This window comes from Desulfopila sp. IMCC35008 (assembly GCF_010646885.2).
Taxonomy (GTDB): Bacteria; Desulfobacterota; Desulfobulbia; order Desulfobulbales; family Desulfocapsaceae; genus Desulfopila.
This window is the reverse complement of record NZ_CP050700.1, coordinates 2,050,858-2,108,528: the sequence shown is the minus strand read 5'-3', so window position 1 is coordinate 2,108,528 and position 57,671 is coordinate 2,050,858. Positions and strand designations below refer to the sequence as shown.

Below are 57,671 nucleotides of genomic sequence, written 5' to 3'. Positions count from 1 at the left end.
CCTGATGGGGGATGGTCTAATGGCAAGACAGCAGACTCTGACTCTGCCTATCGGGGTTCGACTCCCTGTCCCCCAGCCAGACATATAAGGAGCTATGGTTTAATATCATAGCTCCTTTTTTGATTTACAGGGACCCGTAAATGTCACCCGGTTTATTTCTTTATTGATTCATCGAAGTGATGATTTAAGGTAATAGCAATCTTATACGTACTTCGATTGGCAGGAGGAGATTCCCAACATGTTTTCAACAAGACTAAACGTATTAATCCTACTTTTTTTCGCAGTTCTTCTTCCCAATCAATCAGTTTCTGCAAAAGAAGAACCTGTAGAAATCTATTTTTTTTACAGTAAATCCTGTCCGCATTGTCATGAACAGATTCCTCTTATGCAGGCACTCGAACAAAACAACCCTGAGTTAAAAATCCTGGCCTATGAAATTCACGATTCGAATGCCATATGGGACAGTTTTTTAAAGAAGCATAATATACAGTATCGTGGTTTCCCTCGTACTTTCATCGGTGATATCTCATTTGTCGGTTACTCATCCTCAGCAGTAGCTTTAGAGTACTCAGACGTTGTTCAGGGATATCAAGGTAACCGGGTACAAATTGTAAAAGCAATTGAAAAACTCATCGGGCACAAAGTGTCCCTTGGAGATTTTCTGGAAAAACATAAAGAAAATACTGTTAGCACCGCATCTTTTTGGCCACTGCTTCTGCCACTCCTCTATCTCTTCAGTTTCCTTTTCTTAAGACGTTATTTCACAGAAGATAACAGAAAACGTTTATGGCAAGCCGGATTAGCAGCGACTTTCATTATTTCTTTTTTCCTTTTTCTTGCCCAACTACCTGGAGCAACTGTCCAGGCCTATGCCCAAAGCCTGCCGTACCCTTTGTTTGTCGGAGTGATCGCCCTGGCTGACGGCTTTAACCCATGTGCCTTCACTGTTCTCATCATATTATTGAGCCTATTGACCTATACAAAAAGTAGAAAGGATATGATTTTGCTGGGCGGTACATTTATTGTTACTTCCGCTGTGATGTATTTCATTTTCATTATGGTACTTGTCCTGATAGGTGGTTTCTTTCTGGAACAGTATGGACAAATTATCATGTTATTATTAGGAGCCGGTATTGCTGCTGCCGGTATCCTTAACGTCAAAGATTTTTTCTTTTTTGACAAAGGTGGTGTTTCGCTAAGCCTCTCGGAAAAACAAAAACTCCAGTTCAGCCAAAAAGCTTCCGGCATAGTTAAGGGTTTAGGTAAGAAAGGGGGCAAGTTGTATCTTGCAATTGGCGGAACCATTATGCTGGGAATTGTTGTGAATCTCGTAGAACTTGGCTGCACTGCCATATTACCGGTAGTTTATCTTACAACATTAGTGAGCCGTTACGACGGCTATACCGCATATTCAATTTGGACAGCTTTCTACTGCTTGATATATATCCTTCCCTTATTGGCAATCCTTGCTAATTTCATCTATTTTTTCAAGTCTGTTCGCCTTAGTGAGCAGCAAGGAAGACTATTGAAATTAACATCAGGAGCATTCATGCTGTTTTTTGGTATACTCATGATCTTCAAACCTGAAATGCTCACTTTCAGCTGGCTTTAAAAAGTAAATTCAATAGCAAAAATCAATCATGTAACGTATTACTAATCAAGTGAAATGGCCTGGCCGGTTATTTCCAGAACACGCGCCTCTGCCGTACCTTTGACGAATTGGCCTTCTTCAACCGGCGGAGGCGCTCTTCTATTCTTCTACCTCATGGTCGATATGAAAGAACAAGGTAAAGACACTAACAGCACTTCGGAAAATTGCGTTGTAACCCAGGAAACCCTGCTTAAACTCTCAAAAGAAATAGCCATTAAATTTATTGAGGTTGGTAGAGTAACCCCTGCAACATTCCCTGAATCTTTTGCTGATATCTACAAAACACTGAAAACTACAGTCACCAACAACTGAAATGCACGATCTCGATCCACGACTTAATTTCGCACCAAAAAACGTCCAAAATATTCACATAATGGGAATCTGTGGTACAGGCATGGCAGCAATGGCCGGCATGCTGCAACAAAGTGGCTACAATGTCAGGGGCAGCGACAGCCATGTCTACCCCCCGATGTCCGATTTTCTCAACAGACTCAATATTGAAGTACGCGACGGTTATAAACCTGAAAACCTTGAACCGCGACCGGATCTTGTCATCGTCGGCAATGTTATCACCCGTATCAACCCCGAATCCCAACACCTTGCAACAACCGATATACCCTATATTTCTTTTCCTCAGGCGTTAGCACATTATTACATCACCTCACGAACATCACTCGTCGTGACAGGAACGCACGGTAAGACTACAACCTGTTCATTGCTTGCTACGGCTCTGTACCGGGCCAATCTTGATCCAACATTTATGATTGGAGGCATCCTGCCGGAATTTGGAGGAAACTTCAGAATAGGCAATGGTGATTATTTTGTTGCAGAAGGCGATGAGTATGATACCGCGTTCTTTGATAAGGTATCAAAGTTTCTCTATTACCAGCCACAGATCTCCATTATAACTTCTATAGAGTTTGACCATGCCGATATCTTCAACGATCTTGAAGCCATAAAGGATTCATTTAAGAGATATGTCGCCCTTATGCCCAAAGATGGTCTGCTTATTGCGAATCTCGACGATGCAAATGTTCGGGAGGTGATACGTGAAGCACCATGCCGCACCGTTGGTTACGGCCTGTCAAAGGCATACGACTGGTCACTGGACTCCATCCGTTACGCTGGTGGTAAAACCCACTTTTCAGCCATTTTGAAGGGAGAATTATTCGGCGAATTCTCTATCCGCCTTCCCGGCAGACACAACTGTTTAAACAGTCTGTCGGTCATTGCCATGCTCCACCATCTAGGACTCTCACCAGATGTTATCAATGATGGCCTTGCAACTTTCGGTGGTGTCAAAAGAAGACAAGAGGTGCGAGGAATTGAGGCAGGAGTAACTGTCATTGATGACTTTGCCCACCATCCCACCGCCGTCAAAGAAACAGTATCAGCTTTGCGACAAGCCTACGCCGATCAGCGTTTAGTTGTTGTATTTGAACCTCGAACCAACACCTCACGCCGCTCCATTTTTCAACAGGAATATGCAATGGCTTTTGATGGTGCTGATCTTATCTGCCTGAGGGAGCCGATGCCACTGACAACAGTCTCAAAGGATGAACATTTTTCCTCTTCCAGACTGGCCGAGGATCTTTGTAGAAATCGAGGTCTGAATGCCGCTGCTTATGCCGATACAGATTGTATTTTACACTATCTGGAACAAACCCTTACCAGCGGGGATGTAGTGGCCATCCTCTCTAATGGTGGTTTCGACAACATCCACAACCGCCTGCTTGAAATGCTCAAAAAGCGGTAAGAGCCATCTGTAAAGATTACTTAAACAGAGGGGTAAGGTCTGCCTTGATCTTACCCACTAAGGCTTGATAATCAGTGCCCTGATCTTCAGCCTTTCCGTTCTTCTCAATCTCCAGCGCAATTTCTGCACTTTCAAACAGGCCTAGATTGAGCAATGCACCTTTGATGGTATGCCCCGATCCTCCCAATTCGACCAGGCTCCCACTCTTTAATGCATTTTCAAGATTTACGACATGCTCTTTCAGCGTGGTAATAAAGGTGGGAATCATTTCTGCGACCTGTTCCGGTGGTAACTGGAATCGGCTGCTGAGATATAACTCTATCTTTTTGATATTCTCATTCTGACTCATTTGCTTTTCTGCACCCTCTTCTGTGACATAATCTCAAGAGTATTTGTAGGCTGGATTTCGTAACTCAGAATATTTTTACGATTGATATCCTGTTTAAATTACCTATATGGTATACCAGAAGCAAAACCAACTCAACAGAACTAAACAGTATACTTTTATTTCATGTCTGTTACACCACATCTCATAGGCAGGGTCAAACAAAATATTTTTGATGCAAGCCTCTTTAACATGGGCGACAAAATTATCGTTGCGGTATCAGGGGGCAGTGACTCCATTGCTTTGCTGCACCTGCTTCATCATTGCGATATGGACCTGAAACTACTCTGTGTATATGTAGACCATGGGCTTCGCCCAAATGAAACAAAAACTGAGATACATTGCATCTCCTCACTCTGCAAACAGTTCAACATCATGTTTATGTCCGAAAATATTGATGTGAAGAGGTTTGCCCATCACGAGAAAAGATCGACAGAAGAAAGCGCACGCATTCTACGCTATCGACAACTTGAACACTGCAGGATAAAACATAACTGCCAGGCTATAGCTGTCGGCCATACGGCAGATGATCAGGTGGAGGAATTCTACCTGCGGCTCATACGTGGCACAGGTTTAAAAGGTCTGGGTGGAATGGAATCAAGAAATGGTAACATCATTCGTCCCTTACTCGGGGAAACCAAATCCTCACTTATCAAATATCTTAAAGACAATGATATAGAGTATTGTCACGATACATCCAACGACTCCCGGGAATTCCTTCGCAACAGGGTGAGGCTTGACCTGCTGCCTTTGCTAGAACAGGATTTCAACCCTGCTATTCGTTCTACAACCCTGAATACAATGGCCATCATCAAGGAGGATGACAATTACCTTGATCTTCTCTGTTCAGAACATTTTACTAAACTTTGTATAATTGAAACACAACCTGATGGGACCTGCTTGCAACTCACGCTTCGCACCTCTCCTTTTCTCGACGAACATCCTGCAATACAAAGAAGGATTCTGGAAAAAATCTGCTGGCAATTGGAGAACCGTCCTTCATTCAGAATTATTTCACAACTCCAGCATCTTATCCATACCGCCATACGAGGAAGCAGAATTCACCTGGGAAGTGGTCTTCGAGCACAAAAAGAACGAGACAGAATCCTCTTTGCTTTTCCGGAAGGGAAAAAAGCCATGAGAGGCGACACAATTACTGAACAGACGTATTCTTGTAAAATTGGGGAACCGGGAATCTATCAACTTCCGGAACTTAATATGTCAATAGCACTCACCCGGGAAAGCATATCAAGAGGTGTAAGCCTGGATTCAGCCGGTCTGGTACTGGATGAAAAACAGGTGAAATATCCCCTTGAGTTGCGCCCTCCCTATCCAGGGGAAAAGATGAAATGCCTGGGTGCACCCGGAAGAAAAAAAATAAGTCGTATATTAAACGATCTGAAAATCCCGACAGATGAAAAAAGACACTACCCTCTGCTCGCCGATCAAAATGGTCCCATTGCAATCTTAGGTTTACGAATAGCCGATAGAGTTAAGATTACAGAAGAAACAATCACCGTTCTTCATCTTCAGCAAAACAGAACGTGATTTCACCTGTCTGTTTTATGCTTTTTTTCGTAAAATGCGTTTATCCCCAATACGCATTGTCAGCTTCACCCTATCGAAATATTCAAGGATGGGAATGGAGAATTTGCGTGTAAGCCCGGTAAGCTCCTTAAATCCTGGAGCATCAATCTCACCATTTTCAGTCATATAGACAACAACCTTTTCGGCAAGTTCGTCAATTATTGTTTTGCGGTAGTAGAGAGTTTCACTGATCTTGGCCAACTTCCCTTCCCTGATGAGCAAATCGAGTACCTGTTTGATCATCTTCTCCTGATATTCAGAAAAGTGATCGATCGTCTCACGCACAGTAGGGGTAAACAAGCCTTTGCCGCCATACCACTCAATGATATCGCGCTGAAGTTCCTCTTCATCTGCTTTCAACGCAACTTCATGGGTCGATAGTCTAACAACGGATTCCTCCTGAACCACTTCCCCTTTACGAGTCAGTTCGTTGAGGCAGTAACCAAATACTTTCTGATCGACATTCCTGCCAACCGTAGAGCGCAACTCTTCTTTCACAAGCCCTAGCTGGAGTGGATTGGCCTTGTGAAATGCAGCGAGGGAGGTAAGTATCTCAGCTTTAGTCTGTTCTGCAATCTCAACAACCACATATCGTTGTGAGGCAGAATCGACAACCACCATTTTTTTGGTGGACAATGGATCGGTTAACGCTTTCTTCAGGTGTTTACCAAATAACCCGACACGAATGGCCAGATCATCAAAGGTAAGCCCGGCGGCGCCGCTTTCTTTCAGAAACAGGAGCATTTTCTCTTCAAAACTCCCTTCAAGCAAGACCTGAAAGACTTCCCTATTATACTCCCTGTCGCTATCAGTTGCCCTCTTGCGCTTACGCGGAGATATATTTCCAAGGATTGTCCCACCGCCAATAGTGGCTACCGGTGAATAACTCCGGACCACATAATTGTCTCCCGGCCATACGGCAACAGCCTCTTCAAGCAATATCTGAACACCAACTTCCTGCCCAGGCTCGAGTTCATCCCTGTCAAGTAAGCTGATTCTGCCTAATATTTCCGCCGTTCCCAAATGGACGCGTACACGTGTTCTGTGCTTAAGCCGTTTCGTAGATGACCCGAGATAAAGGAACCTGCAGTCGAGCATATAATTTGGCTGCAGTGAGCCGGGAGTGGCCACCACCATCCCCCGACTGACGGTAGCAGTATCAACACCCTGCAGATTGATGGCAGTCCTGTGACCCGCCTCTACACTCTCGACCGTCTCGGAGTGCACCTGGATGCCACGTATTTTTGCAACCTGGTCAGAGGGGTAGCATTGCAGCTCATCACCTAGAACCGTTCTACCTGAAATAGATGTTCCGGTCACAACCGCACCAAACCCTTTCATGGCAAATACACGATCTACCGGTAATCGAAACGGTCCGAACACTTCGTGAAATTGATATTTGCTGACAAAATCATTAAGTTCTTCAAGAACGAGGTCTATCCCCTCGCCTGTTGTTGAAGAGACAGGAATAATTGGTGCTTCTTCAAGAAACGATCCTTCACAAAATTCTCGGATCTCATCCTGCACCATCTCCAGCCAGTCTTCTTCAACAAGGTCTTTCTTGGTAAGTACGATAATTCCCTGCTCAACGCCAAGAAGTCTGCATATCTCAAAATGCTCAATGGTCTGGGGCATAATACCTTCGTCTGCGGCAATGATAAACGCCACCAGATCCATCCCGGTCACCCCGGCCACCATATTTTTTACAAATTTTTCATGGCCCGGAACATCTATAATTCCAAGACGATGACCGCATGGCAAATCAAGATAAGCAAACCCGAGCTCTATGGTTATTCCACGCTTTTTCTCTTCCTTGAGACGATCTGTCTCAATTCCGGTAAGGGCTCGTATAAGGCTGGTCTTGCCATGATCGACATGTCCGGCTGTACCTAGGACTATTTCTCGCATTTGATCAGGAAAATAAGGGAATAAATATTACAGGAAAGGATTGGATCGTTTCTCTTCTCCAATGGTTGACCGACTACCTCCATAGCCATGTCCTGGCCATACAACCGTGTCTTCAGGCAATACCAGCAGTTTTTGATGTATGGAGTCAAGCAGTTCACGGTGAGATCCACCTGGAAAATCAGTTCGGCCGAGACCACCGACGAACAGTGTGTCACCGGTGATAAGATTTTTCCCGTTTAACAGGCACATACCACCTGGAGTATGACCAGGTGTGTGGATAACCTGCAGATCACCCTCTCCAACCCTGATAGAGTCCCCTTCTTCAACGGTGATATCAGCCGGTGGAGAGGCTTCAAGACCAAGCATCGAAAAATAGGATGAGACTTCATCTCTGCTGAAAAATTCTTCGTCGGCAGCATGTATCACAATCTCAGCGCCGGTCGCTTCTTTTAATTCACGAACACCACACACATGATCGGGATGGGCATGAGTCGCTATGATCTTGACGATTTCAAGTCCGTTATCCTTTGCCACTTCCAGAATACGGTCAACATCTCCGCCTGGATCAACCACAGCAGCTTTCTTGGTATTCGGGCAAAATACGATATAACAGCAAACCCCCATCACGCCAACTGTTACCTGTAAAAAGTCAAGCATACGTTTTCCCTCATTGAAAAAATGACCGGACATGTTGGAATGTCCACCAAAATGTCCGGTCAGGATAACGGTAATTTACAATTATAACAAACTATTTACTAGAACACCCGCAGCCACAATCATTGCCCGCCATCTTTAATGTTACAGGGGCGGCAACAGGAGGCAGCCGATTTTCAATTGAAGTGACAACTTCCCCAAAGGCCTTTGTGGCCGGACTGTCTTCTTCTGACGACAAGTAGGGCTTACCATCATCACCTGCCATTACAACTTTCGGATCCATCGGAACACGGCCAAGGAACGGAAGCTCAAACTCACGTGCAATCTCTTCCCCGCCACCAGACTTAAAGATATCTACAGTCTGGTTGCAATGAGGACAGACAAAACCGGACATATTCTCTACCACACCTGTTATCTCCACATTGACCGTCTTACAGAAGTTTATTGATTTACGTACATCTGCAAGAGCGACTTTCTGGGGGGTAGTGACGACTACAGCTTTTACATTAGGAATTGTCTGGGCAACGGAAAGCGGTTCATCTCCGGTCCCCGGAGGAGCATCAATGACGAGATAATCCAGTTCTCCCCAGTCAAAATCGGCAACAAATTGTCTAATAGCCTGAATTTTGAGAGGACCACGCCAGATGATGGCCTCATCACGGTCCTTCATCAAGTACTCCAAAGAGACTACTTTCAGGTTATCGTTGTAGGCCAGGGGAGCGATAAGAGCATCAGCTGAGGACGGCGGCTCTATTGTGCCGGTCATATTCAGCATCCTTACAACATCAGGCCCATGGATATCAACATCCATCAGGCCAACTTTATGCCCTTTCTTGGCAAGGGACAGTGCAAGATTGACGGATACGGTAGATTTCCCGACACCGCCCTTACCACTCATGACGAGAATTTTGTTTTTGATCTTGCCTAATGAGCGGGTTATAGCATTCTCCTGCTGGGCCATTGCGGCCTGCTGAGACTCCTGGGAACCACAGCCTCCTGAGGATGCTGTTGAACAGGAACTTCCACATGATTCTGACATTTCTTTTCCTCCTTATATCTCAAGGGTATTTATAAGCTCTTCATCAAACAGCATCCAGTGACGGAAAAACCCATCTGACCGGTGAGTCTGCACGATTTTAACACTTGTTGTTTCAGTCAATCCCAAACAGAGAGCACCAAGATCGAACAAAATACAAACTGTCGAAGAGAAATCGTAAAAGACATACAGTGCTGAATAACAGCAATGATGCCCTGAAAAACGGCATCAACTACACTAATGCCGATGCCTCAAAATGCAAATGAATTCGTCCCGTCAAAAAAGGGAAAAAGAAACGACCACACTATGGGAATTACTGGTCGTTTTCCCTTTTATGCTCTTTTAGTTGCGTATTTCATATTCAATCCGTATTATGATAGGTTACGCGCAGTGCGAGCCAAACTGAAATACGATACGGATTATTTCAAGGTTGAATTCAAAGATATACGGGAAATCCAATGCTTAGCTGGTTTAAAAGAAAACGTAAAATAGATGAAACGTCACCGGAACTGTCACCTGCTGCAGAAGCCAGTCTGGAGGATACAGAATCAGTACAGGAGAGCCCTGAGGAAGAGCTTGCAGAAGACCTTTTCTTCGAAGTTCCGGCAGCTACTCCTCAGGAACCTGCTGTTGAACCAGAAATAGATACCAAACCATTAGAAGATATTGATGATGGAGACGAAAGTCTTGCCGGGGCAACATCCGTAAAATCTGAAAATGATATTGAAACTTCGGTTGAACCCTCTCACATTTCAGAGCCAGAGCCAGAGCCAGAGCCAGTTGTTGATATTGAAACGCCTATTGAAACAGTCGAAGTGGAAGCAGAAGAGGAAGTTGACTCTGAAGAAGTGTATGATGAACCAGTAACACCTGAACCGACCGAAGCTTCTTTTGCGGGTGGCGAGATTGTAAATGATAAATCAACTGATACAGAAGAGTCTTCTATCCCGGCAGAATTTATAGATGATGCGAGTCATCTGACTGATATTAAAGAACCTTTCGATGAAGAAGTAACTGGTACAAAAACTCTAGAGGAAGTAAAAGACGATACTGAAGAACCTCAGGGACCGATACATATAAAAGAGGGCGAATCTCTTGTTGCCTCAACAACCCCTCAGGAAAAACCGCAGGAAAAAAAGAAGTCTTTCTTTTCACGCTTAGCCGACAGACTTTCCCGCACCAGGGAATCGTTTACTTATCAGCTCGACACCCTCTTTTTGGGTAAAAAGGAGATAGACGCTGATCTTCTCGACGATCTTGAAGAATTGCTCATTACCGCTGATCTTGGTGTTTCAACCACCCAGGAAATTTTAGATCATGCCCGAAGGAAGGTAAAGAGAAACGAACTTGATGACCCCCAGTCACTCAAAACCGCTATTCAGGAAAAAATCAAATCCTTTATCAGCGACCACCAGGAAGATGCCGCACTTGTCATGCCTGATGAGGGACCTTTTGTCATCATGGTCGTCGGAGTAAACGGTGTCGGTAAAACGACAACGATCGGCAAAATAGCTCATAAATTTATTCGTTCCGGTCAATCCGTGCTGCTGGTAGCAGCAGATACCTTTCGTGCTGCCGCAATCAGCCAGCTTAAAATATGGGGGGAACGAAATAATGTTCCTGTTGCATCACAGGATGAAGGCTCCGATCCATCCTCGGTAGTATACGACGCCATTGCCCACGCCAAGGCCAAGAACTACGATGTTGTGCTTGTAGATACTGCCGGCAGGCTCCACACCCAGGCGAATCTCATGGAGGAATTAAAGAAGATTAAGCGGGTCATGGCGAAACAGCTTAATGGTGCCCCCCATGAAGTAATGCTCATCGTAGACGCGACTACCGGCCAAAACGGAATTTCCCAGGCAAAGCTTTTTAATGAGGCTGTCGAAATTACAGGAATCACGCTCACCAAACTTGACGGAACAGCCAAAGGCGGTATCGTCGCCAACATTTGCCGTGAATTGAAAACCCCCATACGGTTTATCGGTATCGGCGAAACTATCGATGATCTTCGCGATTTCGATGCCGATGAATTTATCGAAGCACTTTTCCAGGACAGAAACAGTGGAGTTGAAGAATGAACCGCCAGTATTCCATGCATTATCAGCGACGAAACCAACCAGGTTGCGGAGGCTGCCTGCTTATTTTAATGTTGATCGTCTTTGTAACAGGAGGCGCCCCGGCACTCATTAACTTTCTTGGCACCCTCTTTTTCTCAGGTCTCGCCGGGATTCTTTTATTCGTCGCACTTTTCTGGGGTTTCTCATACTGGGTCCAGAAACGGGTTGCCACCTACGAGCAATCCCAGTCTGAAAGTCATAACAGGTTTGTCTGGCTGCTTGTTCAAATCCTGATGCACATCGCCAAGATCGATGGTGAGATAAGCAAGGACGAAGTCCAGACCATCCAACGCTTCTTCCAATACAATCTGCATTATACCCAGACCAAGATGCTCTGGGTTAAAGAGCTCATCAAGGAGGCTACAGGCTCAACAACTCCGCTGGAAAGCTTACTTGAAGAATTCAAAAATACCTTCGCCTATGAACCACGTCTTATCCTGCTAGAGCTGGTCTACCAGGTTCTCTACACCAAGAGCAGCGTTCCCGACAGTGAACTTGATATCGCCCGCTTTATCGCCCGCTATCTTGAAATATCCGCCTATGACCAGCGTACAATAGAGGCAAAATACAAATATCATAACAGGCAGAGTGCTGCACGCAGCGGTGACCTCGCCGCCCAATATTATGCAGTACTTGGCTTGGATCAAGGTGCACCTGCTGATGAAATCAAACAGGCCTATCGTAAACTCAGTATGAAATACCATCCGGACAAGGTCCGACATCTCGGCGATGAATTCCAGAATGTCGCTGAAGAAAAAATGAAAGAGATCAACGCGGCCTATGATTATTTCAAGAAGAGATAATGAATGTGCCCCTACCAGAATAACCATTGCACGATCAGGGAGATGATATGTCCGTTTCCGATAAGATGAGGGGATTTGCTGAAAAATCCTCATGGATACGAAAAATGTTCGAAGAAGGTGCTCGATTAAAGGCACAATACGGGGCTGAAAATGTCTTTGATTTCAGCCTGGGAAATCCGGACTTGCCTCCGCCACCAAAATTCTACGAAACCATTCGTGAAAAAGGCGCGGATACCAGTCCCGGTGTTCACTCGTATATGCCCAACTCAGGTTACCAGTGGGTCCGTGATGCAATTGCCCGGAAAATGTCCATAGAGCAGGGTATCACTGTAAACGGTGACGACATGATCATGACCTGCGGCGCAGCTGGTGGCTTAAATGTAATTCTTAAAGCACTGCTAAATCCAGGTGAGGAAGTGATCCTCCTTGCTCCCTACTTTGTGGAGTACAACTTTTATATCGACAACCATGGCGGGGTGCCGAAAGTCGTCAATACCGACGAAGAATTCAATATCGATATTGATGCAATAGCAGCAGCGATCACCCCCCAAACCAAGGTTGTCATTATCAATTCTCCCAACAACCCGACAGGGCAGGTCTACTCACGGGAAAACCTGGCAAGACTCGGGAATTTGCTCAGCGAGAGCAGTAAAAAACTGGAGACAACCATCTACCTGATCTCTGATGAACCATATAGGAAGATCATATTTGATGATACAGAAGTACCCTCAATATTCAACAGTTATACGAATTCCATTGTCGCTTCCAGCTACTCCAAGGACCTCTCACTGCCTGGTGAACGCATCGGCTATCTTGCTACCCATCCGGAAATTTTTGAAAAACCGCAACTGCTGGGTGCCCTCAACCTGGCTAATCGAATACTCGGCTTTGTCAATGCACCGGCTATGATGCAACGGATTGTTGCTGAGCTTCAGGATGAGACGGTTGACAATTCAATATACGCTCGAAGAAAAGATCTTTTTTGTACAATACTGGAAGAAGCGGGATACGATTTTTTACATCCAAAAGGTGCGTTTTATATTTTCCCGAAAGCGCCCGGTGGAGACGACGTGAAGTTCTGTGCCATATTGCAGGAAGAGAAAATCCTGGCTGTACCGGGCAGGGGCTTTGGTTCGCCGGGATACTTCCGGTTGGCATTCTGTGTCCCGGATGAGGTAATAAGTGGTTCGGCAGAAGCGTTTAAACGTGCTCTAACAAAAATTTAGCTGAAACATCCATCAAAGCCGGGGGTTACTCGTTACCCCGGCTTTCTCTCATTTCTTTCTTACCTGTCACGCCCACCCTTCTTATCCTTGAAGATCAATTGGATCGGCACCTTATCCAGCCCAAGTCCATCCCTGTATTTGTTGGTCAGATATCGTTTATACGAAAAGTGAACACCCTTTGTACTATTCGTCATCAATACGAATTTTGGAGGACATGTTCCAACCTGTGCTGTGTAATAGAATTTGAGGCGTTTATTTTTAAATATCGGTGGAGTATGGGCATCCAGGGCATCACGTAACAACTGGTTCAGGGCGGAAGTCGGGAATGACGCCTTATACTGGCGGTATACGGAGCCAATGGTCGGAAACAATCGCTTTATCCCGTATCCTGTCTTGGCAGACACATTCAAAAGTGGGGCAAATCCGACAAATGGAAGCTGGCGACCTATCTCTACCATGAGATGTTCCTGCCGTTTTTTATCATCCTTGATCAGATCCCACTTATTAACAAGAATGATCAAACCTCTCCCATGATCCAGCGCATACCCTATCACCTTTGAATCCTGCTCAGTAATACCTTCATCGGCATCTATCAGGATGACAGCGACATCACATTTTTCCAACGCTCCAAGCGACTTGAGAATAGAAAACTTTTCGAGTTTATCCTTGGTTTTGCCTTTCCGCCGTATTCCAGCGGTATCTATCAGCAGGTAACTGTATTTGCCATGGGTCAACATGGTATCCACAGAATCCCTGGTAGTCCCGGAGATTTCAGATACGACCATCCTGTCTTCACCCAAAATCCGGTTGATCATTGAAGACTTACCTACGTTTGGTCGCCCAAAGAAAGCGACCTTTACCGTATTCTCAGGAAGACCGGAATCATCATCGCTGTCATGTTCTATTATCTCAGTCACACCCTCCATCAAGGAGCGAAAACCATAACTGTGCTCAGCAGAAACAGGCCAGAGAATATCTACCCCCAGCTCATAAAATTGGGACAATACATTCAGTTCCTGTTCAGGACTGTCTACCTTGTTCACCACATGGAAGATCGGTTTTTTAACCCTGCGCAGAATTTCGACCACTTCATAATCTGCCGGGGTCACCCCTTGCTTGCCGTCCATGAGAAACAGTACAATATCAGCCTCCTCAATGGCCGCCATTGCCTGATCCCTTATATGATTGACAAGCAAATCTTCAGGATTGTCGTCAATACCACCGGTATCAACAAGGATGAATGAGTGATTTTCCCACTCGACCCTTTCATAGTGCCTGTCCCTTGTAACACCAGGGGTGGGATCAACCAGGGCCTTCCTCGATTTCGTAATCCTGTTGAACATGGTCGATTTGCCAACATTCGGTCGTCCGATGAGAGCAATAATGGGGCATGAGGGCATGGTTGTCATTTCCGGTTTCCTTTCCTACTTCCTGTTTTCGGGTGATTACCCAAACTATTTATAAAACTGTGTATCTTAACTATGCCACACTCGATCGTGCAAAAAAAGGGTGTCTGACCTCAATGTGCTTGAGAGAGTGTGGACAACGCCTGTTCAACCGTATCTGTCAGAACAGGGAATTCAGATTCATCAAGACGAGTCAACTGTTTATACAGATTCTCCAGTGAAGGGCGAATATATGGCCTGAAAAATGTTTTTTGACGTACCATCCCCAGATAACAGAAGGCTCCAATAATCTGAAGATTTCGTTGTAATGAGAGGGCCCTGAATGATTGATAAAACTCTTCTATATCTACCTTGATGACCTGTTGAAGTTTTTTCAGGTAATACTCAAGCAAACTATCCTGCATGAAGGCCGGCAGTGAGGTGTATGGATCGAGAAGAAGGGAGGCGACATCATAGCCAAGCGGGCCAAAACGTCCACCTTGAAAATCGATGATCCGCACCTTGTTGTCCTTTATCATTACGTTACGCGACTGGAAATCACGATGCAGGAAGAAACTGCAGTCACCCCTCCCAGCCCTTTGAGCCAAACGCAAAAAGTCGTTTTCAATTCCAGTCACCGGGGTCATGCCAAGTAAATTCAGCCAACATTGCTGATAAAAATATCCGGCCTCCCGGTGCAACATGAGCTCTTTGTCGTACAGGGGCGTATCCCAGCACCATTTCCCATTAAAGCCATCTTTGCCCTTGACCTGCATAAAAACCAGCACTTCAAGAACCTGCTCATAAATCTCATTCAGGTTCGCCAATTGTTGCCGGTCATCAAAATCGGTTGAACATGCAAGATCATAAAGATGCGTACCACCAAGATCTTCATAAAGTACAATACCCGTATCATGGTCATAGCCGAACATTTCAGGTACCGGAGTCGAGCACTGATACAGATGTTGACCAATTGCAAAGGCAGCCTGCGCCTCTCTGAGCGCATTTTTATCGTCTGATGGGGGCACCGCAGCGATACAACTGAAGTCTGGGTGTGATACCCTGTAAAACTGTCTGTTCGATCCGTCACCCGTCAACTGAACGAGCTCGAACCCTTCAGTCAACAAGCCTTTTTCAGGTATTGAACCATTTTCCGGATCAAACAGGATATGCAGGATATTGTCTAAAAGTTGCTTCTTACTACGTGTTCTCATTTCAACGTTACTTCCTGCGGTCCGGAGTTGAGGATATTAACTGGTCCTGAAACTCACAATTTTCCGGGAGCTGGACTCCATCCCAAATCACAACCCTGGCTAAGGAGACATTCTTGCCAGTTACCCGGCCAACGGATCCCCATTCATGGGTCGAACTCATGCCTGTCAATAAGGCATCTTCATCGACCAGAAACGGCTTGTGCATTTTATGTTGTATCTCTCGCCATACGGGCACTTTTCCGGTCAACAGTCCTTCATGCAGAGAAAGGTAATCCTCAGTGGTTCCCATATCGGTCCAGTAACTGTTATCTACGCGCATTATCTGCAGCCTCTCGCCACTTTTCAGGAGGGACCTGTATAAATCAATTATGCAGTATTCCCTGCCTTTCTCAAGAGTCTGAAGTATGTCGGGATTGATAACATGCAGCCCTGTAAATGCCAGCATCTGCCCAGCTTCGTCGTGGGAAAAATCTGCCACATGGTCACCAGCCACACAAACAGTATTAAACCTGGCATAATCATGCATGGCAAGAGTGACATTCACTCGCGATTGGGTATGAAAATGATACAATTCTTTACAATCAATCGTATGATAAATATCCCCGTTGGTGATAAACAAAGGCTCATCTCGCATAAGAGGAAATGCATTGCGTAATCCACCGCCGGTACCGAGAATCAATTCTTCCTCAATAACCGTTACTCCTTCACAACCAGCCATCGCCTTGCTGATCTGTTCCCTTAAATGGTGGCAATTGACAATAATGTGATCGAAACCGCTGTGTTGCAAACGCTGAACTGTTAATAACAACAGGGGGATATTCAGTATGGGAAAGAGAGGCTTGGGCCGGATCAGGGTATGCGGTAGCAACCGTGTGCCGAATCCCGCTGCCAGAATCATGGCCTGCATTGTATTATCTCCCTGCAGATTATATCGGATTTATGGGCTGAGGCAGGCTCATGCATCTAATACAAGAGGGTTCCATCCTCAGCTTCAGTTACACCAATGATGATAATTCCGGCTTTTTCGGCAGCTTCTACCATTTCTTCCTTATCAAAAATTAGAGCTTGCCCAGCCTCAACAGCAAGCACGGAGCCAGATACAGCCTGAAGAGACTCAATCGTTTTCACACCTGTGGCGGGAAGATCAAAACGGAAATCCTGTCCTGGCTTCTTCACTTTTACAACGACCGCTTTCTCCTTTGCCAACTTACCGCCACGCTTAATTGCCGCGTCGGTCCCCTCGATTGCTTCGACGGCCACCACGGTACAATCCCGCACTACAACACATTGTCCAATATCCAGACGACCGATGGCCCGCGCATGCTGCCAGCCAAACTCAACATCCTGCCTCTGCACCTTTGATGGTTTTTTCCTGGTAAGAACACCTTGGGGAAAAAGAAGATGCTGCAGGTACATGGTCGATTCCCGTACTGAGATTCCTTCATTTTCAAGTGCACCTGCCACCGCACGTAAAATAGCATCATCCTGCTTGGCATCGATTTTATTCCAGAGGCTCAGTCCCTTAAGATCCGGCAACACGTCTCTGAAGATCTTCGTTTTGGTAATCGTACCCAAAAAGACAGTTTCTCCGACGCCCTGTTTTTTGAACCAGGAAATCACCTTCCCGAGCTGACCAAGCTTAACCCAGCATGCATCATCGGCTGCCTGGGTCACACTCTCATCGGTCTCACCCTTATGGGCAATCACCATGACTTTCCTGCCAGCACGTTGTGCAGCCTTGATAAACAGCAGGGGGAACTGCCCTCCCCCGGCTATTACACCTATTTTCGCCGAATCAACGGTCATTAATCTTCAATGGTCCGTTTGACCACACCACGTTTGGAATTCTCAAAAAAGGAGATCAGCGTTTCAACTTCAGGGCATCCAGGCACATCTCTCCGTGCCACATCCAAGGCATCTTTTAAGAGCAGGCTCTCATCACGAAAGATAATGCGAAAGGCAGCTTCAAGGTTATTAATCGTCTCACGGCTAAATCCATTCCGCCTAAGGCCTATCTTGTTGATGCCAGAAATTCTTGTCCTGTTTCTCGTTCCTGCCAATATAACATAGGGAGGAACATCCAGGCTGATACCGGAAACACCACCGATGTATGACATGCTTCCAATCCTGCAGAACTGATGCACAGCCACCAGGCCCCCAATGGATGCACGATCCCCAACCTCAACGTGCCCGGCCAGGGTAGCCACATTGGCCAAAATAATATTATTGCCAATCTTACAGTCATGTGCAATGTGGATATAAGCCATTAAAAGATTGGAGTTGCCTATAACCGTTTTACCGTTTCCATCAGGAGTCCCCCGATGAATGGATGCATATTCCCGAACCTGGTTATCATCGCCAATGTGGAGTTCTGTCGGTTCCCCTTTATAACTGAGATCCTGCGGAGCTCCTCCCACTGTAGCAAATGAACCGATCAGGTTTCTCTTCCCGATAAAGGTTGGGCCCGATATTACTGCATGGGGTTCCACCCTGGTATCCGCATCAATATGCACTCCTGCCTCGATAACTGCATATGGGCCGACGGTAACGCTACTATCTAATTCCGCTTTTGGGTCTACTACTGCTGTTTGATGTATGGTCATGTTTTTTTCTGTTTCGCGTAATATATGTGCCCCTTATGGTAAACCGGGGCAAGGGAAGAGGGAGTCTTACAATCAATCGGGCTCGAGTTCAAGAGAAATTGCATCGTGATTTTTGCTCTATTCCTTTCTCCCGGAGGGGATGCTACACTCTGTTTATGAGAACGATGCCATCAACTCGGCTTCAGCAACAAGTTTGTCATCCACATACGCTTTAGCACCCATCACCAAAACGGATCGTTTCTGCTTAAGTAGTTCCAGTTTGTATATAAGCTGGTCACCTGGCACCACCTGTCTTCTAAACCTCGCCTTATCGATTCCGGCAAAAAATACCAGCTTTTCGCCAATTGCATCAGGATTGGCGTAAAATGCCATAACGCATCCGACCTGAGCCAACCCTTCAAGTATCAGTACTCCCGGCATAACCGGCTGGCCTGGAAAATGACCTTGAAAAAACTGTTCGTTAATGGTGACGTTTTTCAGGCCGGTGATCTCTTTTCCGACATCCATGGACAAGATACGATCCACCATCACAAATGGATATCTGTGTGGAATGAGTTTAAGAATTTCAATAATATCTATCTGCTCCGGTGCCACCACTTCGCTCATTTTCTATCTCCACTATCTAATTGTTCAAGTCGCGCCTGAAGGTTTGCGACAATGTTCTTTATCTTCCTGAATTCACTGTATATTTCCGGCAATTTCGCATAAACAGCGGTAGCTTTGGCCCAAGTCTTAATCGGGATTGCCGGAACACCGCCCAGTTTCATCCCTTTAGGTTGGGAATTATGAATACCGCTGCTCGCAGCCGCCATAACCTGATCTTCCAGGTGAATATGCCCATTAACACCAACCTGGCCACCCAGTACTACATTCCTGCCCAATGTGGTCGATCCGGCTATACCAACTTGAGCGACCAGGAGTGAGTTGGGACCGACAACCACATTATGAGCAATCTGCACCTGGTTATCAATCTTGACACCTGACTGGATCCAGGTATCGCCCAATGTGCCCCTGTCGATACATACATTGGAGCCAATTTCTACATCATCATCTATCAGCACCTTGCCTATTTGAGGGCGCTTAACATGATTGCCCATACTATCCGTGGCATATCCATACCCATCACTGCCAATAACAGTACCTGAATGAATAATAACCTTTTTGCCGATTATACACTTTTCAGCGATAGTAACATTAGCCTTTAACAGGGTGTCATCCCCAATCACCACATCATCCCCAATAACGACGCCTGGTTCCAGGGTAACACGCGCCCCAATCGTAACCCTGTTGCCAATCGCCACCAACGGCCCGACACTCACATTCTCTGAGATCGTACAATTGTCACCGACATATGCCCTCTCGTGAATCCCGTCAGGTACCCATTCTGTCTCCAGCAAGCGATTATGGATTATTGCGGATGCCAGGTAAGGATCTTTAACCTTTATTACAGGTAAAGGTAATTCCCCCTCCAGTGCTTGAGGTACCAGAACGCAGGCGGCTTGTGTGTCTTTAAGACGATCAACTTCCGCCTTCTTCACCAGAAAAGAGATTTCCCCAGTCCCTGCTGCCTCGAGAGAGTTCAGGTTCGTAACCGTTATGTCGCCTTGGCCTACCAGTGTCCCCTCAACAAGTTCAGCAAGCTCCTTAAGTGATAGTTTGTTTTCTTTCATAGGAATGTGTTTTTTGTAGTAACACCTGGAATAGCATCATGAAATCAACTGTATATCAGGTAGTTATCACGTATATCTAGAAATGTGGCGAGATCTCCCTGCCACTCGGATTCAATTTCATCAATAGGTTTGCCCTTTTCAACATCCTTTCGTATCCTTTGACTGCCAAGTATTAAATCCATTGGCAAGCGGACAAATTCGTATTCATATGGAGGGTGTTTGTAACCAAATTCTTCCTGATGAGTATGCATTACAGCCTGCCACAGCGCAAGACTTGTTTTATAGGGTCGAAACGTGGCTGCATCGGTAATATGGAGATGAAACCCATTACATGTTTCACCGCCATACTTTCCAGATGTGGGTTCAAAAACGACAGGCCGAAGGTAACAACCAGGTAAATATGAATTTTTTAACCGTTTTTGAATAGCAGGCAAGTTCCAATAAGGAGCCCCTACCAATTCAAAAGGCAAGGTGGTTCCCCTGCCCTCCGAAACCGTTGTCCCCTCCCAGATAACCTGGCCCGGATAAACTAAAGCTGTTTCGGGAGTCGGCATATTCGGTGAGGGAAATACCCAGGGGAGGCCGCTATCACGAAACAACATAGACCTTTTCCATCCTGTCATCTCAATAATCTCAAGATCCGCTGCGATGCCACACACGTCATTAATATAAAGGGCTAACTCACCAAAGGTCATGCCGTGGCGCATCGGCAAAGGGTAGAGCCCAACAAAAGATGTCCATTCCGGTTCAAGTAAATTTCCCTCAACCCCTTTGCCGCCAATAGGATTTGGCCGGTCAAGGATAATTACCTTTTTTCCTGTCATGGCTGCCATCTCAAGGCAGTACCCCATGCTATACAGGAAGGTATAAACCCTTGTCCCTACATCGACAATATCGATAAGCAATACATCGAATTGATCAAACATCTCGCGGCTCGGTTTCCGGCTTTCTCCATAAAGGCTGTAGACCTTTAATCCAGTTAACGGATCCAGCTGATGAGCAGACTCAATCATATTATCCTGCTTCTCTGCAAAAAATCCATGCTGGGGAGAAAGCAAACACTGAAGTTGCCCGGGAAACTCACGTTCCAGGTGAAAACGCCCATGCACGAGATCTGAGGCTGTCGATGCCTGGTTCGAAAGAAGACCCAGCTTTTGGTTTTTAATCTGCTTGAAATCAGAATATAGGAGTCTTTCCAGACCTGTCTGCACCATAGCACTGTATCGTTGTTGGAAAATTCATGGGGATTGTTGACGCTGGCTATACTACAGACGGATGCGTGAAAAGTCAAAGTGAAGTGAGAATAGTGGGAACATCTGCCCACCTCTTTTAAAGATTACTGTTCTGCTGGTACGAAGAGTACAGATTAAAGTTATGTGTGGTGAGTTGGTATGGGTCGCAAAAGTTACCGTACTTCCAGAAAAGATGTGCCTATACGGTTCCCCTTCCGGTCAAAAACGTCCAGACGGGCGGTGGTGCCGCTTTTTATATATTCCTTTCTTGTAACCACATCGGTAACCAGTTGGTGCCAGATCCTTGAGTTAAGATAATTTTTACCACCTGCACCTTTGACGGCAGCAAAAGCGGAGCGGTACTTCAACCACCTCTCCTTTACATACCCACCACAATTCCCCGGTGGGTGAAGCCTGATGATGTTGGTGTCCGTCGTTTTATCACTGGCTACCTTTTGCTGAAGTTGCTTGATACTGTCGATCAGAGGAAGATTAACCAAAATAGAAGTTGAAAGGCTTCGATCCACCCGTTCCATCATATTTTCTTTCAAATATTCAAGCCTCATCCTGCAAAAAACCATCCCAGTAGTCAACTCCCTGATGGAAGTTCGTATACCACCGAATGTACCGCCCTGAACTCCGGCTTTCATGGCAATTATGGTTTTGCCTCGGGGGAATGCACTTTTTTTCGTGTTATCATTGCCGGCAGGATCCATGGCTCTTTCACGTATAGCTCCCTGCAAAATGCAATGAAGTTTCTCATCAACCTGCAACCTGGAAAGAGGCCTGGAGAAAATCAAACACCACTCCATTTCCGCATCATGACCTTGTGTATACCATTCAGCCACTCCGGTTCCTGTTAGTATTTCGTCCGGTCGCAACACACTACTGATGGATGTGTCTATACTTCTGTCAGACGGACACCCGGAGGTTCGTAATCCTGTCCCTTCAACTGCCCCTCCCCTTTTTCCTATCCTCCTAAGCGCTATTCCACCGCTCATACCTATCCCCCACAGGCATTCGTGTACACAACACCATCACAACCTCACCAAGCACAGTGAGTTGGTTCTTCCGATTATGATTTATTATTTTATCAGGGGAATCTGAAATATTTCTTACAAAAACTGGAATGGACAGAAAACAAGGACTGCCGCTAACTCACATACAGACGCTAGCGGCAGTAAAATGATAGACTTATTCGACAGTTACAGATTTTGCCAGGTTTCTTGGCTGATCCACATCACAGCCTCTTCTGGTAGCAATCTCGTAGGCAAGCAGTTGTGCCGGTATGGTATATAGCAGTGGATTCAATTCGTCCATAACCTTCGGAAGGTAGATAACGTCATCGGTAATATTTTGCAGATGTTCATCTCCTTCTGTGCCGATAAGAATAATCCTTCCTTGGCGGGCTTTAATCTCCTCAACGTTTGAGATGGATTTTTGATAGACGCCATCCTGGGGTACCAGTGCAAGGACCGGCATGTCCTTATCGATAAGTGCTATAGGACCATGTTTGAGCTCACCTGAGGCATAGCCCTCGGCATGAATATAAGAAATTTCCTTGAGTTTTAAAGCTCCTTCAAGTGCAATTGGGAAACTGAGGCCCCTCCCGACAAACAGGAAATCCTTACTGTCGTAATACTCTTCTATAAGCGTAGCGATCTTTTCCTGAATCCCAGGTAATTCAATGTCTATAAGAGTAGCGATTTCAATTAATCCTTTGCCAATTTCCAAACTTTTCTCAGCATCAATCTGTTGTTTTTTCTGACTTAAATATACGGTCAGCAGCAGAAGCGCTGTCAACTGGGCAGTAAAAGCCTTGGTCGAAGCGACGCCGATCTCAGGTCCGGCGTGCGTATAGACGGTTCCATCTGCCTCACGGGTCATGGTCGAACCGACTACATTACAGATGGTAATAACCTTCGATCCCAGCTCCTTGGCAAGCCGGATGCCGGCCAGTGTATCCGCAGTCTCGCCGGATTGAGAGATGGCGATAGTTAACACCTTTTCGTCAATCAGCAGGTGCCGGTAACGGAATTCGGAAGCAATATCGACCTCTACCGGTATTCTGGCAAACTGTTCTATCCAGTATTTTGCCACCAGTGCCGCATGCCATGAGGTTCCGCACGCAACCAGGAAGATCCGTTCAATCCCGGCGAGTTCTTCACTATTCAATGCAATTTCCGGTATAATAATCTCTCCCGTCTCCGGATTGACCCGACCACTGAGGGTATTGGTAATAGCCTGGGGCTGCTCATAGATCTCCTTGAGCATAAAATGCTTATAGCCGGACTTTTCAGCCATTGCCGGGCTCCACTCAATATACTGAACGAGCTTATCTATAGCCTCACCGGTAGTAAGCGAGGAAATGGTATAACCTTTCTCGTTTAAGATAGCGAGTTCTCCATCTTCAAGGAAAACGACCTGATTTGTATAGGGCAAAAGGGCTGGTATGTCAGAGGCCATAAAGGTGCCAATGTCATCACTGATACCAAGCACAAGAGGGCTCTGGTTACGTGCGGCAATCAGGGTCCCAGGTCTCTTTGCCCACAACACTCCAAGTGCATAAGAACCATCAACAAGTTTTAATGCGCTTTTTACCGCTTTTTCAAGATCGTCACCAAGATGCTCTTCAATCAAGTGAGCCAAAACCTCGGTATCTGTCTCTGATGTAAAAACATGTCCCTTGGCCTTGAGATCTTCACGAAGCGAATGATAATTTTCAATAATTCCGTTGTGTACAACAACCAGATCGCCTGTGCAGTCGCTATGTGGATGGGCGTTCTCTGTAGTCGGTGCCCCATGGGTCGCCCACCGGGTATGGCCAAGACCTGTATGGGAAGGAGCGGCAATGGCATCATCGATCAGGTTCTCAAGATTCACCAGTTTTCCTTTTGAACGGTGTTTGACAAGTTTCCCGTCCTCCAGATAGACAATACCTGCCGAATCATATCCGCGATATTCGAGTCGTTTCAACCCTTCAAGTATGACAGGAACTACTCTTCGTGGACCGCAGTAACCAACTATGCCACACATAACCTTCTCCTTTCTTGCCGGAATGTATCCTGGCCGTCTAAAACCGAAAATACATATATTTCAATTCAACATCAAACAGTTAACCATATCAACAGACAGGCATTTTTTCTATTCTGGTACCTGTGTCTTTTTCGCGCAGCCTGTAAAAATTGAAAATAGTGTTTAATAATACAGAAAAAAACACACTAAATTAACATGCCAATCCAGTTAAATGCGAGGTTTTTCTTTTCAGGCAAACCAAAACAGGCTACATTCGACAGTTCGACAAAAACGACTTCCCCATGAACATCAACATAATTAAAAATAAGACCATGAGCGACAGAGAACGGCTAAAACAAATACTCCTTGATAAATCATATCGTAAGGGCACCTTCACCCTTACTTCCGGCAAAACTTCTGATTTTTATATCGATGGCAAACAGACAACTTTGTCAGCAGAAGGTGCCTACCTTTGCGGCAAACTCCTTTTTGAACTTATCCGCAGCAGTGACGTAAAAATTGATGCAGTCGGAGGTATGACTCTGGGTGCTGACCCACTTGTCACTGCGGCTTCCATTGTCAGCTTTCAGGAAAATGAACCCATCCCGGCGTTTATTGTCAGAAAAGAGGCCAAGGGTCATGGTACAGGTAACTACATTGAAGGATTAAAAAATATGCCTGAGGGCTGCACGGTGGCTCTTATAGAAGATGTGGTCACCACCGGAGGCACGCTGCTCAAGGTAATCGATAGAGTTGAAAATGCTGGTTTTAAAGTAGGCCTTGTTGCAACAGTTGTTGAACGGCAGGAGGGCGGAGTCGAGGTACTGGCCAAGGCCGGCTACAGACTTGAATCTGTATTTACCCGTGAGGAATTATTGAGCTGAGATGGAATGTCCTAACTGTTCAGAAAAACTTGAGGTGCATCGCATGTGCAGACGTGTGAGAATGCGTTGCACCGGCTGTAAAAAGGAATATCATATTCATGAAGTAGCCGATCAACTTGATGATGAGACAGAAGAAAAATTGTCTATGTACACCTCCATCATTTACGATTAAGTTTTCATTCTGCAAATGCTTTTATAAAGGCACCTCTCCGGTAGGAGCAGGTGCCTTTTTCATTCCTGTTTTTCGTATCCTGATACACTCAACCGTTCTGCTGGGTTCAGCACTTTTGATGAAGAAGAAACAAGAGACAGAAAAACGGGCTAATTGCAAATTATTATTTGCTTTATTTTCCCTTAGGATGCATAATTGACCTGACATACAGATTACCTTTCACATTACATAATCTACCGTATTTGCCTGACAAAATCACCCGGCAACACTTGGTTTTTGGGAAACAAAGGTTATCTTACATTTAAGAAACTGTTATTGGGATGAAATTGCATGATGACAAAACGGCAACAAGATGACGATACAGCTGAACGCGCCTTTGTAAGGGCAGACGGGAACGCTACACTTGTATGCCCGCAATGCAACTGTGTGAAAATAGTACCTGTAATGCAGTACAAGGAACGGCAACACCGCTTACAAGTCCGCTGCACCTGCGCGCATGTCTTCAAAATAAATCTCGACTTTCGCCAATGTTATAGAAAGACGACAAAATTGGCCGGAATCTACGCCCTCAAGCCACCTGCTGTGGGTGGAGGAATGGTGCGTATACACAATATTTCCCTTAGCGGTATCTGTTTTGAGGTGACTGGTGTACATAATATTCAACTCGGCCAAAAAGGGCGAATCGACTTCACCCTTGATAACAAGAAGGAGACTCGTTTAATCCGGGAATTTACTGTTCGTTCAGTCACCGGGCCTATGATCGGTGGGGAATTCAAGAAAGAGCAACAGTATGAAAAAGAATTGGGTTTTTATCTTCGATTTGGCCCCTGATTAAAGGTGCTGTCAACACATGCCTTCTTTGCGGGAATTATCATTAAGGAGCTACTAGTTTGCCCATGATGCGTTCCGCCTGCATGAGAAACGGGGTCAATGTTTCTGCTTCAATTGCACTGACAACAACGCCATCCTGTCCGGCCATTTCACGAATTTCATCAGCTTGCTCTACCTTGTCTATTTTATTATAGAGCTTTAAAACAGGAATGGTTGTCAAATCCAATTCAGCCAAAAGGTTCTCAACAACCTGCACATGCGCCTGATAATTTGGATTTGAAATATCGATAACATGGACCAGCAAGTCCGCCTCACGAAGTTCTTCCAGTGTTGCCATGAATGCCTGCAACAGGTCTGCCGGCAGATGGCGAATAAAGCCAACCGTATCGGTTATGATCACCTCCCGGTCTGTCGGGAACCGAAGCCTTCTGCTGGTTGGGTCAAGGGTAGCAAAAAGTTTATTCTCGGCCACAATGTCACTGTTGGTAAGGGTATTAAGCAATGTCGACTTACCCGCATTAGTGTATCCGACAAGAGAGATAACCGGCAGATCCTTCTTCCGTCGCTGAGATCGCCTTCGATACCTCTCTTTCCCCACAGCCTTTAAATCCTTGGCAAGTCTGGCCAGGCGGTCATTGATGCGTCGCCTGTCAATCTCAAGCTTTGTTTCCCCAGGACCACGTGCACCAATTCCACCGGTTAGGCGTGAAAGGGCATCATCTCTTGTCGAGAGATGCGGGAGCATGTATTTAAGCTGGGCCATTTCGACCTGGAGTTTCCCCTCTCTGCTCATGGCCCGATGAGCGAAAATATCGAGAATGAGCTGAGTTCGATCAATGACCCGTAGATCTGTAAATTCTGTAATTGAACGAACTTGTGAGGGGTTCAGCTCCTGGTTAAACACCAGGAGGTTTGCATCAAGCTGCAAGGCCAAGATCATAATCTCCGCGAGCTTACCCTTACCGAGAATCAAACGTGGGTTAACCTTGCGCCTCCTCTGAAGCACGGTATCGAGCACCTCTACATTATCCGAACGAGCCAGTTCGACGAGTTCATTCATCGATTCTTCTGCCTGCATTTTAGACTCGGTACTCACACTTACCAGAATCGCCCTGTCAGTGCCACTCTCTACCCGCCGGGCTTGGCGCTCCCTGGCGAACTCCTGCTCCAGGGCTTCAATAAGTACCTCAACCGATTCCTTGGCCGCGGCGGGATGTACCGGTTCCAGAAACGACCAGCTACTGCCGTCAACAGGACGGGGCAACAGGTGCACGGAATGCAGGTTACCAGGGAGTCCATCTTCGCCAACCTGTAATACAGAAAGTAGATCAAGTCTCAGAAAGAGAAGATCCATCAGATCCTCGTCACTGATCTGCTCTCCCGCAAGATGGGTGTGTACTAAACGTATCCTCCTTAACCTGCCTCCAGAGGCCCTCACTGTTGAAAGTTGCGGGATCATGATACCACCGAAATCACCGACAATGATGCTGTCGATCTTGCCGGAACGATGGATCAGGAGCCCAATTTGCCTGTTGATCTCTTTCGAGACCATGCTCAGTGTTCGAGCCATTTCCGGTGCGATAACCATATCTCTGGGAACCCGTTTAGATCCGAGTCGTTCCAGCACCTTTTTCTGGTTTTTTTTCAGGCCGTCAATATTACCGATAATTGTAGCTATGATACTCTCCTTTCGGTTCGTGAAGTGGTCTATTCAGCAACTATTTCAGGTTCAGGTGATCGCCTGCATTTCATACCCGTTTTGTATTCCTTCCAGACGGGGTCATCATATCTGTTGTGGCAATCCACACAGAGTCCTACCCGCAGGATCCTTTCCAGTTCTTCACCGTTAAAAGGACGGACCTCTGGTCGTGAACTGTACTGCAGGGGCTCACCCTTAATAGTTACATACCCGTCAAACGGAGGTGTTACCCCGTTTACACTATCTGTTCCACGATCAACCCGGGTAAATACCAACTCCCCATTACTTTCGGAAATTGTTCCTTCGCCAAGCCCAACTGTCTTTGGGGAAACATGGCAATCAACACAGCTTCTGCCCTGCTCCTGAGTTGTATGCGGGTTAATAGCGGCCATGGTAAAACGATTAAAGCCCGCTTTCTCAACACCCTTTTCATCCACCATGGTTACAATGTCCTGACAGCCCGGGGTAACGATAACTACATCCTCATTCCACATTCCGAGCATGGGTTTTTCATAACGAATATAGGAGCGTCCTTCCTCCCAGAGTCCTGGTGTTTCGGTAAGCGTCAATTTATCAAGATGCACTTCGCGCTTATCCTGCTTGACATGACAACCGTAGCACTGAGGAACCCAGGTTGAATGACAGGCCTCACACGTCACCCGTTTATGTGGTGTGAAATCACAAACCCCTTTTTTCGGTGTTTTGAGGGGACGTTTCTTTTTATCAATTTTCCCATAGAGTGTATAACCGATATCATCTTGCTCAACGTTATTAAGTTCCCTGTCTTTTCGGGTCACACCCGGTGTTTCGCTGTGACAGACCTCACAGGAAATTTCAAGTTGATCTTCATAATGGGCATAACTTGTACCATCTCCCATTATCTCTTCACGGGTATGGCAATCGATACATTCCATACCTTTCCGGTGGTGGATATCATCAGCGATTTCCAGGTAAAACCGTGCGCCCGGTAATTGCTTTGAGCTCATGCCACCCTTTTCGTATGGAGTCCCGTATCCTTCCGACTCGAAAATTCCGATATACGAGAGACCGATACGCCCGGACCTGTTATGACACCTGATACAGTTCACCTGGCTGACTGCCGCAGTGATATGAGGATGTTGTTTTTTCTCATCCTCTTCAGATATAACGTTATCACCTTCAAGGGACTGTGTGCTGGTTTTAGAATCAGCCGGGACATGGAAATGGCAGGCGGTACACCCTCCACCCTTCTCGTTAAAAAATTGCGGAGCTCCCTCCAGATCGTTCTTCTGTTTCCAGAGATGACATGTTGCACATAATTTTCTGAAATAATCGAGGGCAAGGGAAGTTTCCCCGCTCTCGAGCAGATCCTCAACGGTTAATTCCGTATCCTGGGATTCCGTTTCTCCCCAGTAATAGAGAAGCGTTCCAAGTATCCCCCGGTTGGTTGCCATCAGTGAGTTCTTCACTTTATGAATATCTGCGGGATGACACCCTTCGGTGGAACATGTACGATCAGCGTGTCGAAGATCACCTGGGTTTATGACCATTCCCGCGTGAGCCTTTTCTTTTTCGATGGCTAAGGGATTGCCTAAGTGACAAGGTGCACACCCTATGACCTTCGCATCGTGAGCGGTATCAAGTTTTTCATCCTTATGGCATGACAGGCACATGTCAACAGATCCGGCACTGGTAAGCTGCAGCGTCGCTGGTCGTTCGATAAGGAGTTCATGAATCGCCATAAAGCCCACGGCAACAGTGAGCAACAAAATAGCTCCCCATGACATAAATCTCTTTCTGTTGTTTCTGCTTACCATGGCTCAGTTGACCTATCAGCCGCGATAACTTTGTGTTATCGGGTATCTTCTACCGACACCAAATGCTTTTGAGGTCACCTTCAATCCCATCGGCGCCTGTTTTCTCTTGTACTCGTTAAAGCGAATACGCCGAACGATATCCTCAACCACCCCCCGGTCAAAGCCCTCTTCGATGATCATCTCGGCTCCAACCCCCTGCTCCAGATAAAGCTCCAGAATCTTATCCAGAATCTCATACGGTGGCAGATCGTCCTGATCCATTTGATCAGGTTTCAGTTCGGCTGACGGTGGTTTCACTATAGTCCTTTCGGGGATCTTCTCGACCTCCCTGTTTACATAGCGGGACAATTCGTACACCAGTTGTTTGGGCACATCGGAAATAACTGCCAGACCACCGCTCATATCGCCATATAAAGTACAATAGCCAACCGCCATCTCACTTTTATTCCCTGTGGTCATAAGCATATGCCCAAATTTATTAGAGATGGCCATCAACAGGTTTCCACGAATTCGAGCCTGGATATTTTGTTCCGTCAGGTCTTCGTCCATTCCTTCAAACAGGCCGGACAGACTGGAGCGGAACTGGTCAAACAGGGGTTCAATTGGGATAACCCTAAAACCACATTGGAGGTTATTTGCGAGATTCTCGGCATCAATTACGGATTCAGCGGAGCTATAGGGAGAAGGCATTGCCACACCTAAAACATTTTCAGCTCCCAGGGCATCCACGACAATGGCAGCCGTTAAGGCAGAATCTATGCCGCCTGAAAGACCGATTACAGTCGAGCGAAAACCACATTTACTGACATAATCTTTAACTCCCATTACCAGGGCATCGTAAACAGACTGGATTGCAGGGATATCTTTCTCCTCATGCATCTCACTCTTCCAATCAGCGACATCAACGATAAGCATATCCTCGGTAAATCCTCTTGCCTGTCCCACAACGTCTCCTTTGTGGTTCATGGCCATAGTGCGCCCGTCAAACAAGAGCGAGTCCTGCCCACCTACCTGATTGCAAAACAGCATCGGCAGTCGATAGTTTTCACAATATTCACGAAAAACAGAGCGCCTTACCGTCTCTTTTCCACGCTGAAACGGTGATGCAGAAATATTAATAAGCGCATCGAGCTCAGAACTCGTCTGATCTGCGAGGTTATATAAAGACTCGACCGGTGTCGCCTGATAGTCATGCACTTCGCTATACCAGATATCTTCACAGACGGTCACACCAAAGCAATAGCCATCTAACCAATACAGTTCAGAAGGGGCTCCCGGTTGAAAATATCGTGTTTCATCAAACACATCATAGGTTGGCAACAACTGTTTGCGGGCTCTGAATATGATCTTTCCATTTCTCGCAACCAGTGCTGAATTATAGAGATGCTTTCCATTCTGTTGCAATCGCTGTTCAAAAGCTCCGAACAGCACATCACATTCAGGCAAGGCCTGAACGAGTTGGTCTACCACACGATCATGATCGTCCAGAAACGATTGACGCTCCAGGAGATCCTGAGGTGGATAGCCGGAAATAACAAGCTCCGGGAAAATCACAAGCCGGCAACCTTCGTCACAAGCTTTTTGTGCATAATCCAGAACCTTCTTACAATTACCTTCAAAATCACCGATTACCGGATTAACTTGAACCAAAGCAATTTTCATTGCGTTCACTCTCTATCGTTACTTTTGATGATACCTTCTGCCGATACGTTGGTGGGATCTTCCCGCATTTTCTGTTTACCGCTTTTCCTTGATTTTTTCCTCTGATATTTTTGAACGGCCCGATTGTGCTCCCTGAGTGTCTTGGAAAAATAATGGGTGCCGTCATTCTGAGAGACAAAATAAAGATACTCGGTGATAGCCGGATACAATGCTGCGTGCAAGGAATCCTTGCCGGGGTTGGCGATGGGCCCAGCCGGCAACCCCTGCAAAACGTAAGTATTGTAAGGAGTAGCAGTCTTAAGATGTTTTTTTGTTATTGTACCGTCGAAATTATCAACACCATAGACCACAGTCGGATCGGACTGCAGGCGCATATTTTTCTTCAACCTGTTGTAGAAAACGCCTGCTATCAGAGATCGTTCGCCAGCTGCCCCGGTCTCTTTTTCAACAATAGAGGCAAGAGTTACTATTTTTTCCCTGTCAACCGGGGTTGGGAGACTCTCTGTAAGCTCCTCCCATACCTTATGAAACCTTCGAACCTGCATGGTAACGAAATGTTCCGCACCTTTCTGTTCCCTGGTGAAATAATACGTATCCGGAAATAAGTATCCCTCAAGAGAACTTACGCCCTCCATACCAAGATTTCTTATAAATGTACTATTGCCCATGAGAGCCAGGTAACTGTTGCTGTCACACAGTCCTCGTTCTTCAAACAACATGGCCATTTCCTGACCACTCAAGCCTTCAGGCAGGGTAATAGTATGCTGGACCACCTTGGCATGAACCAGTGAGCGTATGGTCTCAAGAACGGACTTCCCGGTCAGAAGACGGAACTCACCTGCTTTCAATCTGCCGCTGTCGCCACTTAACCTGGCAATTATCGGAAAACGAATATCATATTTTATAAGACCGGCACGTGCGAGAGTTTCACCAATCTGTCTGACCGAAGCACCCTTTTCAATGACAACGATAACCGATTCGTTCTCGTTATCCGGTCCGGGGGCATAGGCATAACGAGTCAGCCACCAGATACCAATACCAGCTATGACGAACAGAAAAAGGGCCGCCAGGATGGCGACCCTTTTCCATCCTGTATATTTCGAACAGGAGTCAGACGGGTTTATTTCATTCACGACTGTTATTTCTTTCTTTTGGTTGGATTTTTCTTCCCCCCCTTCCTGCCGAGAGCAATACGAACAACCTCATCCATATCCTTTACGGGATAGAATTCCATCTGTTTGCGTATATCGTCAGGGATTTCCACCAGGTCTTTCTTATTCTGCTCAGGAATTATAACCCGGTTGATATCAGCACGAAGCGCGGCAAGAGCCTTTTCCTTAAGCCCTCCGATAGGGAGCACCCGCCCCCGCAATGTCACCTCACCAGTCATGGCCAATTTAGAAACTACCCTTTCGTCGGTAATTGCAGAATAGAGCGCTGTCGCCATAGTGATACCGGCAGAAGGTCCATCTTTTGGTATTGCACCGGCCGGGACGTGAATGTGAATATCGACCTTGTCGAAATAATCGTTCGTCACCTTTAACTCTTCTGACCGGCTACGACAGTAAGTTAAGGCGGCCTGGGCAGATTCCTTCATAACATCACCAAGCTGTCCGGTAAGAATCAGTTTCCCTTTACCGGGCATGAGATTCACCTCAATCTGCAGTATTTCGCCGCCGACTTCCGTCCAGGCAAGTCCGGTAACGAGTCCAGGTTGCTCTAACTTTTCAAGTTCTGATTCCGGTATGGTCTTTGGCGGCCCAAGGTACTTATCAACGTTTCTGGCACTAACCGTGTATGGTCCCCGTCCACCTTCTGCTACTTTTCGGGCTACCTTGCGACAAACCTTGCCGATCTCGCGCTCAAGATTTCTCAACCCAGCTTCATAGGTGTAATGAGTCACAATGAATTTCAGGGTTTCATCATTTATACGGAGATGGGTCGGACGAAGTCCGTTTTCCTTGAGCTGCCTTGGCAATAGATACTTACGGGAAATAACTGTTTTCTCCTCAAGTGTATAACCGGAGAGCCGTATAACTTCCATACGGTCAAGGAGTGGTCCCGGAATAGTATCACTCATATTGGCAGTGGTTATAAACATTACCTTTGACAGATCCAGGGGCAGGTTCAGGTAATGATCCGAGAACTCAAAATTCTGCTCTGGATCAAGTACCTCAAGGAGTGCAGAGGAAGGATCCCCTCGATAATCTGAACCGATCTTGTCAATCTCATCCATCATGAAAATCGGATTATTTGAACCAACAGTTTTTAATCCCTGCACTATCCGGCCCGGCATTGCCCCAATATAGGTACGTCGGTGTCCGCGAATCTCAGCTTCGTCGCGCATACCACCCAACGAAAGTCTATGAAATTTGCGTCCCATGGCACGGGCTATCGATTGACCGAGAGATGTTTTACCTACACCCGGAGGGCCAACAAAACAGAGGATAGGTCCTTTTGTTTCCTTATTCAATTTACGCACTGCCAGGTATTCGAGAATTCTCTCCTTCACCCTTTCCAGACCGTAATGGTCTTCGTCCAACACCTTCTTGGCTTCAACCAGATCGAGTTTGTCCTTAGTGCTTTTCTGCCACGGAACATCAAGAATCCAGTCTATATAGGTGCGGATGATAGTAGCCTCTGAGGAGTCAGGATGCATCATCTCCATTCGGCTAAGCTGTTTCTTAGCCTCCTTCCGCACATCTTTGGGCATCCTTGTTTTCTTTAACTTTGCTTCAAGCTCCTCAATCTCCTGGGCTCTCTCGTCGGTGTCGCCAAGCTCTTTTTGCAAGGCGTGCAATTGTTCCCGAAGATAGTATTCACGCTGGGAGCGAGACATTTCCTCCTTGGCGTCATTCTGGATTTTGGCCTGGACGGTGGAAACCTCAAGCTCTTTTGAGAGTAGTTCATTTACCAACTCAAGCCGCCGTACAGGGTCTGTCTCTTCGAGAATTGCCTGTGACTCAACTATTTTCAGGCGCAGGTTTGAACCTACGAGATCGGCAAGCCTTCCAGGCTCCTCGATATTGTTGATGATCATCATGAGGTCAGCGGAAAGAATGCCACGAAGGGACATGATCTTTTCTGTCCGCTCACGCACCGTCCTCATCAACGCTTCAACCTCAACAGTGACTTCCTCAACCTCAAGATCTTCAATTACCTCAACTGAGACCTGATAGGAGGGGTCTGTTCGGATAAACTCCTTGATAGAAGCCTTTGACATGGCCTGGACAAGGACTTTTAACCGCCCATCAGGCATTTTAAGGGTCCGCATCACCATGCAGACCATGCCGATGTTGTAGAGATCTTCCTCCTTGGGGTCATCCTTGGTCGCATCTTTCTGGGTCACCAGCATGATGAGTTTGTTGGAGTTCAACGCCTCATTCACTGCTTCGACAGACCCTGGCCGACCAACAAAAAGAGGAATGATCATGTAATTAAAAATCACCACATCCCGTACCGCCATCATCGGCAATACTTCCGGAATTTCTACCTCTTCATTGCTGGCAAAATCGTCCATGCTGATGGACAAAGAATCACTAAATTCCACACACACCTCCTGATCGGCGACCACAACACATTTCCAGGCTGCCGATACATATAATAATAACTCGCGAAGTCAGATCGTTTAGAGCCCTACGATATCTTACCCTGCATTCATAAAAACTATTCGGGCAAACCGCATCAGACACGGTTTTCTTAACTTTACCTTACTCTATAATAAAACCGAGCAAAAACTAAACATAGAGGTTCATGAAGTCAAGCCAGGTTTCCTCAATCATTTTACGGTGTATCGTTTTTCTCTTGAATAGATATGAACATTAGTGATACTAATCGGTCAATATCCACAGTATAAGAGCATTTAAACTACCGGAGTCAATATGTTACGAGCCAAATCTTTTTTCGATTTTTCGGATTTCCCTCATGCCGACCTTTTTGCCGCAGGCCCTTATGTGTGGTCTGCCCTTGCCGAACTGAAAGAATATATGAATAAATATACTTATCCTTCCTTAGAAACACCATACCTGCCTCCCGGAAAGCCACTGCCGGAGACAGTTGTATATCATGGCGGAAACTGGCTTTCAGGAAATCATCTCGTAATAGAGTATGGTGACACCACCAAGGGAAAACTTATTGTTCACGACAATGGTGAAATATTAAAAGGAGCATCCGTTCTTATGGCAGGTGCCGTCCTTCTTGGTGACCGCATCGACATAGGTGAAGGCGTGCTGGTTGAATCAGGGGCAATGATCAAATCACCGGCAATTATTGGCGACTGCACCGAGATTCGCCAAGGTGCCTACCTGCGCGGATACTGCCTCTCGGGGAAAAGATGTGTACTCGGCCATACTACTGAGATAAAACATTCAATCTTCCTTAACGATGCCAAAGCCGGTCATTTCGCCTATCTCGGAGACTCCATTCTGGGCACCAACGTCAACCTCGGTGCAGGGACAAAATTTGCCAACCTCCGTTTCATCCCGGGAAACGTTGCCATCATGATTGACGGTGAGCGTATCGATACAGGTATGCGCAAGTTCGGAGCAATCCTTGGGGATAACAGTCAGACGGGCTGTAACTCAGTCACGAGTCCCGGCACCATCTTTGGCAAAAACTGCATGCTTATGCCCAACCTCACAGCGGCTTCCGGGTATCACCCCAACAGGTCAATTATTCGAAGGTAGTCACGGACATTTTACCCGACCCAACTCCACCGAAGACGTGGGTCGGGTAATGGCTGAGACATTTCCCTTCCAACTTTTTTCGCTTGACTCCCCACTCCTGGTCGACGTACAGTAATCTCCTTGTTGCATTACCCACTTTTTTACCATTTTCATCAACTGAGCCAAGGAACGAATCACTATGTTAACTGATAAAAAAATCGGTTTTATCGGCGGCGGCAATATGGCAGAGGCCTTAACCAGCGGACTCGTGCTCTCTGGTGCTGCAACCCCGGAAAACATTATCTGCTCCGATATCAGGGACGAACCACTCCTTAATCTGAGTGAAAAATATGGCGTTAAGACAACCCTGAATAATACAGAAGTTGCAAAATGCTCTGAGATCCTGATCTATGCGACCAAGCCTCAAATACTGGCTGCGGTACTTAAAGAAACCTCTGAATTCCTTAATCAACAACAATTGATTATATCGATTGCTGCGGGAGTCCCCCTGGCAGCTATCGAGGCAGGCCTGCAAAAGGAGTTACGACTCATAAGGGTGATGCCAAATATTTGTGCTTTTGTGAAAGAGAGCGCTACAGCGATTGCTGCTGGCAAAAACGTACGTCCTGGTGATATAGAGATGGCCAAGGCTATTTTCGACTCTGTCGGTATTTCAGTGTTTATTGAAGAAAATATCCTGATGGACGCATTTACCGGGCTAAGCGGAAGCGGCCCCGCTTACGTATTTCTTATAATCGACGCCATGGCTGATGCCGGTGTGAAAATGGGGCTCTCCCGAAAAGACTCCCTTCTGCTTTCCACCCAGACTGTTATGGGCTCAGCTAAACTGTTGCTTGAGTCTAATGAGCATCCGGGTCAATTAAAGGATCGGGTCACCTCGCCAGGCGGAACCTCCATTGCCGGGATACACACCCTGGAACAGGGAGGATTACGCACTACTATTATGGATGCTGTGGAAGCCGCCACGAACCGATCCAGGGAACTCGGGGAAATGATGATTCAAAGCTTTCTTGAAAAAAACGGCAAGTAGGTCCCAAACCGCTTCGAGAAACCGGCCATCTGACTGCAGGGCCGGTTTCCCGGAATTTTTCTACATTTGCATGGTAGCAGTCGAATGACTTGCCATCCAGCGCAACCCTTGACGGGTTATTACCAATTTCTGCCCTTCCGGATCGCTCTCTACTTCGCCAACCTGCTGCATCATCTTGATAATTCGACGGATTTCCTTCTGGCTCATGTTCAGCCGTCTGGCAATTTCATCTGCTTCAACGATCTGAGGATGATCGTTATTGTTGAGGTTTTCGACCAATACTTTCAGGATTTCCTTCTTGTCTGCCACGTACGCCATTGCATCCCTCTTTTGTATACAATAATTCGCGTAATTCCAGGTCATCTATCCCAACAACCCGGGAACCATCAATAAGGAATCAGCCCAGAGGTCTGATCCCATACCCAATCCCGGTATACCGGGAATAACCTAAGTTTTTTAAACGACCTTTTTTAATGCTGAAACCATATCCGACCGAACTTCTGCAAGGAACTCTTCCCATCTATCTCCAAACTCATATAATGCCAGGGAGGCAAGTTTCTTGGTCACTATAGCATCCCGATAGGCAACAAGTTCGGCACTCCCAAGGATCTCAATTATGGTGTCACGACCAAGTTTATTTATGAGTACAGCCGGAATGTAGTTCTCCAGAACACTCCACACTAACTCCTCCTCGGCAAAGATTTCATCAAGACGTGCAAGCAATAGTTCCTGAAGGGCAAAGATCTGCTCACTGGTCCTCTCCGACAGATCAAACAGAGGTATCATCTGGTCTGCATCATACAACTTCAGCAGAGTCTCCCCTTCAATCCGCGCATATTCCTCTACCGCCTCAATGATATTTCGAATCAGCTCCCAGCGAGTTTCCCTCACATTAAGCAACTCCTCTTCATAGCCATCACGATAGAGGAATGCGGTGAGCACTTCGGATACAGAACTTGAATAGACGCCGCCCTTGTTTGCTGATGTATCCTTAATCTGCATAATTTCCGTTGCCATAGCTATATAGCGTCTGGCAACATCATCGAAGAAGACGTTAGCTCCCTCAACGATAAACCTAAGTTCCTTGAATATCGCCAGGAACTCTTTCACGTTTGTCTGGTTAATGGTGTCCTTGAAGCCGCCACAAGGAATAAATGCCTTGATATTTGCTTCCTTTATATATTTGCGGTTTTCCGGTTCAGACAGGAACGTCTTATGAAAAAGTGTTCCATCCTCGATAACACTGCCGTCTGGTAAAGTTACATTTCGTGAACCAAGAGGAACCCTGAATCCTTTGGGACCAAGCTTGTCTTCCGGAAAATACATGGAGTTTTCCCGTGGAGAGGAGTTTCGTTTAAATGCGAGTTTTAAAAGTTCCTCCTTGTCAAGTCCGTCAGGATCGAAAAGAATAGAGCCACCATCAATAATCAGGCAGATTTTCCCCTTATAGCATTGAATCTGATTCGCCCCGAGGTCGCCATCCGGCCCACCGGTTATCATCAGGTTCATATTCACTTCATCTTCTCCATAATGATGGATAAGGGTCCTGAAGGCGCTCATAACACTGGTCGTGGTCATGCCGCTCAGGCGTACTTTGCCACCGATCTTCTGGTGAATTTCCTTCATGTCAGTAGTAACACAAAGAGACTCCCCGTTAACCTGCAGATCGACCCCCTGATCATCCCTGTTGAAGAGTCCGAACAACTCCCCTGAATCGAGCACACCATAGGTGTCGTGGGGAATACCAAAGGACTTCCCTGTAGTGATTGTCCGCCAGTGTTGATAACCGCGCGCTTTTGCTCGCATCGCCACGGCATCCATCAAACCGGCAGTTCCTTCATCGGGTCCGAAAAAAATCAATTCAGGTTGACCATAATAATCAACAATAGAATCATCGAGCAGCATCAAGTCCATAATGCCCTCGGTATAATCGTTCAGGGCTTCTGCAGAAAGCTTGGCATACGGCGGTTGAGGGACTACAACGCCTTTGGAACCACTCTCACAGATATCCTTATGTTTAAGACGTTGTGCCTTTGGGCCAAGTGCATAGTTAAGTAGGACTGCATTGTCGAGTTCCGCATCGTAATTTGCCCTGGAAACTCGAATCAGGCGCAACCCGCCACGAGAGATATCGGCAGCTCTAAGATGAGTACCGCAGGCATAATGACCATTGACATAAAAAATTCCGTATACAAACTGACTGAAAATAAGCGGATCGAGAATAGAAGAACTAAAACGAAAAGAAAACGATCGTTTCTCATGCTTATAAAAATTCGTTTTCAAGGTACAGCTGATAACCTTGAACATGAATGCAAAAATATCGTACCCTAACGGGTAATCGATAAAACGTGACGTAATCTTCTTGTCGAATTCAACCCATGCCTGCTCTAACTCCTCATCTGTCAAACGATTCCTGACGTCGGGGTTAAAACGTTTATCAAACAACTGATAGAGGTCCTTAAGCAAGTCGACATTCCTTTTAGCAGTAGTATCTATCAGTTGTATGCCGTATATGGATTTGGTGGAACTCTGCAATCTTTTTCCAAATGCATCCTGATGATCCTTATTGGTTAGGCTCTCAAGGATTTCTCTGTCAGTCTTGTTTTCCCCCTCCTGATAAATGAACATATGGGTGAAGTCAATTGCGTTTCCGGCAAACAGCATCTCCTGAAAGGAAAGTTTTCCTTGTATAAACAGCTTATCAATACCATTAACGGCAAAAGAGAGGAACGAATACATATCGCGAAGCAGGGTCGATTCCTGTTTGCGGGTCAATTCGCCGACGATATAGAAAGCACAGATAGATGAGGAGTGCCCCGTCTTGGTAAAATAGGGTTCCCAATAGGCACGTACCATTGTCAACCCGCGCTCTATAAGTATCTGCCTCAGCAGAGGGAGTTGCGGCTTTTCAAAATCACTTTTGAACATTAACCGGGTCTCACCTGTCTCCGGAAGATTAAATACCTCAATAAGAGGTGTAATCTGGTTCTCACAGCTTGTGAGAAACTTCTCATATCGTCTGCGGGTTGGTTCCGGAGTAACAACATAGTCACCGGCTATGGAAAATAAAAAACGGGATTTTTCATAGGCCTCTGCCGGATAATCAGGAACGGTCTCAGGCCGGATTATATACGTATGGTATCGAGACTCTTGGCTGTAATAGTATTCACGCCGGTGACCTGAAATCTGGTCTTCCAGCAATTGTTCCATGGAGTCACGGGTCTCTTCAGTCGCAATACGAACACGCTGAACCTCGCTACCGTGGGAAAGATCAAAATCGATGCTGGCGACGCTTTTATAAAGGGTCACCGAACCTTCAACAATCTTGATTGATGCAGCAATTGACTGAAGGAGATGAACCAGTGAGTCTTTCTGGATGTGTTCAAAGAAGTATCGCGGCAATCCTAAATCTTTAAGCAGTATACCTGCCGCAATATTAATAGAATTGGCCGTCAATAACCCTTCCGTAGAGAGATCAATAACAGCCTCATACAGGAGCCTCGGGTCAAGCCCTACACTTTCTGCTTTATCGATAATATCGGCCCCTTGGGCAACCGGTCCTGAAGAATATATCAACCTGTCCACGGTATCTCCTCCATGAAGATTTTTTAATTACAGGTTACGTAAGCATAATCCATCGACACCGTATTTCCTTGTTTCGTCGATCTTTTAAGACGTATGCATTGAAATATGTGTTCAAGCCAATGACCCTCGCGATAATTGAGCAAGATCACTGTGCTCCAGACTCGTATTCTATCTTTACTTTCCTTCATTCATCAATAAAACAAAACAACAACCGACTCTAGCCGACGTTGTATACAACCTCTGCATACAACCCTTTTATCCCCACCGATCCGGTATGTCAACAGTTTTCGACTTCAATTTTCAACAGATAATCAGACACTTCCATTAACTTGCACGATTATGCCAAATACGTGACACACGGTTACCTCACATTCATTATTTAAAACGTTTTTGTAATTGCCATACAATTGTGTACCCCTATTGCACACAATCGATGTACTTTTTTAAACTCGTGCGTTATAATGTGTTAAATTTCACTTCTATTTTGGACTATTTCCCTTGAAAATCCAACAATAGTAATCACATCTCACTTTTCCCAGTCCTTATAATTTCTATGTGTGCAGCCCGAAAAAGTTCTGAAGATGCAGTTTATAAAAAGCTGAAAAACGCTATTCGTAAACGTTATATTAAGCAAGGAAGCCAACTGGTTGAAGTGGCACTTGCACAGCAGCTCGGTGTCAGCCGGACACCTGTACGCAGTGCCATAAAAAGGCTTGAGGTGGAAGGGCTGGTCAACTCAATTCCCAATCGGGGGGCTTTTGTTATCACCCCTACCTCCAGGGAAATTGAGGAAACGTTCCATGTTCGCATAGAGCTTGAATGCATGGCTGCACGCCTGACAGCGACTCGTATAACGCCACAACAGATTGATGAATTAAATAGGCTAATCGAGATAGAAGGACGTATTTTCGACAAAACAGACCTGGACGAGTATGATGTAATTAATGCGAACCTACACATGAAAATTGCCGAATACTCTGGCAACAAAGTACTTTACAGCTATGTTAAGGAGTTGCTCGACCGCACGCGTATCTACCTCATCCTGTTCGATCCGTTTTTTAAACTTGAGTTCAGCCCGACGATCAATGCCCACCAGGCTATTGTCAACGCTCTCGCACATGGTTCGGCAGAGCAGGCAGAACTGGCGGTACGCGCTCATCTGCAAAATTCAGTTGATGGCCTGGAAGCCGTTGACGTTATGCCGGATGACTATCTCTCTATTTAGTTGACCATTCCTGCCAATATTCCTCACATATGCCCCTCCAGGGTTCTACTGCCATAGGTTTGTGAAGTAACTATTAGACTTCTATTTCAAAATATGCAATTATGCGATCGCAAGCCAAGCGAGACCTCTTTCCATTAAAATAGGCTCTCTTATTGCGGCAGAAAATTTCGGTACTTCTGCTTTCTCAACCGAAAGCGTATATTTCTCTTTTACCAGCTCTCAATCCCTACAGTTGTGCCGAAAAGAATTTTGAATCTACACACTATTACAGGTAACATCATGGCAACAGGCACCCAGGAATCCTCCATTATTATCCCCCATGTACACGTACCGGACAACCCTGTCTGGCCATCACTCTCGGCGGATGAAGAAAAGAAACTGAAAGAAAAAATCAAGAAACTCCTGAAAGAGCAGAACGGAGTGCTCGTTGCCCACTATTATACTTCAGGTGCCCTGCAGGACCTGGCAGAGGAAACAGGCGGTTGTGTTGCCGACTCTCTCGAGATGGCCCGTTTTGGTACAGAACATCCGGCGGACACCCTGGTAGTTGCCGGAGTACGCTTTATGGGGGAAACCTCAAAAATACTTAATAACGAGAAACGGGTGTTGATGCCGGATCTGAAGGCAACCTGCTCTCTTGACGTTGGTTGTCCTATCGACACATTTTCTGAATTTTGTGACCACCATCCTGATCACACCGTTGTTGTTTATGCAAATACCAGCGCTGAAGTAAAGGCTCGTTCGGATTGGGTGGTGACCTCCGGCATAGCACTTCCTATCATCCGTCACCTTGCAGACAGGGGAGAGAAAGTCCTGTGGGCACCGGACAAACATCTCGGTCGCTATGTGCAGCAATTAACAGGTGTTGAAATGCTTTTCTGGCCAGGCTCCTGTGTTGTCCACGAGGAATTCAGATCTACAGCTCTTGAACGCCTGCGCAGACTTCATCCGGAGGCAGCCGTACTTGTTCACCCGGAATCCCCGGAGTCGGTGGTTTCCCAGGCTGATGTTGTCGGCTCCACAACCGCTTTGATTGAGGCAGTAAAAAATCTTCAGAACGAAGAGTTCATTGTAGCTACGGATGCCGGTATTTTTAATAAAATGCGTAAGGTTGCCCCCCAGAAAACCCTTCTTGAAGCGCCAACGGTCGGAGAAGGGGCAACATGTCAAAGTTGCGCCCACTGCCCCTGGATGGGCATGAATAGCCTGCAGAACCTCGCAGAGGTGCTGGAAAAAGGCACCAATGAAATAATGGTGTCACCGGAACTGGCCGCAAAAGCGCAAATTCCCATAAACCGCATGCTGGAATTTGCCCGTAGGATGAAAAAAGGCTAAACGTACAGGGCTTCACCAGACAACCATTTCCTGTATTGCCCGCTTACAGCTGGCCAGGCATAGGGTTCAGTTAACGCCTTTGAACGCTCTTGCTCTAAAATTGGCTTGCGGGCAAGGAGTTCTTCGAGATTTTTTTCAAGTTCTCCCTCATTATACAGATATTCTGATGGGAATAGTTCCGGATACGATAACCTCTTTGGCAATAAAGGGTAGCATCCTGCCCGGACCGCTTCCAGTACAGATATACCGAAAAACTCATGAATTGAAGTGGAAATCACCAGATCCCCCCGACAGAGCAGGGTTGCGTATTCCTCTTTTGTCTCTGCGTAACCGGAATGCACTAATTCATCGCGAAATTCCTCCTTTGCTTTCGCAAAACAGGAAGGCTGATGAAGAAAAGACTCCCCCAGCAGAATCAGCCCAAATTTTACGCCCTTCTTTTTGATAGATTTCAAAACACTGAAAAACTCATCCGGGTTTTTATCATGCTCCCAGCGGTGGTTCCAGACAATCACCGGGACTGAGTTCTCATTCTCCCTCGTCTTTCCATCTATCTGCGAATAATCGATGCCAGGATAGATAATGCAACTCTTTTCAAGGACCGCTTTGTACACATTGGCCAGATTCATATCGCTGGCCTTTTTAATATACTTCTCACTCTCCAGTAGAAATGAGTCACGATTAAACTTTGAATTAAAGGCCAAACCATCGGATGCTACCCCGGTCAAAAAATTAATAGCTGAAAACTGAAACATGGCGGGGTCTGTAATCTGCCCCGGATAGACAAATTGATTCTCGTGAAAGTACGTGCAAAATCGAGCTAGAGGGTTCCAGCCGGGGACACGTACAAGCAAAGAACGCAAAACCGCCACATCAACAAAAGTAGAGCAAAGAACGGTATCATAGTATCTTTGGGATTCATGAAGGTCAGCGACACGCTGTGCAAACCAAGGTGCCGATAACTGCATCCTCATTTTCCATTTTCGGGCGGGTAAGGTCAAAAGAGTATACTCAGCCTCGACACTCTGTTGCAGACCATTCAAAAAATGACGATGAGAGCCGCCAAAATACGGTTCGACAACAAGTATTTGTAAAACTTTATTTCTGTTCATCTAAGTTATCCCGTAACAGCTTGGAAAATGGAACACCAACCGTGAAATAGTAGCCGCAACCAGGAGGTACGCCTGCACCTGAAAAATACAGACTCTTATGGGGGAACTGTTTACAAATAGGCAAGCGGTTTTCGTGATCCTTGCAAATACCTTCCGGAAGATGCCATGAGCAGCTAAAGAGTATGTAACCGGACGAATCCTTTTCAAGCATTTCAAATCTACTAAATTCAGGGTGCATCTCAGCCAACCGACGAAACTCGCGCTCAGACCTGATCCATCTTCCGTTGGCTTCCAGGCTGATTTTCCGGCAGCAAAGGCCACAGAATTTACACTCCCCCTGTACACGAACATCCTTGCCGGTCAATCGTATATGAAGATACCGAAACCACCCCTGCAGCGTATAATTTCTGAATTTAGATAATATTGTGCGGAAACCGGCCATCCCCCCTCTCAAACAGGTATTTACTCACCCTGAAATCACTTATAAAATGGATTCATTGACACTCTCCCAGATCGCGATATGGTATCTACTACCAGTTTCATACCAGACAGTACGATATTCTCAAGGAGAAACCATGACCCTGCAAAAGGATGTATACTATATATCAGGAACAACAGGTATTCTGGCAAAAGAAATGGGCAAGGCCCTGCTCCGTCAATTTCCCGATATAGAGTTTAGTGAAGAACTCATCCCTTTTATTCGAACCAAAGATGATGCCCAAAAGGCATGTGACAGGATTCTGGAAAAATCGAGACACAAATCACCCATCATCATTTCAACTCTCTTTAGTGAGGAATTAAACAAAATCTTTGATATTGATGGAATTGAGTATTTTGATATCTGTAACCATTTCCTGGTACGACTTGAACAAATCGCTGAGACGAAAGCTCTCCGAAAACCTGGCGGGGCACGAATACACGACGATATGACCATGAGTCGACGGGTCAATGCCATCCAGTATTCCATTGGTCACGACGACGGCACAGATCCCAAAGGGTATGATGAAGCGGATATCATCCTGGTAGGGGTTTCACGCTCAGGCAAAACACCTGTATCGATTTTCCTTGCTACCCAGATGGGGATGAAGGCTGCAAACTATCCACTGGTTGATCAGGACCTCAAGTATTGCCAACTGCCTGAAGAAATACTTAGCAATAAAGAAAAAGTTGTCGGGCTCTCTACCACCCCTAAGCTCCTTCACTCTTTTAGGCAGAAACGATTCAAGGACTCTACTTATGCCAGCTTTTCGACGTGCGAAAATGAACTTACCGCCTCTCAGTGCATTTTCAACACCCACAGTATACCGGTGGTAACATCCGCCGGGAATTCAATTGAAGAGATGGCTACCCAGGCAGCACAGATAGTCCAACCTCAACAACCTGTTCTTTAAAGGTGATGTTATGCTCTATCAAAAAATCCTGAAACTTATACAACACATGCCATGGCCGCCACTCATAGTAGCCGCTCTCCTCCTTGGCCTGGCCCCTTTTTCACCAGCGCCTCATATTGTTGAGAAAGCAACAATGCTCCTTAACGGTACCTTAGTGAAACCTATCGACATATTTGATCTGCTCTTCCACCTCAGCCCCACCATCCTGGTGATTTGCAAATTATGTATCAAACCGAGCAAACAATCATGAAAGATCAAAAATGCTATTGCTGCTCCGATTTGGAATTCAGTAAATGCTGCCAACCGGTTCTTAACGATCATGGTAAGGCGACCAGTCCTGAAATGTTGATGCGATCACGCTATACTGCATATGTCGTAAAGGATGAGAGACATCTTCTGGCCACCTGGGCTCCTTCAACACGACCTCAATCAGTTGCTCTTGATAAGGATCAAACCAAATGGTTGCAGCTTCGTATACATGACCACACTGTCGACATTGGAAGCGGAGACACAGGTGAAGTTGACTTTCAGGCAACTTTTATTGCGGGTGATGAGCTCTGCCACATGAAAGAACGAAGCAGATTTATATGCAAAAAAGGTTTCTGGTACTACCTGGATGGTGAGAACAGCATTGAAAAGAAACCAATCAATCGCAAAGCGGTTTGCCCGTGCGGTTCAGGTAAAAAGTTCAAACGTTGTTGTCTTACCGGATAAACTTTTTACCATGAAATGGGTTCAAGGCACGGAGACCTCATTTTACAGTAACCGGCACACCCTATCCAGGATGAGATCGGATGTCTGAGCCTTTGAAGTAAAGGGGAGCATTTCTGCATCGTTGGCGCTGAGCAGTAACACCTGGTTGTTATCTGTCTCAAAACCGGTGTCGTCTGAATTGATATTATTGACTGCTATCAGATCCAGGTTCTTTGCCTCCAGTTTTTTACGTCCCTCAACTTCAAGGTTTGAACTTTCAGCCGCAAAACCAACAAGCAGTTGACCACTTTTCTTCCTTTGGCCAAGCTCGAAGAGGATATCAGGATTGCGGGCAAGCTCAAGATGTTCGGATATCTTGTCTTTCTTGATTTTTTCGGCAGCAATCTCACGAGAGCGATAATCAGCAACAGCCGCGGACTTTATAATCACCTTGTTCTCTTCGGCGTGCTGCATCACAGCAGCATGCATATCAACGGCTGATTGGACCTTTACACAACGAACTCCAACGGGCGGAGCCAGCGCCGTTGGCCCACTCACGAGGGTCACCTCAGCACCTCTCCGAGCAGCAGCTTCGGCAAGCCGATACCCCATCTTACCGGAAGACCGGTTACTCAAAAACCTGGCAGGATCTATAGCCTCCCGGGTTGGGCCGGCCGTAATAAGGATTTTCACAGCTTTAAGATCTTGTTTACTAATGGATTTTTGAAAAATCGGATCGACCTGATCCCACTCTGGTAATCGCCCCTTTCCGTCTTCTTTACAAGCCATTACACCTTCATCCGGGTCAATCACTGTATAGTTACATTCAACCAGTCTTTTCAGATTATTCTGGACAGCAGGATGCGTATACATCCGACTATTCATTGCGGGGCAGACAATAACCGGTGCACGTGTGGCCAAAATTGTGGTAGACAACAAGTCAGGCGCCAGACCGCCAGCCAGGTTACCAATGGTATTGGCTGTCGCCGGTGCCACAATTACAAGATCTGCCTCCCTGCCGAGCATAATGTGAGCCATGGTCTCCCCACCCTCAGCATCAAACATGTCGACATGAACCTTATTACCGGAGAGCGAGCTGAAGGTAAGTGGCGTAATAAACTGTGTGGCCGACCTGGTCATCACTACGGAAACCTGCGCTTCCTCTTTAGCCAGTGTGGAGACCCACCCTGCCACCTTAAATGCAGCAATAGAGCCAGTCACTCCAACCACAATGCGTTTTCCGGTATATACAGAACTCATCATCTCTCCCAAAAAGAAAAAGGCAGGCTTTCCATGCTGGAAAGCCTGCCTTTAAATGTAGCTTTTATCCATCTGGCATAAAACCTGTAGCTATTCGGCTAGTCGTTGGAACCACCAAAGAATTGGAGCAACATCCAGAACAGGTTGATAAAGTCGAGATACAGTGTTAGCGCGCCCATGATGGCTCCCTTCTTCACAACATCTCCGCCTTGCTCAAGTATACCGGCCTCTCCAATCTGCTTGATTCTCTGTACATCAAAGGCTGTCAGTCCGGTGAATATGAAGACACCGATAGCTGAGATTGCCATGTGCAGTACAGAACTTGCCAGGAAGAAATTAACGATCATTGCGATGATGATACCGACAAGGCCCATCATGAGAAACGAACCAAAGCCGGATAAATCACGCTTCGTTATCAGACCGTACAGTGCCATGGCCCCAAACATACCCGCGGTAATAAAAAATGTGCCAGCAATGGATGTGCTGGTATAACGAAGGAATATAATAGACATCGTTATACCGTTTAGGGCTGCATATGCCACAAACAATGCGGTTGCCGTACTCGCCTGAAGCTTCTGAACCCTGGCAGAGAGATAGATAACCAGTCCGAGTTCTCCAAAAATGAGTACATAAAAGAGCGGGCTCTGAACAAGTGCATAGGTGATGCCGGTCGCAGCTGTAAGGTATGCAACTACACCTGTTAACCCTAAACCTACGGCCATCCAGTTAAAGACCTTGGCAAGGAAAATACTTGAAGCCTCCTGCCTCGCCTGATCGAGTGTTACCTGATTCGTCTGTCCGTACATGTCTTACTCCTGATATGAAATTAGTAATTGGTTGTATTGAGTTACGTTTTATTTCCTTCACTAAAGTAACTATTCAGAATCGATATGCAAGAAAAACAGGAAGGAGAAGCGTGATTTTTAGCCACCTTAACATGATGGGGTCAGGCTTAAGCCTGACCCCGGGCAAGGGAAGGCTCGCAATGGAAGGTTCAGGCAATAAACCTTTTTCAATAAGCACCGTTCCTCTTGACCATTGTCAATACCGTCTTGGCGATGATTTTTATATCAGTCCACAAGGAATAATTAAGTATATACCAGTCGTCGAGTCTCACGCGCTCCTCGTAATCCTCCACATCGGACCGTTTGCCAACCTGCCAGGCCCCGGTGATACCAGGCTTCATAGAGCAATACCGACCTGCACTCTCCTTGTAGAAGTCTTCAAGCTCCTTGCCTACAATTGGCCGTGCCCCGACTACACTCATTTCCCCGCGAATTACATTGATAAATTGCGGGAACTCATCAAGGCTGGTGCGACGAAGAAATCCCCCTATACGTGTTATACGCGGATCTTTCTTAAGTTTATAGGTCGTTTCCCACTCTTTGCGCAGCTCATCATCTTCTGAGAGTATCTTTTGTAATTCGTTATCCGCTCCCACCTTCATGGTCCTGAACTTAAGACACTTGAACTTCTTTCCGGTCATGGTGATCCGTTCGTGCCCGTAAAAAACAGGTCCCTTGTCACTCATCTTGATCAGCAAACCGATGAGAACAGTCAAGGGGAGTGTGGCAATAAGGATAAAAATGGAAAAGATGATATCAAAGCTTCTCTTCCACTCGGTATGCGGATTGAAGTTAAGGATGAGGAGGTCGCCAAGTGACTGCAGTTCGGAATGGTGGAGGCCGTAGAGGTAAAGATCAGGCACCAGATAAATCCGTGCTCCAAGAGATCGGCATTCTCGTAGAATGGTAAATATTTTTCTCTCCGCCCTCATAGGTAAGGCAATATAGACGTAATCAATATCATGGAGTCGCAGGTAGTCGTATACACCCTCTATCGTACCGAGCAGTGGTTTACCATTCACCTCGGTTTGGCTGTTATCGGTAATCTTATCGTCAAAATACCCCAGCACCTCTATCCCAGCCCATGGCATTGACTCGACCTGCCGGACCAGATTTGTCCCAAGGTCACCTGCCCCGACCACGACGGCCCGTCGCACATTGTTGCCTCGAGCACGGATCTTTCGCAAAATAACACGAGCGGTCACATGAAGAAAAAAGATAAAAAACGGTGTGGTAATGGACCAGATCAGGAAAACAACACGTGAATAGGCGTGGGATATCTTAAAAACAAAAAAATAGAACAGCAAGATACCAACAACCGTACCCCAGGCACGGAGGATGACAAAAAACTCCATATAGAATTTCCAGCCACGCCAAGATCGATAAAGCTGAAACGACTGAAACCCTATGAAACAAAGACCGAATATGATTAAGGTGAGTCTGGTGTAATAATCGCTCCAAGGCACGCGATACCAGGTGACCAGGATCCAGAGATACCCCACAACGAGCAGGCAATCAACCAGGTGGAGCACCCTTGCCATCAGGGAACTCTGTTCACGAAGATTTGTTGACAGCATAAATTATATCAGGATGAGGGGTCGCAATATCTACCGCCAATCCTTGTTTAATGTTAACTTCCTGATAGATAGACTTTGAATATATTTCGTTATGCGAGACATAGATCGGATTTTTTACAAGTCTATCAAAGATTAACTCTTCCACCAGTTACGATGCATACTTAGCTGCATAACCAGACTTTTTGGCAGAACCTTATGTTTCCGCCCTATTTTATAGCCAAGATACTTCATCACTACCCGGCTCATAAAATCGAACATCTCGCCATATTGACGTTTTTTACGCAACATTCCCAAGCCGGAGGAAACGTAATCGATGCCACGTTTTTCGGCTTTACCAAAATCGTCAAACAGATCAGCTTCTAAACTGTGCAACACTCCTATATCAAAGGAACGTTTAAACTCCTGCCCCATGTCATAATTATGACTGTGGTAGACCATCGCTTCAGCGACATAGGCAATGCCATAATCTCGCTGCAGTAACCGTCCAACAGTACAGGTATCCTCACCAAAAATCAAACCGTTCTTGAAGTAGTCAACCTCTGCAAGCGCTGTCTTGCGATAGGCTGCAAAAGAGTTTGAGGTAAATATAGTTTTAATACCAAGCTGTTCCCTATCCTGATAACGCCTTATGATCGATTTCGACGGATAGTTGAAGCCGCGAAGATGAGCAGCCGGGAAACCGGCATGCTTATCGGGCAGCTGCCTGCCATAACTCGTAGCAATAGTTGAATCATTAATGAGTGGTTGTATCAGCTTTTCGATCGCGTCCCGGCTGGTGGGTATGGCATCCTGGGTCAAGAAAAGAACTACTTCTCCTTTTGCCTTTTGACACAGTTGAGTTCTGGTCCCACCGTGATCAAAGTCATCCTGGGGGATGATCATGACTTCAGCACCATGCTTCTTACAAATCTCGACCGAATTATCGGTGGAGGAAGAGTCGACAACGAGTATTTCGTCTGGCTGCACAGTCTGGTAATGAAGCACAGCAAAGAGCTCCCGCAGTGTTTCCTCACCATTATATGTAGGGATAAGTATTGAAATCTTCACATCCATCATCACATTCGAAACCATCGAACAGCAATATATTTTAAAACCGCCCACACCATATAGGGTGACGGATGTTTACGGTAGAGAAGTACTTCACTTCGGGCAGCAGTCAAACGGGTTTGAAGTGACATTGTCCCTCTATCCATCTGCCATCCGCGACAATGATAAGCGTGGAGGTTGGGGGTGAACAATAATTTCCATCCCCTTTTTCGAAGACGAAGTGAAAGTTCGATGTCCTCCTTATACAGGAAGAAATCATTATCGAAGATATCAGAACCTAATCCCCTCAATGCTTCTTTTCTGCAGACCATCAAGGCACCGCAAACTGCTGGTAGTTCCTGAGATGCCAGTGAAACATTCTGTAGCGGTTCGCCCTGGTTGCGGTCGTACCAACGGCCGTACCATTTCCTGAACACGCCTGTTGAATCCACCAACCCGGTTGGAGTACCCTGTTGCGGATCGTATCCTTCCAGGATTCCGGACACAATGGCGACCTGGGGATTTCGAGTAAGTATTTCAACAGCCTGAGACAAATACTTCCTGGGGAGAATGGTGTCGGGGTTAAGAAAGACAACGAACTCACTGGTTGAACTTGCTGATTCACACCCTTTGTTGTTAGCCCTTGAAAAGCCAATATTCGATTCTTCAACAAGCTCAAAGGAAAATTTCGTTTGAAGTGAGTAGAGATAGCTTGTATCAGCAGAACCGCAGTCAACAATACTGACAGAACATAGCACATCTTCCTGAGCACCGATTGCCTTGAGGCATAACGGTAAAACCGTCTCTGAATTATGAGTGACAATAACGGCGAGGACTTCAGGACAGGTGTTCATAAAAACAATATCGTACTTTATCGGAGAAAGAGTTTTCTATAAATGTTCAGAAGATGGTTTGACTTTCCCTCTTCAGAGCGCCTGTCCATTATGGATTGCACAGCTTCACGCTCACTCTCTTTAAGCAATCTGGCAAAATCATTATCTGTAATAGTCTGGGTGATAGCCAGATCTCTTCTCTTTGGTTTCATTCTTTTGTATTGGCTAACCGCTGCATTCAACCCTTGAAAATAGGGGGCGATCATTAACTTTTTACAGACAAAAAGAAACCACATAAACTGGTAGATAGCGATTACAGGTGCAAGACGAAAGAGAAGCGAGGCCGGATAGTTTTTTACCAGAACATTCCAATTGTTTTTGGTTGAAAGCCGTATTGTCATCGGGTTTATCTTTGAGCCTGTTGAGGCACTGCCAATATGATAAACGGTTGCGGAGGCAAGATATTTACATTTTAAACCCGCTTTAACCGCTCGCATATTCAGGTCGACATCCTCGAGATAGGCAAAGAAATCCTCATCAAAAATACCAACAGTTTTAAAAAATTTGCGACTGTATAAGGCAGCTCCACCACAGGCCCCGAAAACATCGCGGTCATTGTCGTACTGACCATGACCTTTTTCCATAGTGCCGATACGATATCCTACTCCGCCTCTTAAGACAGCATCCCCGGCACCGTCAAAAACATCACGCTGGTTGAAACTCATCATTCTGAGAGCAAAGGAATCGTACGATGGGTACGCCTGAATCCCTTTAAGTAACTCTTCAATACATGTTGGTGCAACCTCGATATCATTATTGAGTAGAAAAATCCAATCAGTGCTGCTTTGACAAATACCGGCATTTACAGCCACGCTGAATCCACGGTTTTGATCGAAGCATACAAGGTTAACTTCCGGATACTCCTCTTGCAGCAACTGAACGGACCCATCGGTAGAACCGTTATCAACCACCGTAACCGAAAACTCCTGGCTGGTCTGCTTTCGAAGCGATTGCAGACATTCAGCCAGGAGTTGTTTTCCGTTCCAGTTAGGGATGATTATTTCGAATATCGGATCATGTCGGGGCATTGCCCACGCTCCCCTCGGATTTAGCGGCCTTACCGCCAATCACCCTTCTGACAAAATATACTGGTTTATTCTGGGACTCATGATAGGTCCTCGCCTGCAGCTCTGCGAGCAGCCCCATGGTTACAAACTGAAAACCGATAAATATCAGCATTATGGCCAGCAACAGCATCGGCCTGTCGCCCAGCGGCATTTTAAAGAACAATTTCTGAATACTCAGAATCATGGCAATAAGAAACCCAGCGCCACCGGATAAAAACCCCATCAGCCCAAAAACCTGAATAGGCCGGGTGGCATAACTGAGCAGAAATTTTACCGTCATCAAATCGAGAAGGACTCGAATCGTTCTTGAAATGCCGTACTTGGATGTCCCGAAACGTCGCGGCCTGTGGTTAACCTTTACTTCCGTAAAATCAATCCCCATACCACTGGCGATAGCCGGAATAAAACGGTGCATCTCACCATAGAGTTTAACGTTTTTGATCACATCACGACGAAAGGCCTTCAGGGTACAACCGTAGTCGTGCAAACTTACACCGGTCGTAACCGAAATGAGTTTATTGGCAATGATTGAAGGAAGGCGTCGACTGATAAATTTATCCTTTCTATCAAAACGCCAGCCAGTCACAACATCGTTTCCCTCATCAACCTTTTCAAGGAGTAAGGGGATATCATGGGGATCATTCTGGAGATCTGCATCCATGGTGATAATGACATCACCGGTTGCATAATCAAAACCGGCAGCCATGGCAGCAGTCTGCCCAAAATTTTTCCTGAAGGTGACTACAACTACCTTGTCATCTTTGGCCTGGATGTTTTCCATCAGCTCCAGGCTGGTATCCGTACTGCCGTCGTCAACAAAGACAATCTCGTGATCACACTCAAGGCCCACGAGAACACCTTTAAGTTCATCGTATAACAGGGGAATATTCTCCTCTTCATTGAGAAGAGGAAGTACCACGGAAACTAGCACGGTAAGCGCTCCAGGTTATATTGATAGTAGTAAAATGCAATTTAGTTGAGTCCCGCATCTCTCTAATCGATCTGATACATGTGATGAAAGCGAGACAAACCTGTTATCTTTAATACCAATCAGTCAAGGACGCAAAGTATTTTTTTACTCCCTCACATTCATCAGCGATCAATTTCCTAAATCATTTGTCACGATATCAAAAAACTCACGGAATCATCTATTAGGAGCAAAATGTGAGCTCCAAAAAAGATTCCCGAAACACAAACCTTACCAAATCTTTACCCAATGTGGCACTCACCTTGCTCTACATTGTAGTAGTGACAACTGTATAAATGTGCAGTGTTTTGTATAGCTTCATAAAAATAGTTCTTTTTCAGTACGTTAATGACCAGAAGCATGTAAACCACTACCCCGGAGTCACAACGTTACCGAACCTCGACTTACAGTATCGTAATCGGATTACAGTATTACAGTCCAAAAAATGAGTATAACCCTCGTCCAACTTGAAGAAATGGTGATTCTATGAAAAACGTGAAACTCCTCATAACAACCTCCATCCTTCTTCTGACGATCGGAATCACCGGCGTGATTTTCAAACAGGAAACACCGCCAAACTCCCCCACTCCACCTGTCACCGATGCCATCTCGCAGCATAACGAGAAGGACTCAGGAGAAACACCATCACCTGGACCAGTTACTGCACGTATTGATACGAAGGAAAAGAATAAAAGCTCAAAGATAATCCTCCACACCAATTACCAGGGTACAGGGAAGAGTGTTGTCGATTTGACCAAAACAGAATCAACTACATCCACTGCAATACAATCGTTTGTTGACCCTAAAACTCTTGTTTCCAACCCAAACGGCATCCTTCTTCAACGCGGAGGGTTTGACACCTCTCTCGGAAGGGTTGATATCCCAGCAAGTCTTTTATTCGATTCTTCAATTGCAGCATCTGGTGTTCCTGTACGCTACCTCGTACAGTTTTCAGGACCTGTCCAACAACAATGGAAAAACAGTGTAGAGACATCAGGGGGTAGGTTAGGGAATTACATCCCAAACAACGCTTTTGTGGTAACAATGACTGAGGGTACAAAAGATATTATTGCCCAACTCCCATTTATCAAATGGATTGATTACTATCATCCCGCCTATAAAATAGCGAAAGCACTGTTCACCTCTGAATCGCAAGTCCTCTCAAAAGCGCACTTCGACCTGCCGCCCCGTCAAACGCTCAAGGTGGATAGTCTCCTGGCTTTCAGTGACCCGGACGTTCTATCCGACGAACCTGAACCCATCGAAACCGATCAGGAAATGATTGCCTCATTGCCTGAAAAGGTTCTTCTGACTGTTCAGACATTTGAAAACAACAAGTTGCCGGCTCTCTATGCGCTTATCGAATCGACTGATGTTGCTGTTGTACTGAACTCAAGTGACACCAGGAAAAGCCGCGTTCTTATAGAGGTTGACTCTGACGGATTGCAGTATATTACAGAATACCTAGCACAATCCCAGGATGTTGAGTGGATCGAGCCTTTCGTCCCGCCCACATTGAATAACGATACCATGCACTGGGTTGTGCAAAGCAATATCGTTAACTCCAATCCGTTGTGGGAGAGAGGTCTTACCGGAGCCGGTCAAATAGTTGGTGTTGGCGACACCGGGCTTGATGTCGACATGGCATTTTTCTGGGATGAAAGCCAAGGTATCCCTGCTGCAACGGTCAACCAAAACCAGCGAAAAGTACTCTCCTATCACGATCTCGCCGGCAACGGAGACTGGGACGCTCATGATCACGGGACCCATGTTGCAGGGACCATTGCAGGAAAATCACTCGGACCCAATAATTCGTATAACGGTGTAGCCTACGATGCCAAACTCGTTATCCAGGATATTGGTTACGGTGGTTCACTGACCGGAATCCCCTATGATCTCAACACGTACTTCCAGCAGGCGTATAACGACGGTGCACGAATCCATTCTAACTCCTGGGGTTCCTCTGTATCTGGCGCCTACACCTCCTTTTCCCAGGATGCGGATGAGTTTATGTGGAACCACAAGGATTTTCTGGTTGTATTCTCAGCCGGAAATTCCGGTTCTGCTGCAGATACGATTGGCTCTCCGGGTACTGCAAAAAATGTTCTCACTTCCGGAGCTAGTGAAAACGCCCACAGCGGCTACAACCAGGAAGATGTAGCCTATTTTTCCAGCAACGGCCCGACCGATGACGGCCGGATTAAGCCAACCGTCACGGCGCCAGGGCACTACATTTCATCCGCCAACAGCGACGGCGACATCACAACCTTCAATTACGATATCCGCACCATGAGCGGTACCAGTATGTCTGCGCCAACCCACGCAGGGAGTGCAGCATTGGTACGCCAATACTTTACTGATGGATACTATCCTTCAGGGACTGCGACCACAACAGACGCCAAAACACCAAGCGCCGCCCTTGTCAAGGCAACTCTCGTTAATAGCGCGGTCAATATGACAGGGGAGTATACGGATGCCCCCATTCCGAGTACAGGACAAGGTTGGGGACGAATACTCCTTGACAATACCCTCCTGTTTTCCGGTGACAGTCATACCCTTTTCGTTGATGATAATACAACCGGACTCAACACTGGCGAGGAGTACACATACACCTTTTATGCAAGCGGGAGCGAACCGGTAAAAGTGACCCTGGCCTGGACCGACTATTTCCCGTCACTCAGCTCGGCTCTTCAACTGGTGAATGACCTCGACTTGACCGTAACAGGTCCCTCTGGAACATTTTTAGGGAATGTTTTCTCCAACGGCTCTTCAGTGACGGCAGGTACCAATGACAGGGTAAATGTGGTTGAAAATGTACTTATCACGAATCCCGCTGAGGGAGTCTACACCGTTACAGTAAAAGCCTACAACATCCCAACAGGACCACAGCCTTACGGTCTGGTAGCGACAGGACTCCAGTCCGGATCCAGCATTGGCACAGTGTCATTTGATCAGCAGTTTTACCAGCCCTCTTCAACCGCGACCGTGACAGTAACGGATCTTGATCTCGACACCACCTCCGGACTGGATCAGGCAACTATACATATCAGCTCTACTAATGACATAGGCCAGGATATCGTACTCACTGAGACCGGTGCCAATTCCGGCAGTTTCACAGGAAGTTTTGTCATATCATCAATTGTTCAGGTAGCTGAAGGCGAGACACTGACAGTAACCTATTTTGACTCTGACAACGGTAATGGTGTAGCAGTAAATGTTACGGATACTGCTCAAATCGATACCTCTGTTCCTGTAATAAACGAAATCCTCGTAACAGGCATCAGCCATAAGAGTGCAGCGATCAGTTGGAATACAAGTGAACAAAGCACCTCTACACTATTTTACCGTGTAAAAAATGAAACGGACTGGGTTGAGAAGCTATCCACATCTCAGCTTACCCATTCCATCCAATTAGACAATCTTGAGGCCGCCACAAGCTATGAATTCTGGATTAGGGCAACTGATCAGGCAGGAAATAGCACAGAGGACAATAATGGCGGTGAATACCATACATTTTTTACAGACATTGTTTCAACTGTCTGGCTGGATACCGCTGAAACAGGCACCACAAAATTTGCGCTAACCGGTGGTTCCAACGACGCTGGTGAAAACGGCCTCTGGCATATAAGCAGCTACTATGGCTGGAAATCCAGTCCTTCAGCTTGGTACTATGGTCTCGAATCAACCCATA

At 46.1% G+C, this 57,671-nt stretch carries 48 protein-coding genes and 1 tRNA gene (1 of these 49 running past the window's edge); 19 read left to right on the top strand and 30 right to left on the bottom strand.

Features of this window, described 5'->3' with window-relative positions:
- Positions 1-5: 5 nt before the first annotated feature.
- The 4 genes from GA520_RS09325 to murC all read left to right on the top strand — a co-directional run bounded on the left by GA520_RS09325 (position 6) and on the right by murC (position 3,407).
- A tRNA-Gln gene (locus GA520_RS09325) sits at positions 6-79 on the top strand.
- A gap of 159 nt (positions 80-238) precedes the next feature.
- Complete coding sequence (locus tag GA520_RS09320; RefSeq protein WP_163336870.1) at positions 239-1,612, top strand: glutaredoxin family protein; 1,374 nt, start codon at positions 239-241, stop codon at positions 1,610-1,612.
- Between the two features lie 54 nt (positions 1,613-1,666).
- Positions 1,667-1,963: a hypothetical protein gene (locus GA520_RS09315; protein ID WP_240910079.1), complete on the top strand. Its 297-nt coding sequence runs from the start codon at positions 1,667-1,669 to the stop codon at positions 1,961-1,963.
- 82 nt (positions 1,964-2,045) lie between these two features.
- Positions 2,046-3,407, top strand: a complete 1,362-nt coding sequence (gene murC / locus GA520_RS09310) for a UDP-N-acetylmuramate--L-alanine ligase (protein WP_304511316.1) — start codon at positions 2,046-2,048, stop codon at positions 3,405-3,407.
- A 16-nt stretch (positions 3,408-3,423) separates the two neighbouring features.
- Here the strand turns inward: murC and GA520_RS09305 are convergent, their stop codons facing one another.
- Positions 3,424-3,756 (bottom strand): Hpt domain-containing protein, encoded by a 333-nt coding sequence (locus GA520_RS09305; RefSeq protein WP_163336872.1) that lies wholly within the window; start codon positions 3,754-3,756, stop codon positions 3,424-3,426.
- Between the two features lie 162 nt (positions 3,757-3,918).
- On the opposite strand from GA520_RS09305, the gene tilS reads away from it, so the two are divergent.
- A complete protein-coding gene (gene tilS / locus GA520_RS09300) occupies positions 3,919-5,340 on the top strand; it encodes a tRNA lysidine(34) synthetase TilS (RefSeq protein ID WP_163336873.1) in 1,422 nt (473 codons plus the stop codon).
- 15 nt (positions 5,341-5,355) lie between these two features.
- Here the strand turns inward: tilS and selB are convergent, their stop codons facing one another.
- The 3 genes from selB to GA520_RS09285 all read right to left on the bottom strand — a co-directional run bounded on the left by selB (position 5,356) and on the right by GA520_RS09285 (position 8,980).
- Complete coding sequence (selB, locus tag GA520_RS09295; RefSeq protein WP_163336874.1) at positions 5,356-7,287, bottom strand: selenocysteine-specific translation elongation factor; 1,932 nt, start codon at positions 7,285-7,287, stop codon at positions 5,356-5,358.
- A 27-nt stretch (positions 7,288-7,314) separates the two neighbouring features.
- Positions 7,315-7,944 (bottom strand): MBL fold metallo-hydrolase, encoded by a 630-nt coding sequence (locus GA520_RS09290; RefSeq protein ID WP_163336875.1) that lies wholly within the window; start codon positions 7,942-7,944, stop codon positions 7,315-7,317.
- A 91-nt stretch (positions 7,945-8,035) separates the two neighbouring features.
- Positions 8,036-8,980 carry an Mrp/NBP35 family ATP-binding protein gene (locus tag GA520_RS09285; protein ID WP_163336876.1) on the bottom strand — a complete coding sequence of 315 codons (945 nt, stop codon included), beginning with the start codon at positions 8,978-8,980 and terminating at the stop codon, positions 8,036-8,038.
- Between the two features lie 455 nt (positions 8,981-9,435).
- Between GA520_RS09285 and ftsY the strand changes: the two genes are divergently transcribed.
- From ftsY to GA520_RS09270, 3 genes are read left to right on the top strand one after another with little or no spacing between them, the layout of a single operon-like run.
- Complete coding sequence (gene ftsY, locus GA520_RS09280) at positions 9,436-11,058, top strand: signal recognition particle-docking protein FtsY (protein WP_163336877.1); 1,623 nt, start codon at positions 9,436-9,438, stop codon at positions 11,056-11,058.
- Positions 11,055-11,900, top strand: coding sequence for a DnaJ domain-containing protein (locus GA520_RS09275; protein ID WP_304511315.1), 846 nt, complete (start codon positions 11,055-11,057; stop codon positions 11,898-11,900). The genes ftsY and GA520_RS09275 overlap by 4 nt, the downstream gene beginning before the upstream one ends.
- A gap of 47 nt (positions 11,901-11,947) precedes the next feature.
- The gene (locus GA520_RS09270; RefSeq protein ID WP_163336878.1) at positions 11,948-13,126 is read left to right on the top strand and encodes a pyridoxal phosphate-dependent aminotransferase; all 1,179 of its coding nucleotides are present in this window, start codon (positions 11,948-11,950) and stop codon (positions 13,124-13,126) included.
- A gap of 59 nt (positions 13,127-13,185) precedes the next feature.
- Here the strand turns inward: GA520_RS09270 and der are convergent, their stop codons facing one another.
- The 10 genes from der to glmS form a co-directional block, all read right to left on the bottom strand.
- Positions 13,186-14,535, bottom strand: coding sequence for a ribosome biogenesis GTPase Der (gene der / locus GA520_RS09265; protein ID WP_240910080.1), 1,350 nt, complete (start codon positions 14,533-14,535; stop codon positions 13,186-13,188).
- Between the two features lie 110 nt (positions 14,536-14,645).
- Positions 14,646-15,725: an aminoglycoside phosphotransferase family protein gene (locus GA520_RS09260; RefSeq protein WP_163336879.1), complete on the bottom strand. Its 1,080-nt coding sequence runs from the start codon at positions 15,723-15,725 to the stop codon at positions 14,646-14,648.
- A gap of 7 nt (positions 15,726-15,732) precedes the next feature.
- On the bottom strand, positions 15,733-16,632 hold the full coding sequence (locus tag GA520_RS09255; protein WP_163336880.1) for a sugar phosphate nucleotidyltransferase: 900 nt from the start codon (positions 16,630-16,632) through the stop codon (positions 15,733-15,735).
- A 56-nt stretch (positions 16,633-16,688) separates the two neighbouring features.
- Entirely contained in the window at positions 16,689-17,531 is an 843-nt protein-coding gene (locus GA520_RS09250) for an LpxI family protein (RefSeq protein WP_163336881.1), read from the bottom strand.
- On the bottom strand, positions 17,531-18,328 hold the full coding sequence (gene lpxA, locus GA520_RS09245; RefSeq protein ID WP_163336882.1) for an acyl-ACP--UDP-N-acetylglucosamine O-acyltransferase: 798 nt from the start codon (positions 18,326-18,328) through the stop codon (positions 17,531-17,533). Before lpxA ends, GA520_RS09250 begins: the two co-directional genes overlap by 1 nt.
- 153 nt (positions 18,329-18,481) lie before the next feature.
- Positions 18,482-18,934: a 3-hydroxyacyl-ACP dehydratase FabZ gene (fabZ, locus tag GA520_RS09240; RefSeq protein WP_163336883.1), complete on the bottom strand. Its 453-nt coding sequence runs from the start codon at positions 18,932-18,934 to the stop codon at positions 18,482-18,484.
- On the bottom strand, positions 18,931-19,998 hold the full coding sequence (gene lpxD / locus GA520_RS09235) for a UDP-3-O-(3-hydroxymyristoyl)glucosamine N-acyltransferase (protein ID WP_163336884.1): 1,068 nt from the start codon (positions 19,996-19,998) through the stop codon (positions 18,931-18,933). The genes fabZ and lpxD overlap by 4 nt, the downstream gene beginning before the upstream one ends.
- A gap of 44 nt (positions 19,999-20,042) precedes the next feature.
- On the bottom strand, positions 20,043-21,212 hold the full coding sequence (locus tag GA520_RS09230) for an exo-beta-N-acetylmuramidase NamZ domain-containing protein (RefSeq protein WP_163336885.1): 1,170 nt from the start codon (positions 21,210-21,212) through the stop codon (positions 20,043-20,045).
- A 191-nt stretch (positions 21,213-21,403) separates the two neighbouring features.
- Positions 21,404-22,231: a hypothetical protein gene (locus GA520_RS09225; RefSeq protein WP_163336886.1), complete on the bottom strand. Its 828-nt coding sequence runs from the start codon at positions 22,229-22,231 to the stop codon at positions 21,404-21,406.
- Between the two features lie 193 nt (positions 22,232-22,424).
- Entirely contained in the window at positions 22,425-24,266 is a 1,842-nt protein-coding gene (glmS, locus tag GA520_RS09220) for a glutamine--fructose-6-phosphate transaminase (isomerizing) (RefSeq protein WP_163336887.1), read from the bottom strand.
- A gap of 311 nt (positions 24,267-24,577) precedes the next feature.
- Here glmS and pyrE point away from each other — a divergent pair, with 311 nt between their 5' ends.
- The 3 genes from pyrE (at position 24,578) to GA520_RS09205 (ending at position 26,132) form a co-directional block, all read left to right on the top strand.
- Entirely contained in the window at positions 24,578-25,129 is a 552-nt protein-coding gene (pyrE, locus tag GA520_RS09215; protein WP_163336940.1) for an orotate phosphoribosyltransferase, read from the top strand.
- Between the two features lie 43 nt (positions 25,130-25,172).
- Positions 25,173-25,301 carry a hypothetical protein gene (locus GA520_RS09210; RefSeq protein ID WP_255494312.1) on the top strand — a complete coding sequence of 43 codons (129 nt, stop codon included), beginning with the start codon at positions 25,173-25,175 and terminating at the stop codon, positions 25,299-25,301.
- A 330-nt stretch (positions 25,302-25,631) separates the two neighbouring features.
- Positions 25,632-26,132, top strand: coding sequence for a hypothetical protein (locus GA520_RS09205; protein ID WP_163336888.1), 501 nt, complete (start codon positions 25,632-25,634; stop codon positions 26,130-26,132).
- A 43-nt stretch (positions 26,133-26,175) separates the two neighbouring features.
- Here GA520_RS09205 and hflX read toward each other — a convergent pair whose 3' ends face one another.
- The 5 genes from hflX to lon all read right to left on the bottom strand — a co-directional run bounded on the left by hflX (position 26,176) and on the right by lon (position 34,809).
- Positions 26,176-27,759 carry a GTPase HflX gene (gene hflX / locus GA520_RS09200; RefSeq protein ID WP_304511314.1) on the bottom strand — a complete coding sequence of 528 codons (1,584 nt, stop codon included), beginning with the start codon at positions 27,757-27,759 and terminating at the stop codon, positions 26,176-26,178.
- Between the two features lie 80 nt (positions 27,760-27,839).
- Positions 27,840-29,627, bottom strand: a complete 1,788-nt coding sequence (locus GA520_RS09195) for an amino acid ABC transporter substrate-binding protein (RefSeq protein ID WP_163336889.1) — start codon at positions 29,625-29,627, stop codon at positions 27,840-27,842.
- A gap of 15 nt (positions 29,628-29,642) precedes the next feature.
- Positions 29,643-31,289 carry an NAD+ synthase gene (locus tag GA520_RS09190; RefSeq protein WP_163336890.1) on the bottom strand — a complete coding sequence of 549 codons (1,647 nt, stop codon included), beginning with the start codon at positions 31,287-31,289 and terminating at the stop codon, positions 29,643-29,645.
- 5 nt (positions 31,290-31,294) lie between these two features.
- A complete protein-coding gene (mltG, locus tag GA520_RS09185) occupies positions 31,295-32,422 on the bottom strand; it encodes an endolytic transglycosylase MltG (protein ID WP_240910082.1) in 1,128 nt (375 codons plus the stop codon).
- 5 nt (positions 32,423-32,427) lie between these two features.
- The gene (lon, locus tag GA520_RS09180) at positions 32,428-34,809 is read right to left on the bottom strand and encodes an endopeptidase La (protein WP_163336943.1); all 2,382 of its coding nucleotides are present in this window, start codon (positions 34,807-34,809) and stop codon (positions 32,428-32,430) included.
- A gap of 361 nt (positions 34,810-35,170) precedes the next feature.
- Here lon and GA520_RS09175 point away from each other — a divergent pair, with 361 nt between their 5' ends.
- Entirely contained in the window at positions 35,171-35,974 is an 804-nt protein-coding gene (locus GA520_RS09175; protein WP_163336891.1) for a hypothetical protein, read from the top strand.
- 178 nt (positions 35,975-36,152) lie between these two features.
- Positions 36,153-37,004: a pyrroline-5-carboxylate reductase gene (proC, locus tag GA520_RS09170; protein ID WP_163336892.1), complete on the top strand. Its 852-nt coding sequence runs from the start codon at positions 36,153-36,155 to the stop codon at positions 37,002-37,004.
- A 60-nt stretch (positions 37,005-37,064) separates the two neighbouring features.
- Here proC and GA520_RS09165 read toward each other — a convergent pair whose 3' ends face one another.
- Together GA520_RS09165 and GA520_RS09160 are read right to left on the bottom strand one after the other, a co-directional pair.
- A complete protein-coding gene (locus tag GA520_RS09165; RefSeq protein ID WP_163336893.1) occupies positions 37,065-37,322 on the bottom strand; it encodes a hypothetical protein in 258 nt (85 codons plus the stop codon).
- A gap of 138 nt (positions 37,323-37,460) precedes the next feature.
- Positions 37,461-40,589 (bottom strand): NAD-glutamate dehydrogenase domain-containing protein, encoded by a 3,129-nt coding sequence (locus GA520_RS09160; protein WP_163336894.1) that lies wholly within the window; start codon positions 40,587-40,589, stop codon positions 37,461-37,463.
- Between the two features lie 553 nt (positions 40,590-41,142).
- Here GA520_RS09160 and GA520_RS09155 point away from each other — a divergent pair.
- Together GA520_RS09155 and nadA are read left to right on the top strand one after the other, a co-directional pair.
- Positions 41,143-41,814: a GntR family transcriptional regulator gene (locus GA520_RS09155; protein ID WP_163336895.1), complete on the top strand. Its 672-nt coding sequence runs from the start codon at positions 41,143-41,145 to the stop codon at positions 41,812-41,814.
- 279 nt (positions 41,815-42,093) lie between these two features.
- Entirely contained in the window at positions 42,094-43,149 is a 1,056-nt protein-coding gene (gene nadA / locus GA520_RS09150) for a quinolinate synthase NadA (protein WP_163336896.1), read from the top strand.
- Here nadA and GA520_RS09145 read toward each other — a convergent pair.
- Positions 43,146-44,261 carry a DUF3524 domain-containing protein gene (locus tag GA520_RS09145; RefSeq protein WP_163336897.1) on the bottom strand — a complete coding sequence of 372 codons (1,116 nt, stop codon included), beginning with the start codon at positions 44,259-44,261 and terminating at the stop codon, positions 43,146-43,148. The genes nadA and GA520_RS09145 overlap by 4 nt on opposite strands.
- Entirely contained in the window at positions 44,248-44,703 is a 456-nt protein-coding gene (locus GA520_RS09140; protein WP_163336898.1) for a YkgJ family cysteine cluster protein, read from the bottom strand. Before GA520_RS09140 ends, GA520_RS09145 begins: the two co-directional genes overlap by 14 nt.
- A 133-nt stretch (positions 44,704-44,836) precedes the next feature.
- Here GA520_RS09140 and GA520_RS09135 point away from each other — a divergent pair, with 133 nt between their 5' ends.
- The 3 genes from GA520_RS09135 to GA520_RS09125 are packed head-to-tail and all read left to right on the top strand — an operon-like array spanning position 44,837 to position 46,366.
- Positions 44,837-45,652 carry a pyruvate, water dikinase regulatory protein gene (locus tag GA520_RS09135; protein ID WP_163336899.1) on the top strand — a complete coding sequence of 272 codons (816 nt, stop codon included), beginning with the start codon at positions 44,837-44,839 and terminating at the stop codon, positions 45,650-45,652.
- A gap of 10 nt (positions 45,653-45,662) precedes the next feature.
- Positions 45,663-45,902 (top strand): RND transporter, encoded by a 240-nt coding sequence (locus GA520_RS09130; RefSeq protein WP_240910083.1) that lies wholly within the window; start codon positions 45,663-45,665, stop codon positions 45,900-45,902.
- Positions 45,899-46,366 carry a YchJ family protein gene (locus GA520_RS09125; RefSeq protein WP_163336900.1) on the top strand — a complete coding sequence of 156 codons (468 nt, stop codon included), beginning with the start codon at positions 45,899-45,901 and terminating at the stop codon, positions 46,364-46,366. The genes GA520_RS09130 and GA520_RS09125 overlap by 4 nt, the downstream gene beginning before the upstream one ends.
- A gap of 42 nt (positions 46,367-46,408) precedes the next feature.
- Here GA520_RS09125 and coaBC read toward each other — a convergent pair whose 3' ends face one another.
- From coaBC to GA520_RS09090, 7 genes are all read right to left on the bottom strand, one after another.
- The gene (gene coaBC, locus GA520_RS09120) at positions 46,409-47,608 is read right to left on the bottom strand and encodes a bifunctional phosphopantothenoylcysteine decarboxylase/phosphopantothenate--cysteine ligase CoaBC (RefSeq protein ID WP_240910084.1); all 1,200 of its coding nucleotides are present in this window, start codon (positions 47,606-47,608) and stop codon (positions 46,409-46,411) included.
- 95 nt (positions 47,609-47,703) lie between these two features.
- Entirely contained in the window at positions 47,704-48,411 is a 708-nt protein-coding gene (locus GA520_RS09115) for a Bax inhibitor-1/YccA family protein (protein WP_163336901.1), read from the bottom strand.
- Positions 48,412-48,617: 206 nt separating this feature from the next.
- Positions 48,618-50,027: a sugar transferase gene (locus GA520_RS09110; RefSeq protein ID WP_163336902.1), complete on the bottom strand. Its 1,410-nt coding sequence runs from the start codon at positions 50,025-50,027 to the stop codon at positions 48,618-48,620.
- A 132-nt stretch (positions 50,028-50,159) separates the two neighbouring features.
- Positions 50,160-51,074 (bottom strand): glycosyltransferase family 2 protein, encoded by a 915-nt coding sequence (locus GA520_RS09105; protein WP_163336903.1) that lies wholly within the window; start codon positions 51,072-51,074, stop codon positions 50,160-50,162.
- An 8-nt stretch (positions 51,075-51,082) separates the two neighbouring features.
- On the bottom strand, positions 51,083-51,907 hold the full coding sequence (locus GA520_RS09100; protein ID WP_163336904.1) for a glycosyltransferase family 2 protein: 825 nt from the start codon (positions 51,905-51,907) through the stop codon (positions 51,083-51,085).
- A gap of 17 nt (positions 51,908-51,924) precedes the next feature.
- Positions 51,925-52,974, bottom strand: coding sequence for a glycosyltransferase family 2 protein (locus GA520_RS09095; protein WP_163336905.1), 1,050 nt, complete (start codon positions 52,972-52,974; stop codon positions 51,925-51,927).
- On the bottom strand, positions 52,961-53,944 hold the full coding sequence (locus GA520_RS09090; protein ID WP_163336906.1) for a glycosyltransferase family 2 protein: 984 nt from the start codon (positions 53,942-53,944) through the stop codon (positions 52,961-52,963). Before GA520_RS09090 ends, GA520_RS09095 begins: the two co-directional genes overlap by 14 nt.
- 522 nt (positions 53,945-54,466) lie before the next feature.
- Here GA520_RS09090 and GA520_RS09085 point away from each other — a divergent pair.
- On the top strand, positions 54,467-57,671 hold the start of the coding sequence (locus tag GA520_RS09085) for a discoidin domain-containing protein (protein WP_304511313.1). It continues 7,109 nt past the right edge of the window; 3,205 of the gene's 10,314 nt are visible here — the first part of the coding sequence; its start codon is at positions 54,467-54,469; its stop codon lies beyond the right edge, outside the window.

Coding starts and splice junctions, on each gene's coding strand:
- lpxA (WP_163336882.1), bottom strand. CDS start 18,328: ATGACCATACATCAAACAGCAGTAGTAGACCCAAAAGCGGAATTAGAT.
- GA520_RS09155 (WP_163336895.1), top strand. CDS start 41,143: ATGTGTGCAGCCCGAAAAAGTTCTGAAGATGCAGTTTATAAAAAGCTG.
- GA520_RS09260 (WP_163336879.1), bottom strand. CDS start 15,725: ATGAGAACACGTAGTAAGAAGCAACTTTTAGACAATATCCTGCATATC.
- GA520_RS09110 (WP_163336902.1), bottom strand. CDS start 50,027: ATGCTGTCAACAAATCTTCGTGAACAGAGTTCCCTGATGGCAAGGGTG.
- GA520_RS09305 (WP_163336872.1), bottom strand. CDS start 3,756: ATGAGTCAGAATGAGAATATCAAAAAGATAGAGTTATATCTCAGCAGC.
- GA520_RS09275 (WP_304511315.1), top strand. CDS start 11,055: ATGAACCGCCAGTATTCCATGCATTATCAGCGACGAAACCAACCAGGT.
- GA520_RS09205 (WP_163336888.1), top strand. CDS start 25,632: ATGATGACAAAACGGCAACAAGATGACGATACAGCTGAACGCGCCTTT.
- fabZ (WP_163336883.1), bottom strand. CDS start 18,934: ATGAGCGAAGTGGTGGCACCGGAGCAGATAGATATTATTGAAATTCTT.
- GA520_RS09095 (WP_163336905.1), bottom strand. CDS start 52,974: ATGCCCCGACATGATCCGATATTCGAAATAATCATCCCTAACTGGAAC.
- proC (WP_163336892.1), top strand. CDS start 36,153: ATGTTAACTGATAAAAAAATCGGTTTTATCGGCGGCGGCAATATGGCA.
- pyrE (WP_163336940.1), top strand. CDS start 24,578: ATGAGCGACAGAGAACGGCTAAAACAAATACTCCTTGATAAATCATAT.
- GA520_RS09115 (WP_163336901.1), bottom strand. CDS start 48,411: ATGTACGGACAGACGAATCAGGTAACACTCGATCAGGCGAGGCAGGAG.
- GA520_RS09230 (WP_163336885.1), bottom strand. CDS start 21,212: ATGGTGCAGACAGGTCTGGAAAGACTCCTATATTCTGATTTCAAGCAG.
- GA520_RS09175 (WP_163336891.1), top strand. CDS start 35,171: ATGTTACGAGCCAAATCTTTTTTCGATTTTTCGGATTTCCCTCATGCC.
- lon (WP_163336943.1), bottom strand. CDS start 34,809: ATGGACGATTTTGCCAGCAATGAAGAGGTAGAAATTCCGGAAGTATTG.
- GA520_RS09190 (WP_163336890.1), bottom strand. CDS start 31,289: ATGAAAATTGCTTTGGTTCAAGTTAATCCGGTAATCGGTGATTTTGAA.
- GA520_RS09320 (WP_163336870.1), top strand. CDS start 239: ATGTTTTCAACAAGACTAAACGTATTAATCCTACTTTTTTTCGCAGTT.
- GA520_RS09255 (WP_163336880.1), bottom strand. CDS start 16,632: ATGCAGGCCATGATTCTGGCAGCGGGATTCGGCACACGGTTGCTACCG.
- GA520_RS09315 (WP_240910079.1), top strand. CDS start 1,667: ATGGCCTGGCCGGTTATTTCCAGAACACGCGCCTCTGCCGTACCTTTG.
- glmS (WP_163336887.1), bottom strand. CDS start 24,266: ATGTGTGGCATAGTTGGTTACTGCGGTCCACGAAGAGTAGTTCCTGTC.
- GA520_RS09125 (WP_163336900.1), top strand. CDS start 45,899: ATGAAAGATCAAAAATGCTATTGCTGCTCCGATTTGGAATTCAGTAAA.
- GA520_RS09195 (WP_163336889.1), bottom strand. CDS start 29,627: ATGGTAAGCAGAAACAACAGAAAGAGATTTATGTCATGGGGAGCTATT.
- GA520_RS09225 (WP_163336886.1), bottom strand. CDS start 22,231: ATGAGCGGTGGAATAGCGCTTAGGAGGATAGGAAAAAGGGGAGGGGCA.
- GA520_RS09290 (WP_163336875.1), bottom strand. CDS start 7,944: ATGCTTGACTTTTTACAGGTAACAGTTGGCGTGATGGGGGTTTGCTGT.
- murC (WP_304511316.1), top strand. CDS start 2,046: ATGGCAGCAATGGCCGGCATGCTGCAACAAAGTGGCTACAATGTCAGG.
- GA520_RS09130 (WP_240910083.1), top strand. CDS start 45,663: ATGCTCTATCAAAAAATCCTGAAACTTATACAACACATGCCATGGCCG.
- GA520_RS09250 (WP_163336881.1), bottom strand. CDS start 17,531: ATGACCGTTGATTCGGCGAAAATAGGTGTAATAGCCGGGGGAGGGCAG.
- lpxD (WP_163336884.1), bottom strand. CDS start 19,998: ATGAAAGAAAACAAACTATCACTTAAGGAGCTTGCTGAACTTGTTGAG.
- GA520_RS09100 (WP_163336904.1), bottom strand. CDS start 51,907: ATGAACACCTGTCCTGAAGTCCTCGCCGTTATTGTCACTCATAATTCA.
- coaBC (WP_240910084.1), bottom strand. CDS start 47,608: ATGATGAGTTCTGTATATACCGGAAAACGCATTGTGGTTGGAGTGACT.
- selB (WP_163336874.1), bottom strand. CDS start 7,287: ATGCGAGAAATAGTCCTAGGTACAGCCGGACATGTCGATCATGGCAAG.
- der (WP_240910080.1), bottom strand. CDS start 14,535: ATGACAACCATGCCCTCATGCCCCATTATTGCTCTCATCGGACGACCG.
- GA520_RS09135 (WP_163336899.1), top strand. CDS start 44,837: ATGACCCTGCAAAAGGATGTATACTATATATCAGGAACAACAGGTATT.
- GA520_RS09270 (WP_163336878.1), top strand. CDS start 11,948: ATGTCCGTTTCCGATAAGATGAGGGGATTTGCTGAAAAATCCTCATGG.
- GA520_RS09285 (WP_163336876.1), bottom strand. CDS start 8,980: ATGTCAGAATCATGTGGAAGTTCCTGTTCAACAGCATCCTCAGGAGGC.
- GA520_RS09165 (WP_163336893.1), bottom strand. CDS start 37,322: ATGGCGTACGTGGCAGACAAGAAGGAAATCCTGAAAGTATTGGTCGAA.
- tilS (WP_163336873.1), top strand. CDS start 3,919: ATGTCTGTTACACCACATCTCATAGGCAGGGTCAAACAAAATATTTTT.
- GA520_RS09145 (WP_163336897.1), bottom strand. CDS start 44,261: ATGAACAGAAATAAAGTTTTACAAATACTTGTTGTCGAACCGTATTTT.
- ftsY (WP_163336877.1), top strand. CDS start 9,436: ATGCTTAGCTGGTTTAAAAGAAAACGTAAAATAGATGAAACGTCACCG.
- GA520_RS09210 (WP_255494312.1), top strand. CDS start 25,173: ATGTGCAGACGTGTGAGAATGCGTTGCACCGGCTGTAAAAAGGAATAT.
- nadA (WP_163336896.1), top strand. CDS start 42,094: ATGGCAACAGGCACCCAGGAATCCTCCATTATTATCCCCCATGTACAC.
- GA520_RS09140 (WP_163336898.1), bottom strand. CDS start 44,703: ATGGCCGGTTTCCGCACAATATTATCTAAATTCAGAAATTATACGCTG.